This is a genomic window from Lentzea sp. NBRC 105346, assembly GCF_030269605.1.
Classification (GTDB): Bacteria; Actinomycetota; Actinomycetes; order Mycobacteriales; family Pseudonocardiaceae; genus Lentzea.
Window position 1 is genome coordinate 230687 of record NZ_BSTQ01000002.1, and the last position, 56881, is coordinate 287567.

Annotated in this window: 56 protein-coding genes (2 of these 56 cut by a window edge); 30 read left to right on the top strand and 26 right to left on the bottom strand. The window is 68.9% G+C overall.

All coding sequences use genetic code 11. The features are described 5' to 3' along the window. Window positions 1-2757, top strand: the 3' portion of a protein-coding gene (locus QSK35_RS05375) for a TM0106 family RecB-like putative nuclease (RefSeq protein ID WP_285742871.1). It extends 552 nt beyond the left edge of the window; 2757 of the gene's 3309 nt are visible here — the last part of the coding sequence; its start codon lies beyond the left edge, outside the window; it ends in the stop codon at window positions 2755-2757. Between the two features lie 216 nt (window positions 2758-2973). After that, window positions 2974-3558, top strand: coding sequence for an LPXTG cell wall anchor domain-containing protein (locus tag QSK35_RS05380; RefSeq protein WP_285742873.1), 585 nt, complete (start codon window positions 2974-2976; stop codon window positions 3556-3558). 34 nt (window positions 3559-3592) lie between these two features. Here QSK35_RS05380 and QSK35_RS05385 read toward each other — a convergent pair whose 3' ends face one another. After that, window positions 3593-4354 carry a PIG-L family deacetylase gene (locus tag QSK35_RS05385; RefSeq protein ID WP_285742875.1) on the bottom strand — a complete coding sequence of 254 codons (762 nt, stop codon included), beginning with the start codon at window positions 4352-4354 and terminating at the stop codon, window positions 3593-3595. A 158-nt stretch (window positions 4355-4512) separates the two neighbouring features. Beyond that, window positions 4513-5304, bottom strand: coding sequence for a LuxR C-terminal-related transcriptional regulator (locus tag QSK35_RS05390; protein WP_285742877.1), 792 nt, complete (start codon window positions 5302-5304; stop codon window positions 4513-4515). Window positions 5305-5620: 316 nt separating this feature from the next. Here QSK35_RS05390 and QSK35_RS05395 point away from each other — a divergent pair, with 316 nt between their 5' ends. Beyond that, the gene (locus QSK35_RS05395; protein WP_285742879.1) at window positions 5621-7414 is read left to right on the top strand and encodes a S8 family peptidase; all 1794 of its coding nucleotides are present in this window, start codon (window positions 5621-5623) and stop codon (window positions 7412-7414) included. A 131-nt stretch (window positions 7415-7545) separates the two neighbouring features. Here the strand turns inward: QSK35_RS05395 and QSK35_RS05400 are convergent, their stop codons facing one another. Next, a complete protein-coding gene (locus QSK35_RS05400) occupies window positions 7546-9420 on the bottom strand; it encodes a S41 family peptidase (RefSeq protein WP_285742881.1) in 1875 nt (624 codons plus the stop codon). A 124-nt stretch (window positions 9421-9544) separates the two neighbouring features. On the opposite strand from QSK35_RS05400, the gene QSK35_RS05405 reads away from it, so the two are divergent. The 5 genes from QSK35_RS05405 (at window position 9545) to QSK35_RS05425 (ending at window position 14953) form a co-directional block, all read left to right on the top strand. After that, the gene (locus QSK35_RS05405; RefSeq protein WP_285742883.1) at window positions 9545-11767 is read left to right on the top strand and encodes a hypothetical protein; all 2223 of its coding nucleotides are present in this window, start codon (window positions 9545-9547) and stop codon (window positions 11765-11767) included. A gap of 63 nt (window positions 11768-11830) precedes the next feature. Continuing rightward, a complete protein-coding gene (locus QSK35_RS05410) occupies window positions 11831-12421 on the top strand; it encodes a superoxide dismutase family protein (RefSeq protein WP_285742884.1) in 591 nt (196 codons plus the stop codon). Between the two features lie 165 nt (window positions 12422-12586). After that, the gene (locus QSK35_RS05415; protein WP_285742886.1) at window positions 12587-13015 is read left to right on the top strand and encodes a DUF4383 domain-containing protein; all 429 of its coding nucleotides are present in this window, start codon (window positions 12587-12589) and stop codon (window positions 13013-13015) included. Then, window positions 12993-13982: a carboxylate-amine ligase gene (locus QSK35_RS05420; RefSeq protein WP_285742888.1), complete on the top strand. Its 990-nt coding sequence runs from the start codon at window positions 12993-12995 to the stop codon at window positions 13980-13982. Before QSK35_RS05415 ends, QSK35_RS05420 begins: the two co-directional genes overlap by 23 nt. After that, window positions 13979-14953, top strand: a complete 975-nt coding sequence (locus tag QSK35_RS05425; protein WP_285742890.1) for an iron-containing redox enzyme family protein — start codon at window positions 13979-13981, stop codon at window positions 14951-14953. Before QSK35_RS05420 ends, QSK35_RS05425 begins: the two co-directional genes overlap by 4 nt. Here QSK35_RS05425 and QSK35_RS05430 read toward each other — a convergent pair. The 6 genes from QSK35_RS05430 to QSK35_RS05455 all read right to left on the bottom strand — a co-directional run bounded on the left by QSK35_RS05430 (window position 14875) and on the right by QSK35_RS05455 (window position 19216). Further along, window positions 14875-15051, bottom strand: a complete 177-nt coding sequence (locus QSK35_RS05430) for a CDGSH iron-sulfur domain-containing protein (protein WP_285743591.1) — start codon at window positions 15049-15051, stop codon at window positions 14875-14877. The two genes, QSK35_RS05425 and QSK35_RS05430, sit on opposite strands and share 79 nt — an antisense overlap. 25 nt (window positions 15052-15076) lie before the next feature. Then, window positions 15077-15718, bottom strand: a complete 642-nt coding sequence (locus tag QSK35_RS05435) for a HemK2/MTQ2 family protein methyltransferase (RefSeq protein ID WP_285742892.1) — start codon at window positions 15716-15718, stop codon at window positions 15077-15079. A 61-nt stretch (window positions 15719-15779) separates the two neighbouring features. Continuing rightward, window positions 15780-15965 carry a DUF2795 domain-containing protein gene (locus tag QSK35_RS05440; protein ID WP_285743593.1) on the bottom strand — a complete coding sequence of 62 codons (186 nt, stop codon included), beginning with the start codon at window positions 15963-15965 and terminating at the stop codon, window positions 15780-15782. Window positions 15966-15981: 16 nt separating this feature from the next. Further along, window positions 15982-16752: an SDR family NAD(P)-dependent oxidoreductase gene (locus QSK35_RS05445; RefSeq protein ID WP_285742893.1), complete on the bottom strand. Its 771-nt coding sequence runs from the start codon at window positions 16750-16752 to the stop codon at window positions 15982-15984. Further along, a complete protein-coding gene (locus tag QSK35_RS05450; protein ID WP_285742894.1) occupies window positions 16749-18251 on the bottom strand; it encodes an alpha-amylase family protein in 1503 nt (500 codons plus the stop codon). The genes QSK35_RS05445 and QSK35_RS05450 overlap by 4 nt, the downstream gene beginning before the upstream one ends. Next, window positions 18248-19216 carry a TIGR03885 family FMN-dependent LLM class oxidoreductase gene (locus tag QSK35_RS05455; protein WP_285742895.1) on the bottom strand — a complete coding sequence of 323 codons (969 nt, stop codon included), beginning with the start codon at window positions 19214-19216 and terminating at the stop codon, window positions 18248-18250. Before QSK35_RS05455 ends, QSK35_RS05450 begins: the two co-directional genes overlap by 4 nt. Before the next feature lie 55 nt (window positions 19217-19271). Here QSK35_RS05455 and QSK35_RS05460 point away from each other — a divergent pair, with 55 nt between their 5' ends. Genes QSK35_RS05460 through QSK35_RS05470 form a run of 3 tightly spaced genes read left to right on the top strand, consistent with a single transcriptional unit; the run spans window position 19272 to window position 22233 of the window. Continuing rightward, a complete protein-coding gene (locus tag QSK35_RS05460) occupies window positions 19272-20237 on the top strand; it encodes an efflux RND transporter periplasmic adaptor subunit (protein WP_285742896.1) in 966 nt (321 codons plus the stop codon). Between the two features lie 20 nt (window positions 20238-20257). Next, window positions 20258-20923: an ABC transporter ATP-binding protein gene (locus QSK35_RS05465; RefSeq protein ID WP_285742897.1), complete on the top strand. Its 666-nt coding sequence runs from the start codon at window positions 20258-20260 to the stop codon at window positions 20921-20923. Further along, the gene (locus tag QSK35_RS05470; RefSeq protein ID WP_285742898.1) at window positions 20923-22233 is read left to right on the top strand and encodes an ABC transporter permease; all 1311 of its coding nucleotides are present in this window, start codon (window positions 20923-20925) and stop codon (window positions 22231-22233) included. The genes QSK35_RS05465 and QSK35_RS05470 overlap by 1 nt, the downstream gene beginning before the upstream one ends. A 157-nt stretch (window positions 22234-22390) precedes the next feature. Here the strand turns inward: QSK35_RS05470 and QSK35_RS05475 are convergent, their stop codons facing one another. Next, window positions 22391-23155, bottom strand: coding sequence for an SDR family NAD(P)-dependent oxidoreductase (locus tag QSK35_RS05475; protein ID WP_285742900.1), 765 nt, complete (start codon window positions 23153-23155; stop codon window positions 22391-22393). Between the two features lie 78 nt (window positions 23156-23233). Here QSK35_RS05475 and QSK35_RS05480 point away from each other — a divergent pair, with 78 nt between their 5' ends. From QSK35_RS05480 to QSK35_RS05500, 5 genes are read left to right on the top strand one after another with little or no spacing between them, the layout of a single operon-like run. Next, a complete protein-coding gene (locus tag QSK35_RS05480) occupies window positions 23234-23671 on the top strand; it encodes a MarR family winged helix-turn-helix transcriptional regulator (protein WP_285742902.1) in 438 nt (145 codons plus the stop codon). 22 nt (window positions 23672-23693) lie between these two features. Continuing rightward, window positions 23694-24788, top strand: a complete 1095-nt coding sequence (locus QSK35_RS05485; protein WP_285742904.1) for an acyl-CoA dehydrogenase family protein — start codon at window positions 23694-23696, stop codon at window positions 24786-24788. A 1-nt stretch (window position 24789) separates the two neighbouring features. Then, the gene (locus tag QSK35_RS05490) at window positions 24790-25356 is read left to right on the top strand and encodes a nitroreductase family protein (RefSeq protein WP_285742906.1); all 567 of its coding nucleotides are present in this window, start codon (window positions 24790-24792) and stop codon (window positions 25354-25356) included. 10 nt (window positions 25357-25366) lie between these two features. Next, window positions 25367-26164 (top strand): thymidylate synthase, encoded by a 798-nt coding sequence (locus QSK35_RS05495; protein WP_285742907.1) that lies wholly within the window; start codon window positions 25367-25369, stop codon window positions 26162-26164. Next, window positions 26161-26616, top strand: coding sequence for a dihydrofolate reductase (locus QSK35_RS05500; RefSeq protein WP_285742909.1), 456 nt, complete (start codon window positions 26161-26163; stop codon window positions 26614-26616). Before QSK35_RS05495 ends, QSK35_RS05500 begins: the two co-directional genes overlap by 4 nt. A gap of 3 nt (window positions 26617-26619) precedes the next feature. Here QSK35_RS05500 and QSK35_RS05505 read toward each other — a convergent pair whose 3' ends face one another. Then, window positions 26620-27513: a proteasome assembly chaperone family protein gene (locus tag QSK35_RS05505; RefSeq protein WP_285742911.1), complete on the bottom strand. Its 894-nt coding sequence runs from the start codon at window positions 27511-27513 to the stop codon at window positions 26620-26622. Window positions 27514-27592: 79 nt separating this feature from the next. Between QSK35_RS05505 and QSK35_RS05510 the strand changes: the two genes are divergently transcribed. Continuing rightward, window positions 27593-28207, top strand: a complete 615-nt coding sequence (locus tag QSK35_RS05510; protein ID WP_285742913.1) for a DUF4230 domain-containing protein — start codon at window positions 27593-27595, stop codon at window positions 28205-28207. Here QSK35_RS05510 and QSK35_RS05515 read toward each other — a convergent pair. After that, window positions 28204-28950, bottom strand: coding sequence for a DUF4253 domain-containing protein (locus tag QSK35_RS05515; RefSeq protein WP_285742915.1), 747 nt, complete (start codon window positions 28948-28950; stop codon window positions 28204-28206). The genes QSK35_RS05510 and QSK35_RS05515 overlap by 4 nt on opposite strands. Before the next feature lie 20 nt (window positions 28951-28970). Here QSK35_RS05515 and QSK35_RS05520 point away from each other — a divergent pair, with 20 nt between their 5' ends. Further along, entirely contained in the window at window positions 28971-29174 is a 204-nt protein-coding gene (locus QSK35_RS05520) for a hypothetical protein (RefSeq protein ID WP_285742917.1), read from the top strand. Between the two features lie 208 nt (window positions 29175-29382). Further along, complete coding sequence (locus QSK35_RS05525; RefSeq protein WP_285742918.1) at window positions 29383-31113, top strand: serine/threonine-protein kinase; 1731 nt, start codon at window positions 29383-29385, stop codon at window positions 31111-31113. Window positions 31114-31342: 229 nt separating this feature from the next. On the opposite strand, the gene QSK35_RS05530 is transcribed toward QSK35_RS05525, so the two are convergent. From QSK35_RS05530 to QSK35_RS05560, 7 genes are all read right to left on the bottom strand, one after another. After that, window positions 31343-32194 (bottom strand): helix-turn-helix domain-containing protein, encoded by an 852-nt coding sequence (locus QSK35_RS05530; protein ID WP_285742920.1) that lies wholly within the window; start codon window positions 32192-32194, stop codon window positions 31343-31345. Beyond that, window positions 32194-32712: a DUF6879 family protein gene (locus QSK35_RS05535; RefSeq protein WP_285742923.1), complete on the bottom strand. Its 519-nt coding sequence runs from the start codon at window positions 32710-32712 to the stop codon at window positions 32194-32196. The genes QSK35_RS05530 and QSK35_RS05535 overlap by 1 nt, the downstream gene beginning before the upstream one ends. Before the next feature lie 4 nt (window positions 32713-32716). Continuing rightward, a complete protein-coding gene (locus tag QSK35_RS05540; protein WP_285742925.1) occupies window positions 32717-32902 on the bottom strand; it encodes a hypothetical protein in 186 nt (61 codons plus the stop codon). A 96-nt stretch (window positions 32903-32998) separates the two neighbouring features. Next, window positions 32999-34999 carry a transglutaminase TgpA family protein gene (locus QSK35_RS05545; protein WP_285742927.1) on the bottom strand — a complete coding sequence of 667 codons (2001 nt, stop codon included), beginning with the start codon at window positions 34997-34999 and terminating at the stop codon, window positions 32999-33001. Continuing rightward, complete coding sequence (locus tag QSK35_RS05550) at window positions 34996-36093, bottom strand: DUF58 domain-containing protein (protein WP_285742928.1); 1098 nt, start codon at window positions 36091-36093, stop codon at window positions 34996-34998. Before QSK35_RS05550 ends, QSK35_RS05545 begins: the two co-directional genes overlap by 4 nt. After that, on the bottom strand, window positions 36090-37058 hold the full coding sequence (locus QSK35_RS05555) for an AAA family ATPase (protein ID WP_285742930.1): 969 nt from the start codon (window positions 37056-37058) through the stop codon (window positions 36090-36092). The genes QSK35_RS05550 and QSK35_RS05555 overlap by 4 nt, the downstream gene beginning before the upstream one ends. Then, on the bottom strand, window positions 37055-39148 hold the full coding sequence (locus tag QSK35_RS05560) for an NHL repeat-containing protein (protein ID WP_285742932.1): 2094 nt from the start codon (window positions 39146-39148) through the stop codon (window positions 37055-37057). The genes QSK35_RS05555 and QSK35_RS05560 overlap by 4 nt, the downstream gene beginning before the upstream one ends. Window positions 39149-39268: 120 nt before the next feature. Here QSK35_RS05560 and QSK35_RS05565 point away from each other — a divergent pair, with 120 nt between their 5' ends. Then, window positions 39269-39835 carry a hypothetical protein gene (locus QSK35_RS05565; RefSeq protein ID WP_285742934.1) on the top strand — a complete coding sequence of 189 codons (567 nt, stop codon included), beginning with the start codon at window positions 39269-39271 and terminating at the stop codon, window positions 39833-39835. A gap of 190 nt (window positions 39836-40025) precedes the next feature. On the opposite strand, the gene QSK35_RS05570 is transcribed toward QSK35_RS05565, so the two are convergent. Next, window positions 40026-40709, bottom strand: coding sequence for a fibronectin type III domain-containing protein (locus QSK35_RS05570; RefSeq protein ID WP_285742936.1), 684 nt, complete (start codon window positions 40707-40709; stop codon window positions 40026-40028). After that, window positions 40706-41299, bottom strand: a complete 594-nt coding sequence (locus tag QSK35_RS05575) for a polysaccharide lyase family protein (protein ID WP_285742938.1) — start codon at window positions 41297-41299, stop codon at window positions 40706-40708. Before QSK35_RS05575 ends, QSK35_RS05570 begins: the two co-directional genes overlap by 4 nt. 77 nt (window positions 41300-41376) lie before the next feature. Between QSK35_RS05575 and QSK35_RS05580 the strand changes: the two genes are divergently transcribed. Next, a complete protein-coding gene (locus tag QSK35_RS05580) occupies window positions 41377-42252 on the top strand; it encodes a LysR substrate-binding domain-containing protein (RefSeq protein ID WP_285742939.1) in 876 nt (291 codons plus the stop codon). Here QSK35_RS05580 and QSK35_RS05585 read toward each other — a convergent pair. Next, complete coding sequence (locus QSK35_RS05585) at window positions 42170-43036, bottom strand: EamA family transporter (RefSeq protein ID WP_285742941.1); 867 nt, start codon at window positions 43034-43036, stop codon at window positions 42170-42172. The two genes, QSK35_RS05580 and QSK35_RS05585, sit on opposite strands and share 83 nt — an antisense overlap. 134 nt (window positions 43037-43170) lie before the next feature. Between QSK35_RS05585 and QSK35_RS05590 the strand changes: the two genes are divergently transcribed. Next, window positions 43171-44079, top strand: coding sequence for a pseudouridine synthase (locus QSK35_RS05590; RefSeq protein ID WP_285742943.1), 909 nt, complete (start codon window positions 43171-43173; stop codon window positions 44077-44079). Here QSK35_RS05590 and QSK35_RS05595 read toward each other — a convergent pair. Further along, a complete protein-coding gene (locus QSK35_RS05595) occupies window positions 44071-47370 on the bottom strand; it encodes a GH92 family glycosyl hydrolase (RefSeq protein ID WP_502881624.1) in 3300 nt (1099 codons plus the stop codon). The genes QSK35_RS05590 and QSK35_RS05595 overlap by 9 nt on opposite strands. Here QSK35_RS05595 and QSK35_RS05600 point away from each other — a divergent pair. From QSK35_RS05600 to QSK35_RS05620, 5 genes are all read left to right on the top strand, one after another. Beyond that, a complete protein-coding gene (locus tag QSK35_RS05600) occupies window positions 47330-48598 on the top strand; it encodes a BNR-4 repeat-containing protein (protein ID WP_285742945.1) in 1269 nt (422 codons plus the stop codon). The genes QSK35_RS05595 and QSK35_RS05600 overlap by 41 nt on opposite strands. Window positions 48599-48607: 9 nt before the next feature. Then, the gene (locus tag QSK35_RS05605; protein ID WP_285742946.1) at window positions 48608-48997 is read left to right on the top strand and encodes a VOC family protein; all 390 of its coding nucleotides are present in this window, start codon (window positions 48608-48610) and stop codon (window positions 48995-48997) included. A gap of 74 nt (window positions 48998-49071) precedes the next feature. Further along, window positions 49072-50052: a PQQ-dependent sugar dehydrogenase gene (locus QSK35_RS05610; protein ID WP_285742947.1), complete on the top strand. Its 981-nt coding sequence runs from the start codon at window positions 49072-49074 to the stop codon at window positions 50050-50052. Window positions 50053-50241: 189 nt separating this feature from the next. Beyond that, entirely contained in the window at window positions 50242-51108 is an 867-nt protein-coding gene (locus tag QSK35_RS05615; RefSeq protein WP_285743597.1) for a chitinase, read from the top strand. 104 nt (window positions 51109-51212) lie between these two features. Beyond that, on the top strand, window positions 51213-52058 hold the full coding sequence (locus QSK35_RS05620) for an LLM class flavin-dependent oxidoreductase (RefSeq protein ID WP_285742949.1): 846 nt from the start codon (window positions 51213-51215) through the stop codon (window positions 52056-52058). Here the strand turns inward: QSK35_RS05620 and QSK35_RS05625 are convergent. Together QSK35_RS05625 and QSK35_RS05630 are read right to left on the bottom strand one after the other, a co-directional pair. Further along, complete coding sequence (locus QSK35_RS05625; protein ID WP_285742951.1) at window positions 52036-52287, bottom strand: mycoredoxin; 252 nt, start codon at window positions 52285-52287, stop codon at window positions 52036-52038. The genes QSK35_RS05620 and QSK35_RS05625 overlap by 23 nt on opposite strands. A gap of 77 nt (window positions 52288-52364) precedes the next feature. Further along, entirely contained in the window at window positions 52365-53513 is a 1149-nt protein-coding gene (locus QSK35_RS05630; RefSeq protein WP_285742953.1) for a DUF2341 domain-containing protein, read from the bottom strand. Window positions 53514-53819: 306 nt separating this feature from the next. On the opposite strand from QSK35_RS05630, the gene QSK35_RS05635 reads away from it, so the two are divergent. Further along, window positions 53820-54443, top strand: coding sequence for a DUF4360 domain-containing protein (locus QSK35_RS05635; protein ID WP_285742955.1), 624 nt, complete (start codon window positions 53820-53822; stop codon window positions 54441-54443). Window positions 54444-54499: 56 nt separating this feature from the next. Further along, entirely contained in the window at window positions 54500-55147 is a 648-nt protein-coding gene (locus QSK35_RS05640) for a DUF4360 domain-containing protein (protein WP_285742957.1), read from the top strand. Between the two features lie 132 nt (window positions 55148-55279). Here QSK35_RS05640 and ilvA read toward each other — a convergent pair whose 3' ends face one another. Continuing rightward, complete coding sequence (ilvA, locus tag QSK35_RS05645; protein ID WP_285742959.1) at window positions 55280-56506, bottom strand: threonine ammonia-lyase IlvA; 1227 nt, start codon at window positions 56504-56506, stop codon at window positions 55280-55282. A 73-nt stretch (window positions 56507-56579) separates the two neighbouring features. On the opposite strand from ilvA, the gene QSK35_RS05650 reads away from it, so the two are divergent. After that, a protein-coding gene (locus tag QSK35_RS05650; protein ID WP_285742961.1) for a lytic polysaccharide monooxygenase auxiliary activity family 9 protein crosses the window boundary here: on the top strand, window positions 56580-56881 show its beginning. The gene runs 397 nt beyond the window's last position; the window shows 302 of its 699 coding nt (coding positions 1-302); its start codon is at window positions 56580-56582; its stop codon lies beyond the right edge, outside the window.

Consider the following 56881-nt stretch of genomic DNA (forward strand, 5'->3'; position numbering starts at 1 on the left):
CGCCGGCTCGACGAGCGCCTGGCCATCCCGCCCCAGCTGCCCGAACGGCTGTGGGGCGACGAGCGGCCGGCGTGCGCGACGTGCCGGTTCGCGCAGCACTGCGCGGCCGGGCGCGACAGCGGGCGGGACCTGTCGCTGGTCGCGGGCATGCGGACCGACCAGCGGCGCAAGCTCGTCGCGGCGGGCATCGGCACGATCGACGAGCTCGCGGTCGCCGAGACGCGCCCGCAGAACCTGTCGCCGAGCAGCTTCGAGCAGCTCCGGGCGCAGGCGCGGATGCAGGTCGCACAGGACCGCACGAACAAGATCAGCTACGAGCTGGTCGGCACCGAGGCGCTCGCCGAGCTGCCGTCGCCGAGCGAGGGCGACGTGTTCTTCGACATGGAGGGCGACCCGTTCGCGGGGCTGGAGTACCTGTTCGGCGCGCTGACGCCCGATCGCGTGTTCACGCCGTTCTGGGCGCACGACCACGCCGAGGAGAAGAAGGCGTTCGAGGCGTTCGTCGACTTCGCGCACGGCCGGCTGCAGGAACACCCGCAGGCGCACATCTACCACTACGCGCCCTATGAGCTGAACGCGTTGAAGCGGCTGGCGAACGTGCACGGCACGCGGGAGATCGAGGTCGACGAGCTGTTGCGCGGCAACAAGCTCGTGGACCTGTACGCGGTGGTGCGCAAGGCTTTGCGCGTCTCGCAGCGGTCGTACTCGATCAAGTACCTGGAGCCGCTGTACATGCCGTCGCACCGCGAGGGCGACGTGAAGACCGCGGTGTCGAGCATCGAGGCCTACGAGAACTACCTCGTCACCAAGGACCCCGGGATCCTCGACGAGATCGCGGACTACAACGAGTACGACTGTGTGTCCACTTTGGAGCTTTACCGGTTCCTGTTGCGGATCAGAGAGGAGCACGGCATCGAGCCCGTGCCGCCGGTCGAGCCGGACGTCGCGGTCGACGAGGTGGCGCAGCAGAAGGCGAAGGAGCGCGCGGAACAGATCGCACGACTGGTCGAGCCGCTGCTGGACGCGGGCCACGACCTGCTCGCGGCGTCCGTCGGGTACCACCGGCGCGAGACGAGCCCGGCCTGGTGGGAGTTCTTCCGGCAGGCGAGCTCGCCGCTGACGGACCTGGAGACGGACAGCACGTGCGTGGTGCCGATGTCCGTGCGGGCGGACGAGTGGGTGGAGCCGACCGGGCGGGCGCGCACGACCAAGCGGGACCTGACGTTGCGCTGCGATCCGGAACGCCCGCATCCGTTCAGCGCGGGCGAGGAGGTGCGGCTGCTGTATCCCGGGCAGGTCACCAGGTCCGCGAAGGTCACCGAGGACAGCCCGAGCGAGCTGGTGCTGACCGAGAGCGTCAAACCCGGTGAGACCACGCCGGAGCTGCCGGTCGCCGTGCTGCCCGGCCCGCCGGTGCGCCCGCAACCGAAGGACGAGGCCGTCGCGGAACTGGCCGAGCAGGCGGTCGCGTTGCTGCCGCTGCTCCCCCAGAACCCCGGCATCGACCTGCTGCTGCGCACGCCACCGAGCCGGCCGTTGCCGCAGGACGACGACCTTGTCGCCGCGGTGATCAAGGCGGTCGACCAGCTCGACGGCGGCACGCTCGCCGTACAGGGACCGCCCGGCGCGGGCAAGACGTACCTCGCGGGCCGGCTGATCACGCACCTGATCGCGCAGGGCAAGACCGTCGGCGTCACGTCCAACAGCCACAAAGCCGTCGAGAACGTGCTCTCTTCGGTCGATCCAGGTATCCCAACGGCCAAGCGCCCCAAGGGAAAGCCGGTCGACGACTGCCCGTGGGAACAGCCGAAGGACAACGGCGCGCTGGTCCGCTGGCGCGCCGAGCACCCCGGCGGCCACCTGGTCGGCGGCACCGCGTGGACGTTCGCGAACGCGGCGCTGCGCGCGGACCCGTTCGACGTGCTGATCATCGACGAGGCCGGTCAGTTCGCGCTGGCGGACGCCGTGGCGGTGGCGACCGGCGCGCGCAACCTGGTGCTGCTGGGCGATCCGCAGCAGCTGCCGCAGGTCGTGCAGGGCACGCACCCACCGGGCGCCGACGCGTCCGCGCTGGGGCACCTGCTCGGCAGCGAGGACGTGATCCCGCGGCACCTCGGCTACTTCCTCGACCAGACCCGGCGCATGCACCCCGACGTGTGCCTGCCGGTGTCCGAACTGTCGTACCAGGGCCTGCTGCACTCGCACCCCGTCGCGTCCACCCGAGCGGTCGAGGGAATCGCTTCCGGCATCTACCTGCGTTCGGTGGAGCATCGGCACAACATCACGTCGTCCGTCGAGGAGGCCGACGCCGTCGTCGACACCGTGCGGTCGCTGATAGGTCGCAAGTGGACAGACGGTTCGGCGTCACGCGAGCTGACCGATTCGGACATTCTGGTCGTCGCGCCGTACAACCTGCAGGTCCGGGTGACGCGGCGGCGGCTGCAGAAGGCGGGCTACGACGGCGTGCGGGTCGGCACGGTCGACCGGTTCCAGGGCCAGGAGGCGCCGGTCGTGATCATGACGATGACCTCGTCGTCGACGACCGACCTGCCGCGCGGGCTGGACTTCCTGTTGTCCCGCAACCGGCTCAACGTAGCGTTGTCGCGTGCGCAATGCGTGGCCGTGATGATCTGCTCGCCCCACCTGCTCGACGCGGACATCCGCGGCGTGGACCAGATGCGGCTGGTCGCCGGGACGATCGGCCTGATCGACCACATGCGACCGTGGCCCGGAGAAACTCGCATACGTACAGAATGAGCCGCCGGTTCACTATTCTTTGCGTTAGTCCACACCGTTCGCGAGTGGACGAACCATATTCATCGTTGGTCATTTTTTGCGACCGGAGCGTTGCCGGACGGTGACCTTCCGCGACCTGCTCGTTGCTAGCGTGCCCGGGATCTGATCACCCTTTCGAGTGATCGGCTTTCTTTGTGCTCGATCCGCCATGCGACAACCAGAGCAGGAGACCGGACTATGGCAGGCAGAGTTCTCGGCGCACTCGCGGTCGCGGCGACCGCGGGCCTGACCGTCCTGGCGATGGCCACCCCGGCCCTCGCGCACACCCCGAAGCTCTTCGCGGCGTGTGTGGGCGAACAGGTCAAGGTGTCCGTCGAACTCAGGGACTACGTCGATCGGAAGCCCAACTCCGTTGTCGTCAAGGACAACGGCACCGAACTCGTCAAGAAGGAGTTCGGTGACGACTACAAGTACTCCAAGAGCGACATCAAGGGCGATGTCGGCCACACGTTCGAGATCGTCGTGACGGCTTGGGACGACCCCAAGTTCGAGCGCGGCTGGTCGTTCAAGAAGACGCTCGAGGTCGAGAAGTGCGTGCAGACGCCCCCGACGTCGTCGAGCACCACCACCCCGCCGTCGGAGACCAGCAGCAGCGTCCCGGTGCCCTCGTCCGAGACGCCTGCTCCGCCCGCCGGTGGCACCCCGGCCGAGCCCCCGCTCGCCGCGACCGGCGCGTCCCCGATGTGGACGATGCTGGCCGGACTCGGCCTGGTCGGCGCCGGTGCCGGTGCGCTGTTCCTGGTGCGCCGCAAGCGCGCCTGATGTGGTTGGGGGCCCTCCGCCGGGCCCCCATTCCTCACAGCGCGAGTGAGGTCTCCGTGATGCCCGGCCCGTGCCCGGCGCGGATGAACCACTCCGTGCCGAACGCCACCGCGAACGCCTCGTCCGGCATCGCCAGGAAGAACGACTCCTCGCTGATCTGACTGGCGTGCGCGCGCATCGCGGCCCGCTTGTGCTCCAGCACGTCCCGCACGTCCACGCGCGCGGTGAGCTCCGCCGCCGGCTTGCCGAACGACTCGGGCGGGTCGGGCAGCTCGATGCCCGCGTCCTTCATGTGGGTCAGCGCGAGGTCCCGGTTGACCGTCGCCTGGTAGACCGCCGGCGTCCCCGCCAGCTCCGCCGCGCGCAGTCCGACACGGTGCACCTGGATGTGATCCGGGTGGCCGTATCCGCCGTTGTCGTCGTAGATCGTCAACGCTTCGGCCTGTTCCTCCTCGAGGATCGCCGCGAGCTTCCGTGCCGCCTCTTCGACGTCCGCGGTCCAGAACGTGCCGGGGCCGTCGTTGGTCGGTTCGCCCATCATTCCGGAGTCCTTGTAACCCAGGAACTCCACACGGGACACTCCCAGGATCTTGGCCGCCTCGTGGGTCTCGGTGACCCGCCGTTCCCACAGCTCCTCGCCGTCGTCCAGGAAGCCGTCCGGCACCTCGCCGACCTCGCCGCGGGTCGCGACCACCAGAACCACGCGGTGGCCGGCCTCGAAGGCCTTGCGCATGACGCCGCCGGTCTGGATGCACTCGTCGTCGGGATGCGCGTGGAACGTGACCAAAGTTGCCATGCCACAGCCAACGCGCGCTCCGGGCGGCATGTTCCCCGTTCGCGTCCGGCGAAACCGTCAGACCCTGAGACTAGACTTGATTACGGGGGTTCCCCCCAAGGCGCCGCACACGAACAGACCCCCAGCCGACCGTACCCGCGAGGTCCGACAGTCCAGGCCTACAGCCAGCCGCGGCGCATCGCCTGCACCCCGGCCTGGAACCGCGTCTGCGCACCGGCCCGGTCCATCAACTGCCGCACCCGCCGCTGCACAGTCCGAGGCGCGAGCCCCATCTGCCGAGCGATCGCCTCATCCGTCAGCCCAGCCGCCAGCAAAGCCAGCAGGTGCGGATCCACATCCTCCACAGCCGCGTAAATCCCGCCTGGAGAAAAGGGAATCCCCTTGTCCCAGTAGAGCTCGAACGTGGACAGCAGCACGTCCAACAAGGGAGAAGGCCGGATCAGCAGCACCTTGTCGATCCGCCCATCGACAGCGATCGGCAACACGGCGGCACGAGCGTCGATGACCGCCAGCTTGAACGGCAGGGTGGGCGTGACGCGAGCCCGTTCACCGGAAGCCACGAGCTCGACGATCTCGGCCACCCGCCCCGGCAAATCGACAGCGGACCGGTCGTACACCACCCGCCAAGCCACACCCCGCGACCGGGTCTCGTCCTCCAGCGCCGCGTGCTGTTCCTGCGGTGACAGGTAGGGCGGCTGGTCCAGCACACAGACCTCCGCGCGCGCACCGGACAACAGCGTCAGCCAGACATCACGGACGGCAACGGAGCCGGCGACGACCTCGACCACCCCGGAGTCGTCGTCCTCGGTGCGGCTGCGGACGTACTGCTCCATCAACGGCCCGGCCAGCGCGCGGGCGCGGTGGTGTTCGACCTCGCGCGCGGCGATGAGCATCTCGACCGCCAGGTCCGGCGGGACGGCCTGCCAGACGTCGCCGGGACGGTGTTGCACCAGGCCCAAACGAAGCAAAGCGTCCAAAACAGACGAAGGAACGGACAACTCCGCAGTGGTTCGGCTACCGCCCGTTACCAGAAGCTCGTAAACGGCGGACTGTTCCGAAGTGACGCCCAGGTGCTCGAACACCGCAACATTCTGAGCCATTCGGCGCAAGCACCGTGGCGGGAACACGCAACTGTCGCGAAACTGCCGCGTTCAGCTCTGTATTCCAGGCCGAACCAATGCCTACCTTCTGCGCACTTCCGCAGCCGGATCAGATCCCTGACGCCCTTGACGGCCACGCGGAAGCCCTGCGTGGAAGGAACGTTCCGTGAACGCTTTGCGACGCACGACCCTGTGCGCCGCGGCTGTTTCCGCCGCCGTGCTCAGCGTGGTGTCACCCGCCATCGCAACCGCCTCACCTCAACCGGACGTGGCCGCACAGCCCAGTGGCACCCGTCCGTTCGAGCGACTGATCGTCGCCTACAAGCCCGGAACCGCCGAGGCTTCGTCCGATTCCGCTGCCGCGGACGACGCCCGCGCGAAGGGCGAGACCCTGCACCACCGGATGTCCACCGGTGCCGTGGTCGTCGACCTCGGTGAGAGGACCACGAAGGCCGACTCCACGATCCAGGCGTTCCGCAACGACCCGGACGTCGCCTACGTCGAGCCGGACCTGCTGATGCAGCCGCTGGCCGACCCGAACGACACCGAGTGGTCGCGCCAGTGGGACCTCTACGAGGCCACCGCCGGCATGAACGTGCCCGGCGCCTGGTCGTCCTCGACCGGTCAGGGCGTCACGGTCGCCGTGATCGACACCGGCTACGTCGCGCACTCCGACCTCGCGTCGCAGATCGTCGCGGGCTACGACTTCGTGTCGGACGCCGCGCGCGCCCGTGACGGCAGTGGTCGCGACAGCGACCCGTCGGACAACGGCGACTGGATGAAGAAGGGCGACTGCGGCACCGACCTGTTGGGCAACCCGATCCCCGCGCAGGACCAGAACTCCTCGTGGCACGGCACGCACGTCGCCGGCACGATCGCCGCCGCCACCAACAACGGCAAGGGCGTCGCGGGCATCGCGTACAACGCGAAGATCCAGCCGCTGCGCGTGCTGGCGCAGTGCGGTGGCGCGACGTCGGACATCGCCGACGCGATCATCTGGGCCTCGGGCGGCACGGTGAGCGGCGTGCCCGCGAACCAGACGCCGGCGAAGGTCATCAACATGTCGCTCGGCGGTCAGTCGTCGTGCTCCTCGACCTACCAGAACGCGATCAACTCGGCCGTTTCGCGGGGTACGACCGTCGTTGTCGCCGCTGGTAACTCGAACGCCGACGTCTCGGGCTTCACGCCGGCCAACTGCAACAACGTGATCAGCGTCGCCGCGCTGGGCCGTGAGGGCAACAAGGCCTTCTACTCCAACTACGGCGCCAAGATCGACGTGGCGGCACCGGGTGGCGAGACCCGTCGCGGCACCGACACGCCGGGCACGATCACGACGCCGCAGAACGGCATCTGGTCCACGCTGAACGACGGCGCCACCACGCCGGGTTCGGAGACCTACAAGCCGTACCAGGGCACCTCGATGGCCGCGCCGCACATCGCCGGTCTCGCCGCGCTGGTCAAGGCCCGCAACTCCGCGCTCACCCCGGCGGAGATCGAGACGCTGATCAAGAACAACACGCGCCCGATCCCCGGCACCTGCTCCGGTGGCTGCGGCACGGGCCTGGCGGACGCGACCAAGACGGTCGCGGCGGCCGGTGGCGGCACCACCCCGCCCGGTGGCGGCACGCTCGTGAACGACACGAACGTGACCATCAACGACAACAGCACCGCCACGTCGACGATCAGCGTGACGGCGTCGGGCAACGCGACCTCGGGCCTGAAGGTCGGCGTCGACATCAAGCACACCTACCGCGGTGACCTGGTGATCGACCTCATCGCGCCGGACGGCACGGCCTACCGGCTGAAGAACTCGTCGACGACGGACTCGGCCGACAACGTGCTGGCCACCTACACCGTCAACGCCTCCAGCGAGGTCGCGGCGGGCACGTGGACGCTGAAGGTCCAGGACGTCTACTCCGGCGACACCGGCTACATCGACTCCTGGAACCTCACCCTGTAAAGGACCTCACGCTGCAGAGGCGTGTTGGAGGGGGCCGTCGCCGAGCCTCGACGGTGGCGGCTCCCTCGCTCCCAAGTGTCGTTAAGGCCACCTTCACTGCGCTCAGCGCAGTGAAGGTGGCCTTAACGGTTTCAGCTGGTGACCTTGCGCGCGGCCACCAGCTTTCCGCCCGAGAAACCCTCGACGCGGAGCTTCTGTCCACTGGGGACGGTCAGTGCGTGCACCCCGTCCGCGACGTCGCGCGTGGCGACGGGACGGTCGTCGACGTAGAGGTCGACCCGGTCCAGGTTGACGGTGTCCAGCGACACCGTGGCCCCGGACCACGCCACCCCGAGCCGCCGCACCGGGAGTGCAGCGAGCAGCTCTCCCGCCTTCGCCAGCAGATCCTTGTTGCCGTGCAACAGGTCGTCGGCGGTCATGTCGTGCTGGTGCGTCGGCCGCACCCCGAGGTCCTCGACCGGTGTCCCGGCGAGCTTCCCGACCCGCAGCGTGCGCCGGATCGAGACGCGCATGTTCGCCTTGTTCGGCAGGTCCTTGTACGGCGTCGCGAGGTCCGGTTCGGGGATCCTCATCAACGTGGCGAGCAGCCCGTGCGTCCACACGTTCGCACCGCCGGCGCCGGTGTTGGCGTCGACACCGAGGATCGGGCCGATCTCGTGGTCCGCCCAGCCCGCCGAGAAGATGTCGGTCGCCGAGTAGCACCGGGCGTCGGTGATCAGCACCGTCGGCCCGTGGTAGGTCTGGCCGATCGCGTTGGCGTCCTCCTCCGGCGTGATCGAGTGCGCGCACGAGAACGCGGCGCCGGTCTCGGTGGACTCGTCCAGCGACGGGAACCACGGCCCGAGGTCGATCTGGTGCGTCGGGTTCTTCGCGTGCCGGTTGCAGATGCGCAGGTTCAGCGGAGTGCTGAGGAACTGCACCGGCTCGGGCTCGATGTGCTTGGGCGTCAACGTCTGCAGCGTCATCTCGCTGGCGAAGATGTGCCCGCCGCCGTTGCCGCGCACGTCGACGATCAGGCCGTTCTGCGGCAGCAACGCGGCCAGCCGCACGAACTCCTGCACGAACGCGTCCGGATCGTTGACGCTGAACGAGAAGATCCGCAGGTGCCCGAACGTGCCGGACGGCGTCGTCACCGGACGGGCGCGGAACACGTTGGGCATCGTCGTCGGGACATCGTCCGACGCGGCCGGTGCGACCTCCTTGGCGTCGACCGAGGCGACGGCCGGGCGGTACAGCAGGACCTTCGCGCGTGACTTCTCGTCCGCGTCGAGGTCCACGCCCTGCGCGACGGACGACGCCGACAGCTCGTCCGGATCGGTCATCGCGGGCGGGTTCTTCGCGACCCGCCACTGCTCGCGCAGGTCGCGCACGGTGCCGTCGAGACCGCGGTACGTGACGACGACCCAGTCCTCGTCCGGCGGCAGCTGGATCACCAGCGGCCGCAGCGTCAGCGACTCCAGGCCGCGCGCGAGGTTGGCGGCGCTGTTGCTGCCGGCGAAGCGCTGGCCGTTCACCTCGACCGCGCGGTCGATCGGTGTGCCGTTCCAGTGCGTCACCTCGGCGCCGGGGCCGAACGACGGCTGGTCGTAGCCCTCGACGATCCGGGCCACGAGGTAGCGCGTCTCGCCGGACGGCATGCGGCATTTCTCGAACGCGAACGGCAGGAACGCGCTCATGCCGGCGAACGGCGCGGGCAGCAGGTAGTTGGTGTGCAGGTCGCGCACCGAGTGGAAGGTGGTCGACAGCTCGCGGTGGAAGAGCCATTCGTCTTCCATCGAAGCGTCGGTGAGCCGCTCGAGTCTGGAACGCAGGACTCTCAGACGTTGCACGGGGTTCACGGCGTGCATCGCCACCTTGAGCGGCAGGTGCGCGTAGTTCTGCTCGATCAGCACGAGCGCCTGCTCGACGATCAGCTTGCGCTGCGCGAGCGTCAGTGTGCCCGCCGTCCTGCGGAACTCGGCGAGCCCGGCGGATTCGGCCAGAACCGGGTTGATGGTTGTCGTCATGCTCGGCCTCCTTGTCCAGTAGAGGACGCGCAAGCCCGCTGGATACAACAAACTTCACCCGAATGGCCGCTAACCCGTGGCTCCGGATGCGCGACTACCTGGTAAGGCCAAGGGGGCGACGCGCATGAGTCCACGGACTTTGGAACTGCGTATCCATGGGGTCAACAACACGCCGCCGCACGCGATGCTGGGGCTGCCACGTGAGGCGGTCGGGCAGACGGGCGGCGACCACCTCGGCGGGTTCTGGACCGCGCTGGAACCCGGCGAGGAGCTGCGCACCGAGGCGTACTCGTGGGGCGGGATGGCGCGCAACTCCATGAGCCTGCCGGTGAAATATCGGTTCCTCGACACGGCGGCCCGCATCGGCTGGGCGTTGCTGCTGCCGTTCGGGCTCGCGAACGTCGCCTACTGGAGCCGGAAACTGCCGATCGGGAAGCAGCGACCGGACTGGCACAGCGGCAGTGGTGCCGCGACGACCCGGTTGTTCGGCCTCGGCCTGACCGTGCTGCTGGTGCTGGCGGCGTGCGAGATCGCCTTGGATCTCGCCGCGATCCAGTCGGCCCGGATGCCCGACTGGTTCACCGGGCTGCCCGTCGCCACGCGGGTCGCGATCGCGTCGGCGGCGCCGGTGTTGCTGTTGCTGGGCCTGTGGTTGCTGACCGCCAGGTCGCGCGTGCGGTACGAGCAGAAGACGACGTCGGCCGGGCGATCCGACCGTGGTGCCGTGATGCTCGCCGATCCCGAGCTGTGGCGCGGTGACACGATGCTGCGCGAGCTGACGCGGGTGCACCTCGCGGCCGGCCTCTCGGTCGTCGCCCTGGTGTCCTCTGTGGACGTTTGGGCGTTCGCCCCGGCGTTCCGGGTCACTTCCGTGCTGTCGTTCGCCCTGCTGATCGCGGCGGCCGCGCTGGCGTCACGGCGGGTCGCGGACGCTCCGGACGTGAAGTCCGAGCCGCACGGTCCGCGCGGTTCGATGGTGCTGCTGGCCGCATCGGTGACGGTCCTGGTCGAACAGATCATCGCTCTGGTGGTTGTTCAGCCGTCGTTCACGGCTCCGCTGATGGTGCCGGCGGGGCTGCCGCCGATCCTGCTGGCGTGCCTGCTCGGGATCGCCGCCTCGGCGTACGCGTGGCGCGCGAACCCGTGGCGGATCCCGTTGCTGCTCGGACTTCTCGTCACCGCAGGCCTCGTCGCGACGCGCTGGACCTGGATGGGACCGATTGTCGCCGTGCTCGGCGGGGTCGCACTGGTCGGGTTCGCGCTCAGCGCGAAGGAACGGCGGTGGCAGGCGTGGTCGGGCACCGGGCCGGGTGTGCTGCTCGGGTTGTCGCTGGCGTCGTCGATGACGCTCTCGACGGTGGCGGTCGTGGGGGCCGGGAAGTGGCTGGTGGGCGCGCCCGCGGTACCGGCGGTCTACACGTGGTTCAGCGGGTCGTTCATGGTCGCCGGGCTCGTCTTCGTGCTGGTCGTGGTCGTGGCCGGAGCGGTGATGGCGGTCCGCCTGATCAAGCCGTCGGTGCTGCTCGACGCGCTGCAGGAGGAGGGCGCCGCGCGCAACGTCCGGGCGCGGCACCTGGCCGCGCTGGCACATCGGGCGGAGAAGGTCGTCGGGCTGCTGTCGGCGGTGAGCGTGCTCGCCGTCGGGCTGGCGGTCGACGCGACCCTGTCCTCCCGCCGGGACCTCCCGCAGTGGATCGTGGACTACGGACTGCTGGCCACGATCGCCGTGGGCGGAGCCGTGGTGGCCGCGTTCGCCGGGGCGCGGGCGACCCGGCCACTGGGGTTGGTGTGGGACCTGCTGTGCTTCCTGCCGCGCACCGCCCACCCGTTCGCCCCGCCCTGCTACGCCGAACGCGCGGTGCCCGAACTGGTGGAGCGGGTGCGGGAATGGCTCGACGAAGCGCCGGAGAACCGCGTGGTGCTGTCCGCGCACAGCCTCGGCGCGGTGCTCGCGGCGGCGACGGTGTACGCGCTGCCGTCGACCGAACGGTTGTCGCTGATCACCTACGGCTCGCAGCTGCGACCGTACTTCGGGCGGATCTTCCCGGAGCTGCTCGGACCGGTGGTGCTCGGCCTGCCGGCGAGCCGTGGCGGGCGTCTGTGGTCCGTCGATCCGTGGCGCTGGCCGCACGTGAACGGTGCCGTCAACGGCGGTCTGTCCACTATGGTCCCGTGGACGAACCTGTGGCGCCGCACGGACTTCCTCGGGTTCCCGGTCCAGGGCTACACGACCAACGACTGCGACCGGGCCGCCGCCGAGTGCAACGGGTCCGGACACATTCAACGACACTCGGACTACCAGACGAGCGCGGAGTATCAGGCGGCACTAGCGTCTCACTTGGAATGAACCCTTTCCCGCTCAGGCACGTGCCGTGTCTGGGAATCTGGAAAGCGTTGACCAAGGAGAAGCATGCGTACGTCTGTGGCGGTCCTCTTCGGATCCGTTCTGTTCCTGACCGCCTGTTCCGGTGGCACCAACACGGCGGCGCCGGCCCCGACCCCGACCTCGGCACCCGTGACGCCGGTCGCGGAGACCGCGGTCGCCGAGCCGGCCGCGTCGGGTGACCAGCCGAAGGGCATCACCTACGACGCGAAGCGCATCCCAGTCGGCGCGAAGCTCGCGGTGGCGTCCAAGGTGGCCGACGGGCAGACGACGGTCGAGCTGACCGTCAGCGGCCTGCTGCCGAACACCAAGTACGGCTCGCACGTGCACACCAAGCCGTGCGGCGCGAAGCCGGCGGACTCGGGCCCGCACTACCAGAACGAGAAGGACCCGGTGTCGCCGTCGGTCGACGAGAAGTACGCGAACGCCTCGAACGAGATCTGGCTCGACTTCATCACGGACGACAAGGGCGCCGGCAAGGGCACGGCGACCGTGAAGTGGCAGTTCCGCAAGGGCGAGGCGAACGCCGTCATCGTGCACGCCGCGCACACGAGCACCGAGCACGGCAAGGCGGGCACCGCGGGCGACCGGCTCGCCTGCCTCACCGCCCAGTTCTGACACGTCTGACCAGGGCTAGCGAACGCCCTCGGCTGGCGTGCCTCACCGCACAGTTCTGACCAGGCGAAACGCTGAAACGGGGCCGGAGCGATCCGGCCCCGTTTGCGTGTACGGGCCAGGGGTATCCGCCAAATGCTTCCACTTTGAAGCAAGGGAGGACACACCATGGTCGACGTCAGGGTCACCGCACCTGTACAGCGCGCGGCAGCGTCCGTGGGCGCGGTGTTCGGACTGGTGGGCATCCTGGGCTTCATCCCAGGCGTCACCACGGACTACGACAGCATGACGATCGCCGGGCAGGAGTCCCACGCGATGCTGCTGGGCGTGTTCATGGTCTCGGTCCTGCACAACGTGGTGCACCTGCTGTTCGGTGTCGCCGGGCTGCTGCTCGCCCGCACGGCCACCGGCGCCAGGTCGTTCCTCATCGTGGGCGGCGCGATCTACCTCGTCCTGTGGCTGTACGGCCTGCTGATCGACAAGGCGAGCGATGCCAACTTCGTCCCGCTCAACAACGCCGACGACTGGCTGCACCTGGTGCTCGGTCTCGGCATGATCGCCCTGGGTGTGACGCTTGGGCGCCGGGCGATCCGCTGAGACCGTCGGCGTAGAGGAGGAGTTCCTGCTCGCCGACCCGGCGACCGGGCGCACCGCACCGCGTGCCGCCGAGGTGCTGGCGGGTCTGCGGGACACCGGACTGACACGGTTCCACGCCGAGCTCTCGGCCACCCAGGTGGAGGCCGCCACCGGGCCCTGCACGGATCTCACCGAACTGCGCGCGGCGCTCACCGAGGCGCGGTCGCTCGTGTGGTCGGCCGCGGAGTCGGCGGGCCTCCGCGTGCTCTCGGCCGGGGTGCCACCGTTGCCCACGCAGCCGATCCGCGCGGAAGGCGACCGGTTCCAGCGGATCGTGGCGCGGTACGCGGGTGTCGTCGCGGACTACGAGGCGTGCGCGTGTCAGGTGCACGTCGGCGTGCCCGATCGGGACACCGGGGTGGCCGTGCTCAACCACGTGCGGCCGTGGCTGCCGACGCTGCTGGCGTTGTCCGCGAACTCGCCGTGCCACGCGGGCCGGGTCACCGGCTACGCGAGCTGGCGGATCGTGCAGGTGTCGCGGTTCCCCGGCGCGGGCGTGCCGCCGTGGTTCGACTCGGCCGCCGCCTACGACGAGCACGTCACCCGCATGGTCGACTGCGGCACGCTGGTCGACCGCGGCATGACGTTCTGGCTGGCCCGGCTTTCCCCGCGTTATCCCACGGTCGAGTTCCGTGCCGCCGACGCCGTACCTGAGGTCGATGACGCCGTCCTGCAGGCGGCTTTGGCGCGGGCGCTGGTCCGCACGGCACTCACCGAACTGGAGGCCGGGCGGGAGGGTCCGCGTGTCCGCGACGACGTGCTCTCGGCGGCCCTGTGGTCCGCGGCGCGGTACGGGCTCGCCGGCCCGGCCGTGCATCCGACACTCGAACGACAGGTGCCCGCGCGCGAGCTGCTGGACGAGCTCTTCGCACACGTCACGCCCGCGCTGCGACAGACCGGCGATCTCGGCGTACTGGAGGGCCGATGACGAAGCTGCCCGAACCCCGCGGCCCGCTGTCGGCCGCGCTGGTCGACGCCTTGCGCGGTCGCGGCAGTCTGCCCTCCGTGGACGCGGACCCGTACGGCGAGGACGCCACGATCGCCTTGCACACCATGTACGAACTGCACTACAGCGGTTTCGACGAGGTGACACGCGACTGGGAATGGGATCCGGACCTGTTGCGGTTGCGCGGCGAACTCGAGCGGCGGTTCCTGGCCGCACTGCGGTCCGATGTGGACACTCCCCCGCTGACGGACGCGCTGGACGCCCTGCTGGTGGAAGGCGAGCCGGGCGTCTCACACTTCCTGCGCGACCAAGGCGACTGGGACCAGATGCGGGAGTATCTCGCGCATCGCTCGGTCTACCACCACAAGGAGGCCGATCCGCACGCGTGGGTCATCCCCCGGTTGCGCGGCCGGGCGAAGGCGGCGCTGGTGGCGGTCGAGTTCGACGAGTTCGGCGGCGGGCGCGCCGAGCGCATGCACTCCCGGCTCTACGCCGACCTGCTGGCCGCGGCCGGGATGTCCGCGGACTACCTGCACTACCTGGACGACGTGCCCGCGCCGTCGATCGCGCTGGTCAACATGATGTCGCTGTTCGGCCTGCACCGGTCGCTGCGCGGCGCCCTGGTCGGGCACTTCGCGGCGGCGGAGATCACGACGGCGCCGAGCGCGGCCCGGCTGGCGCGGGCGCTGGAGCGACTGGGCGCACCGGCGGCGTGCCTGCGGTTCTTCACCGAACACGTCGAGGCGGACGCGGTGCACGAGCAGATCATGCGCCGCGACGTGATCGGCGGTCTGCTGGCCGACGAGCCCGCGCTGGAGCCGGACGTCGTGTTCGGCATCCAGGCCACCGAGTTCCTCGAAGCCCGGCTCGCCGATCACCTGCTCGCGTCGTGGCGGTCCGGCGGATCGTCCCTGCGCACCCGCCGCCGATGGCTGGTGTCGCAGAACGGATAGATCTTGCTGCGCCGGCACATGCAGACGGCCACCACGAACCGGTCGGACACCCGCGTCTCACCATCGTGCTCGATGGCGACCGGGCCCTCGACCAGCATCGGCCCGCCGGGCACGACGGTGATCCTACGAGGGCTTCTCGGGCCGGTCACCGCGGATCACCACCAGTTCCTCGTACCGCAGACCGGGCTCGACGAGCCCGTGCCATTCCAGGAAACGGATCCGGCTCCGCAGCACCGGGCCGAACGGGATCCACCGCCGGTCGACGACGGACGCCTTCAGCCCTGCCGCACGCAACCGGTCCAGCGTCAGCTCCGCACCGCACAGCCCCGAGTGGACGAGCAGCATCGTCCCGCCGGGCCGTAACAGGTCGAACGCCTTGTCGCACAACGGGTCCAGCAGGTCGCGACCGTCGGGCCCGGCGTCCCACGCGCGTTCCATGACCTCGTCCGACGGCACGTACGGCGGGTTCGCCAGCACGAGGTCGAAGGTGTCACCGCCGACCACGCGCAGCACGTCGCCGAGCCGCACGCGCACGGGCTGCCCGATGGTGTTGAGCCGCGCGGTAAGCACGGCGCGCAGCGACACGTCGACCGCGACCACCTCGGCGGCACCGGCGCGCAGCGCGGCGAGCGCCAGCGCACCGGTGCCGGTGCCCACGTCGAGGACCCTCGCGCCGGGCGGGATCGCTGCGCCGCGCAGCACCTGGGCCAGCAGCCTGGTGTCCTCCTGCGGCGCGTACACGCCCGGTGCCCGAATCAGCCTCACAGTGGGGAAATACCGCTCACCGGACGTTCCAAACGTCCACAGTGGCTATTGCTACCGAAGGTCAACTGCGAGAGAGCTCCTCGCTCACGGCGTTCGGACCGTTGTACTGCCGGTCGGGCAGGCCGCGCAACTGGCTCAGCACATCGTCGCCGGCGCCGTTCTCCTCGGCCTTGGCGACGAGCTGGTCCTTGCCGACGGGATAGTCGATGCCGGACAGGTGTTTCTGGATCTGGATGGGATTGCTGATGGCAGCCGTGTACCCCTCACGCGCCGGCCGAACCGGGTTCGCTCATCGTCCGGTGCAGCTTCGCCTTCACCGGCTCCGGCAGCACGCGGCTCACGGCGGCCTGCACCTTGTTGCGCAACGACCCCGCGACGACGTGGTCCTTGCCCTTCATCAGCGCCTCGAACCCCGCGCGGGCCACCTCGGCGGGGTCGTCCTTGGATCCCTGCGCCACCTTGGTGTCCTGCATGCCGGCGCGGTCGAAGAAGTTCGTGTCCGTGGGACCCGGCATGAGCGTCGTGACGGTCACGCCGGTGTCCTTCAGCTCCTCGCGCAGGCCCTGCGCGAACGACGCCAGGAAGGCCTTCGACGCGGAATAGACGGTCTGGTAGGGCCCCGGCGTGGTGGCGGCGACGGACGACGTGAACAGCACACGGCCCGCCTTGCGATCCACCATGTCCGCGACGATCCGGTGCGTGAGGTGGATCGACCCGGTCACGTTCAGGTTCACCACCTCCAGGTTGTCGTCGACGGACGTGTCACGGACGAAGTCCCCGCCGACACCGACCCCGGCGTTCACCGCCAGCACGTCGACGGGCCGGCCCATCGCCCGGACCTGGCTCACCAGCGCCTCGACGCCGTCGTAGGACGCGAGGTCGGCGCGCACGGGCACGACCTCGACGCCCGGCAGCTCCATCCCCGTCATGTCCTCGGCGGCCACGACGAGGTCGAAACCGTTGTCCGCGAACACCTTCGCGAGCTCCAGTCCGATTCCGCTCGACGCGCCGGTCACCACCGCGAGTGGTTTCACCGTTCACTCCTCAGCCATCGACAGTCGTAGGCCCCCAGTGCCATCGGGAGTTCCGCCCGCTCGCCCGTGAAGACGTCTGTGAAAGTGCCGTCGAGCGGCACCGTCACGTCGCGGTCGCCGAGGTTGTGCACGGCCACCACGGAGTCACCGTCGATCGAACAGCGGTGCGCCAGCACGGCGGGCTCGCCGACGTCCAGCACCTCGTAGGTACCCCAGGCGAACTCCGGGCATTCGCGATAACGCTCGATCAGCGTACGCAGCCACGACAGCAACGACTCCGGATCGCGCCGCTGCTCGTGCACCCGGTCCCATTCCATCGGGGTGCGCACGGCGAGGCGGCCCTCCTGCGAGAGGTCCTCCTCCATACCGATCTCCTCGCCGTAGAAGAGCACCGGCGTGCCCGGCAACGAGAACAGCAGGCTGTAGACCATCCGGATGCGGCGCATGTCGTGGTTCAGCATGCCGGGCAGCCGCCGGCGCAGGCCGCGTCCGTAGAGCTGCATGTCCTTCGACGGGCCGAAGGCCTCGAACACCTCCTGGCGTTCGGAGTCCGACAGCTTGTCCAGCGTCAGCTCGTCGTGGTTGCGCACGAACGTCGCCCAGTGCCCGTCGCGCGGCGGCTTCGGCCGTTCGCGCAACGCCTGCGCCAGCGGACGGGCGTCCTTGCGGGCCAGCGACAGGTACATCTGCTGCATGCCGATGAAGTCGAAGCACATCGTCAGCTCTTCGCCGGTGTCGTCCGGGTCGCCGAAGAACCTCATCGTGTCGTCGTAAGGCAGGTTGACCTCGCCGAGCAGGACGGACGAACCGTTGCGGCGGCCGATGAACGCCCGCAGGTCGGCCAGGTAGTCGTGCGGGTCGGGCAGGTGGTCCGACTGGGTCTCCAGCAGGAACGGCACGGCGTCCACCCGGAACCCGGAGAGCCCGAGCTCCAGCCACAGTCCCATGATCCGCGCGATCTCGTCGCGCACGGCCGGGTTCTCGACGTTCAGGTCCGGCTGGTGCTTGTAGAACATGTGCTGGTAGTACTGCTCGGTCTTCTCGTCGTACTCCCAGAGCGACTTCTCCTTGTCCGGAAAGACGACTCCCTTGTCGGCGTCCGGCGGCGGCTCGTCGCGCCAGACGTACCAGTCGCGTTTCGGGTTGTCCCGGCTCGATCTGGCCTCCTGGAACCACGGGTGCTGGTCGGACGTGTGGTTCACGACCAGATCCGCGATCACCCGCAGCCCGCGGTCGCGCGCGGTGCGGACGAACTCGACGAAGTCGCCCAGCGATCCCAGCCGCGGGTCGACGTTCTGGAAGTCGGTGATGTCGTAGCCGTCGTCGCGGTCCGGCGACGGGTAGTACGGCATCAGCCAGACACACGTGACACCGAGCGAGGCGAGGTAGTCGATCCGTTGCGCCAGTTCGTCGAAACCCTTGTCGCAGAACGTCTCCACGTCCAGGCAGTAGATGACGGCGGTCTTCCACCACAGGTCGGCGGTGCGGGTCAGCTTCACAGTACGGTTCCCTTCAGCTGCGGCAGGACCTGCTCACCGAAGGCGTCCACGAACGCGTCCTGCTCCTGGCCCACGTGGTGCAGGTTGATCTCGTCGAACCCCAGCTCGGCGTACTCGTGCAGCCAGGCCGCGTGCTGGTTGAGGTCGGCCGAGATGTTGACGACCTTCGCGACGTGCTCGGCGGGCACCTGCTCGGCGATCACGTCGAAGTGCTCTACGGTCTCGAGGTCCCAGCACACGGGCGCCGGGAAGACGTTGGTGCGCCACTGTTCGTGCGCGATGCGCCCGGCGGTCTCCTCGTCGGGCGCCCAGCTCAGGTGCACCTGCAGACACAGCGGCCCGCGGCCGCCCGCATCGCGGTAGGCCTCGGCCACCCGGCTGAGCTGCGCGGGCGGCGCGTTGACCGTGACGAGGCCGTCCGCCCAGCTCGCGCACCACTCCGCGGTCTCCGGCGTCACGGCGGCGCCGATCAGCGGCGGCGGTTCGTCGGGGAGCGTCCACAGCTTGGCGCGGTCGACGTGGACGAGGCCGTCGTGGCTGACCGTCTCGCCGCGCAGCAGCGCCTTGATCACGTCGACGCACTCGCCCAGCCGGGCCTTGCGCACGTCCTTGCGCGGCCAGCCCTCACCGGTGATGTGCTCGTTGCTCGCCTCACCCGTGCCGAGCGCCACCCACAGCCGGCCGGGGAACATCGCGGCGAGCGTGCCGATGGCCTGCGCGGTGATCGCGGGGTGGTAGCGCTGGCCCGGTGCGGTGACCACACCGAACGGCAGCGTCGTCGCCTGCAGCGCGGCCCCCAGCCACGACCAGGCGAAACCGGAGTGGCCCTGCCGCGCGCTCCACGGTGAGAAGTGGTCGGACGACATGGCGCAGCGAAAGCCCGCCTCCTCCGCGCGGCGCACGGTCGCCAGCAGGGCAGACGGGTGTACCTGCTCGTGTGAAGCGTGAATTCCGTACCTCGTCATGCACTTGTGGCTACCCGCATGCAACCTTGATCCACCGTCAGGTGTCTTTGTAGATGTGCACACCAAACTCCTCGCGCTGCTGTGTGCCCTCACGACGGTGACGGCGTGCAGCGCGTCCGGTCCGGGGGAACCGAATCCGGAGCTGGCACCACGCGGCACCACGATGACCACGGTCAAACCGAGCAGACAGGACCTGACGAACAAGGTCTCGTTGACCGGCAAGGTCACGATGAACCCGATGTTCGGCCTGGTCGCGCCGGTCGCGGGCCAGGTCAGGTTCCTCGACGTGAAAGCGCCTTCCGGCACTCCGGCGAAGCCGACACGCGTCGCGAACATCTGGGCGAACGGCACGGCCACACCGGTCGAGGTGCCCGCGGGCGCGGTGCCCGGCGCGCGCCTGGTCGACGACAAGGCGACCGTCACGGCCGGCATGCCGATCTTCTCCGCGAAGCACGCCGCCTACGGCATCGTCGCGGACGTCGCGGGCGACCAGGCCTACAAGATCACCGACTCGCTCGCCGAGGTGACCGCGCAGATCAAGAACGGGCCGGGCCCGTTCGCGTGCGCCGTGCTCGGCACGATCGCCGCGCTGCCCGCGGGGACCGTGCCGGAGACACCCACGCCGACCGAGCAGAAGCCGCCGCCGTCCGGGCCGCCGACACCGCCGGGTCCCCCGGCCGAACAGCAGAAGCCGACCGAACCGACCGGGCTGCGCGTCGTCTGCACGCCGCCCGCCGACGTGAAGATGGTCAACGGCGCGGCCGCGACCGTCGAGCTGATCACCGGCAAGGCGACCGGCGTGCTCGTCGTGCCGGTCGAGGCCGTCGCGGGCACCCAGGGCAAGGGCAAGGTCGACGTGCTCAAGGACGGGCAGCGGCAGACCACCGAGGTCGTGCTCGGTCTGACGGACGGCAAGGTCGTCGAGGTCAAGTCCGGCCTGACCGGTGACGAGGAACTGGCCGTGCCGGGCCCCAACCTCCCGGAAGCCCAGCAGGAGCCCGGAAGGCCGACCGGCCCGTGACCGCGCTCATCCAGTCCCCTTTGATCCAACTCAGCGGCATCACGAAAACGCTGAAGGGCCAGGACGAACCGCGCACCATCCTGTCCGGGGTGGACCTGACCGTCCACAGCGGACAGAGCGTGGCGATCCTCGGCCGCTCGGGCAGCGGCAAGTCCACGCTGCTGTCGTTGATCGGGCTCTTCGACCGGCCCGACGGTGGCCAGTACATCTTGGGCGAACGCGACATCACCAAGCTGCCGGAACGAAAAGCCGCTCAGCTCCGCAGTGCCGAGTTCGGGTTCGTCTTCCAGCGGTTCTTCCTGCTCAAGCACCTCACCGCCGCACAGAACGTGGCGATGGCGCTGGTCAACGGCCAGGGCTGGCACTCGCGGCGCAAGCGCAAGGCCAAGGTGCTGGCGGCACTCGACCAGGTCGGCATCGCGCACCTGGCCAAGCACAAGCCGCCGCGCCTGTCCGGCGGCGAACAGCAACGCGTCGCCATCGCGCGGGCATTGGTCCGCGAGCCCCGCGTACTGCTGGCCGACGAACCGACCGGCGCGCTGGACACCGAGACCGGCAACCTCGTCGTGGACGTGCTGCTCAGCGCCACGCACCGCGGTTGCGGCCTCGTGCTCGTCACCCACGACCACGACCACGCGGCGAAGATGGGCCGTGTGCTCAGCCTGCACGACGGGAAGTTGGCCTGATGCTGTCCGGAAAACTCCGCTCCGCGGTGATCATCGGCGGCCAGGGCATCCGGGCCCGCAAGCTGCGCACGTTCCTGTCGATGATCTCGCTGTTCATGGGTGTGCTCGCGGTCGTGACCGTGCAGGCCGGCGCCGAGATCGCCGAACGCGCGCTGCTGACCGACGTCGAGCTCACCCAGGGCATCGACGGCACGCGGGCGATGTACATACCGGACAACGGTGCCGCGATCGTCGAGGACACCGTGCGCGGCCGCAAGGACGCCGTCGCCGCGCTGAACATGAGCGCGATCATCGGCGAACCCGGCGTGCGGCCGGTGAACGAGGGCGGAATGCCGTTCGAGTACGCGGGCCAGGGCCGCGGCGGACCGCGCGGTTACAAGTGGTGCGACCAGAACGGGTGCTACGGCGCCGAGGAGACGCAGGCGCCCAAGCCGGACGGCCAGGCGATCGAGGTGCGCCTGTACGCGCTGACCGGTGACGTGCGCACGTTCCGGCCGTTCCGACCGGTCTCCGGGCAGTGGCTGGACTTCGCGTCCGCCCCGGCCATGGCGCCGCGCCTGGTGCTCAACCGCGAGGCCGCGAAGGGGTTGCGGCAGTACCACGTTCCGGCCGAGATGCAGGTGACCGGCGCTTCGGCGAACATGACGCCGCAGATCACCGGTGTGGTCGACGACGGCGGCATGGAACCCGCGGCGTATGTACGGATCGACGAGCTGCGCACGTGGTTGCCCAGTACTGCCAAGCAGAACGGCGGGCAGGGTGGTCCCGGGCTGCAACTGCTCCTGTCCCCCGGCACGTCCGATCTCGAGCAGACCTTGCGGGCTCGCCTGGTGGGACTGGGGATTCCGGCGGACCAGGTGCAGGCGCACGAGATCGACTCGCGGTCGCGGATGTCGTCGCAGCTGTCGATGATGCGGTGGATCTTCCTCGGACTGGCCGCGCTCGTGCTGCTGATCGGCGTGGCGGGGATCCTGAACGTCGGCCTCGCGACGGTCGGCGAACGCATCGAGGAGTTCGCGTTGCGGCGCGCGGTCGGCACGTCCCGCATGCTGCTCGCCGGAATCGTGCTGTCCGAGACGCTGCTGACCGGTCTGCTCACGGCGGGTGCCGCGATCGGCGCCGGGGTCGTCGGACTGAAGATCGGTTCGCAGATCTTCGGCGGGCGCCACCCGTCGTTGCAGGGCATCGAGTTCCCGTGGCAGGCCGGTGTCGCGGGCGTGATCGCCGGTCTGGTGGCGGGAATCCTGGGCGGCCTGATCCCCGCGATCCGGGCCGCCCGGATCCCCATCGCCACGGTCATGCGCGCGTAGTCACGCGGAGTTAGATCGACCTGACACCCGGTTGGGCGATTGCTTGCCCCGCACCCCGCTCGTTGGCACTAGTGGGAGCGATCGGTACTTCGCTTCCGCCGCACGGGTGAGCGCTGGGGTGATGCTGTTGTACAACAGGAAGTTCTGCACCAACCGGTCATGGAATCAGCGTGGGCGCGGTGCCTCCGTCGACGCGCAGGGCCGCGCCCGTCGTCGCGGAGGCGAGCTCGGACGAGACGTAGGTGATGAGGTTCGCGACCTCGTTGGGGCGGATCAGCCTGCCGAGCATGAGGGTTGGGCGCTGCGTGGCGATGAACTCCTGTTCACCGCCGTCCCCTACGCGATCTCGGATGAACTCTTCGACACCTTCGGTGAGGGTCGGTCCGGGAAGGACGGAGTTGACGGTGACGCCGGTGCCCGCGACCGCCTGGGCCATGCCGCGTGCGACGGCGAGCTGCGCGGTCTTCGTCATGCCGTAGTGGACCATCTCGGTGGGGACGAAGACCGCGGACTCGCTGGACACGAAGATCACGCGGCCCCAGCCGCGCTCGACCATGCGGGGCGTGTAGTGCCGGGCGAGCCGGACGCCGGACAGGACGTTGGTCTCGAAGAAGCGCAACCACTCCTCGTCGGGCACCTCGAAGACGGGCGCGGCGGAGAAGATCCCCAGGTTGTTCACGAGCACGTCGACGTCGGGCTCGGCCGCGATCAACGCGTCGGCGCCCTCGGCGGTGCCCACGTCGACGGCGACGCCGCGGGCGGATCCGCCGAGCTTCGCGACGGTCTCGTCCACCCTGGACTGAGAGCGCCCGTTGACGATGACGGTCGCACCGGCTTCGTGGAGTGCACTGGCGGTCGCGAGACCGATACCGGACGTGGAGCCGGTGACGAGGGCGGTGCGGCCAGACAGATCGATATTCATCGATTCCCCCGATAGACTTGCATTGGACGATTACCAGCGTACGCAATAGTTGCAGACGCTGCTTATTGGGAGTGAGCCGTGTCACTGACCGACGACGCTGTGCAAGCACGCGCCCAGGGCTGGCGCACCCTGGCGGCCCTGCACGCCCGCATCGAGGACCGGCTGGAGCGGGCGCTGCAACGTGAGCACGACCTGTCCGTCAGCGAGTACACCGTGCTCGACGCACTGAACCGCCAGGTCGGCTTCCATCTGCGGATGAACCAGCTGGCGAACGCCGTGGTGCTCAGCCAGTCCGCGACCACGCGGCTGGTCACGCGGCTCGAGGACCGCGGGCTGCTGCAGCGCTACCTGTGCCCCACCGACCGCCGCGGCATCTACACCGAGGTCACCGACAAGGGCCAAGAGCTGCTCGCCGAGGCCCGGCCGACCCACGATCGAGTGCTCAGCGACGCGCTGGACGAGGCGGACGGGCTGCCCGAGCTCGCACCACTCGTGAGGGCGCTAGCCCAGCTCTGACCGACCGAGCAAGATCGGTGCGGTGACCTCGATCCTCGACCTGATCCGCCGCGACGCCCCCGCGGCGGAGTCCACCCGCCAGTTGACCGACGCGGTCGTCACCGCGCTCGTGGACGAGGGGCTGCACCGCCTGATCAGCCCCAAGCAGTACGGCGGCGCCGAGCTGGGCCCGCCCGAGTTCAGCCGCCGGGTCCAGGAGTTCGCCCGCGCGGACGGCTCCACCGGCTGGACGATCATGACGACGTCCATCTCGGCCGCGCTCGCGTGGTACCTGCCGGTTCCAGGCGCGGACGAGGTGTTCGCGGACCCGCGGTCGGTGATCGCCGGAACCGCGGCGCCGGTCGGCCGGGGCGTGGTGGCGGACGGCGGTTACACGATCACCGGGCGCTGGGGCTGGGGCAGCGCGACGCCGCACAGCCAGTGGATCATCGGGTCGGCGATGACGCCGGACGGGCCGCGAATGTGCGTGTACCCGCGTGCCTCCGTGACGATCCACGACACCTGGGACTCGGCCGGGCTGTGCGCGACCGGGTCGCACGAGTTCTCCGTGTCCGACGTCTTCGTGCCGGTCCGGCGTGCGATGTGGCCCGCGACGGACGCTCCCGGCCTGGAGGGACCGATCCCGTCGTTCCCCTACTTCTGTTTCCTGGCCATCGGTGTCGCGTCGGTCGGACTCGGGATCGCGCGGCGGGCACTGGACGAGATCGAGGCCCTGGCCGTCGAGAAGACGCCGCAGCACGCGTCGGCGCGGCTGGCCGAGCAGACCGGGGTCCAGATCGACATCGCGGTGGCCGAGGCCCGGCTGTCGTCCGCGCGGGCGTTCCTGCTCGACGAGCTGGAGACCTGCTGGGAGCTCGCGGTGGCCGGTGCTGACGTTCCCGTCGAGGCACGCGGCCGGCTGCGGCTCGCATGTTCGCACGCCGCCGCCGAGTCCGCCGAGGTCACGCGGCTCGCGTTCGCCCTGGGTGGCGGCACGTCGGTGTTTTCCTCCTCGGCCCTGCAGCGCTGTCTGCGGGACGCGCACGTCGCCGGTCAGCACACCATCGTGTCCCGGCGGCTCCTCGAGACGTACTCCAAGATCCGCTTCGGCTTCGGCCCCGACACGGCTCGGTTCTGACATGGATGCGCTGGAAGCGATCATGACCACGCGGGCGATGCGGCGGCTCCGGCCCGATCCGGTGTCGTCGGAGGACCTGTGGACGTGCCTGCGGGCGGCCCAGCAGGCTCCCCACGGCGGGAACGTGCAGCTGCTGCGCTACGTCGTGGTGACGGACAAGGGCCTGCGGGCTCGTATCGGCGAGGTGTACCGCAAGGCGTTCGACGTGTACGCGGACGCGTTCCAGAACGAGACGCCGGCCGCCCGGCACCTCGCGGACAACATCGGCTCGGCGCCCGCGCTGGTGTTCTTCCTCATGCCGGTGATGGAGTGGGGCGGCGGGCTGGACATCGGGCCGCTGCACGCGTCGATCTACCCGGCGGTGCAGAACTTCTGCCTGGCGGCGCGAGCCCTGGGGCTGGGCACGACGCTCACCACGGTGATCCGGGTGCACCAGGCGGAGGCGTTGGAGTTGCTCGGGGTCTCGTCGGGCTTCGAGATCGCCGCTCTGGTACCGGTCGGTCACCCGGAGGGGTCGTTCGGCGTGGCCGCGCGGCGTGACGTGAAGGAGCTCGTGCGCTGGATATAGGCTCGCGACCATGCCGGACACGCAGTACGAAGACCTGCTCCGCCACGTCCTGGAGACGGGCACGCACAAGGAGGACCGCACCGGAACCGGGACGCGGTCGATCTTCGGGCACCAGCTGCGCTACCGGCTCGCCGACGGGTTCCCGCTGGTCACGACCAAGAAGGTGCACTTCAAGTCGATCGCCTACGAGCTGCTGTGGTTCCTGCGCGGCGACTCCAACGTGAAGTGGCTGCAGGACCACGGCGTGACGATCTGGGACGAGTGGGCCGCTCCCGACGGTGAGCTCGGTCCCGTGTACGGGGTGCAGTGGCGGTCGTGGCCGACGCCCGACGGCGGGCACGTCGACCAGATCAGCGAGGTGCTGCACACGTTGCGCACCAACCCCGACTCGCGGCGGATCATCGTGTCCGCGTGGAACGTCGGCGAGATCCCGCAGATGGCGTTGCCGCCGTGCCACGCGTTCTTCCAGTTCTACGTGGCCGACGGCAAGCTGTCGTGCCAGCTGTACCAGCGCAGCGCGGACCTGTTCCTCGGGGTGCCGTTCAACATCGCCTCGTACGCGCTGCTGACGCACATGGTGGCGCAGCAGTGCGATCTCGGCGTCGGTGACTTCATCTGGACCGGCGGCGACTGCCACATCTACGACAACCACGTCACGCAGGTCCGGGAACAGTTGTCACGTAAGGCTTTCGCGTTCCCTTCTCTGGAGCTGCGGCGGGCGTCCTCGTTGTTTGACTATTCGTACGAGGACTTTTCCGTTGTGGGATACCAGCATCACCCGGCGATCAAGGCTCCGGTGGCGGTGTGATCGGCCTCGTGTGGGCACAGTCGTCGACCGGTGTGATCGGCCGGGACGGCACGATGCCGTGGCACCTTCCCGAGGACATGGCGCATTTTCGAGAGCTGACGCGCGGCGCTTCGGTGATCATGGGGCGGCGGACGTGGGAGTCGTTGCCGCCGCGGTTCCGGCCACTGCCCGGCCGGCGCAACATGGTGCTGTCGTCGGGGGTCGTTTCCGGCGTGGAGACGTTCCCGTCACTGGAAACGGCTCTGGCGGCCGCTTCCGGTGACGTGTGGGTGATCGGTGGTGCGGCGGTGTACAAAGCGGCGCTGCCGTTCGCGGACACCGTTGTGGTGACGGAGATCCAGGAGCCGTTCGAGGGCGACACGTACGCACCGCCGGTGGACCGCCCCATTCAGTCCACTTCGGACTGGATGGTGTCTTCGTCAGGCCTGCACTACCGGTTCGTTCGTTACTAGGTTTTACAGGTCCGGCGGGCGCTGCTGCTCGGCGAGGAACCGTTCGAACTCGGCACCGAGTTCGTCGGCGCTCGGGATGTCGTCGCCCATCGCCTGGGTCTGGACGAACGCGTCGTACTGCCGTTCGAGCGCCTCGACGACCTGCCCGACCTCGTCGGACTCGGCGACCTGCCGGTGGATCTCGGCGTCGGTGCGCTGCGCGGCCTCCAGCAGCTTGTCGATCTTCCACGACAGCCCGGTGGCCCGAGCGACGGCGTCGAGGAGCGTGACCGCGGCCGTCGGGTAATTCGACTGCGCCAGGTAGTGCGGCACCTGCGCGGCGAAGCCCATGGCGTCCTGGCCGTGCTCGCCGAGCCGCAGCTCGATGAGCCCGGCGACGTTGCCGGGCACCTGGACGCGGTTGAAGAACGGCTGGTGCTCGGAGACGAGCTCGGCCCTGGTCGCGTGCGCGATCACCCGCAGCGGCCGGGTGTGCGGTACCCCCATGGGAATGCCGTGGAAGCCGACGACGAGCCGCACGCCCCACCGTTCGACGAGCGAGTGCACGGCGTTCACGAACCGCTCCCACCGCTGGTCCGGTTCGGGCCCGCTGAGCAGCAGGAACGGTGTGCCCGCGTCGTCGTGCAGCAACCGCACGACGAGCTCGGGCTTCGCGTAGTCCTCCCAGTGGTCGGTCGCGTAGGTCATCAGCGGCCGGCGCGACCGGTAGTCGATGAGCTCGTCGACGTCGAACCGGGCGATGACGCGGTTCTCGTAGGTGCTCAGCAGGTGGTCGGCGAGCAGGCGTCCGGCGGCCCCGGCGTCCATGAACCCGTCGAAGTGGTGCAGCAGCACGGCTCCGGTGAGGTCCGGAACCTCGGAGTCGACCTCGTACAGGTTCTCCGGATCGTGCACCACTACCTCCTCTTTGGCGATCTTTCTCGGTACAAGCCAACCAGACCGGTTCGAATTCCCGCTTCGAGGGTATTCCTCCCGCATGAGACGGCGCTGGGTGACGGTCGCGTTGGTGTTCGCCTCGGTTCTCGTTCTGGTCGGGGTCTTCGTTGTTCGGTCTTCCCCGTTCTCGGGTTCCTCCGACACGGTCGACCGCAGTCAGCCCGCCGTGCTGAAGGCGGTGCGGGATCTTTCGCAGTTCCACGCCGCCGCCGGCGACTACCAGGTCGTGCTGGACATCGAGAAGGACGTGAAGTGGGTACCGTCCGCGCTGGCGGGCTCACGGACGTTGTTCGTCGCCGCGGGAACGGTGAACGCGTACGTGGATCTTTCGAAGGTCGCCGAAGACGGCCTGACCGTGTCGCCGGACCGGAAGTCGGTTTCTCTTGTGCTGCCTCCGGCCGCGCTGGACAAACCCAACATCGACCACTCGCGCAGCTACGTCTTCTCGCAGGAACGCGGTCTGATCGACCGGCTGAACTCGCTGGTGTCGTCGCCGGACGACCAGGGCCATTTCTACGTGGCGGCCGAGGAGAAGATCACTTCGGCGGCGCAGTCGTCGGGACTGCGGGAGCGCGCCCGTGACAACACCCAGGCGATGCTGACGGGCATGCTGTCCGCCCTCGGGTTCCAGGTCACCGTGCGGTCAGCGGACTAGTCCCACCAGAAGGCCCACTCGTGGGCGTTCTTCAGTTCGTCCGCGTAGGCCCGGAGCGATTCGGTGCCCTGCCAGACGTTGTCCGGGCACAGCGCGAAGTGCTCGGCGGCGATCCTCAGGGCTTGTTCGTCGTCCTGGGGCGGGTTCGCCACGCTCATGTGGAGCAGGGAGTGGTCCTCGAGCCCGACCACCCGTGCGCCGAACCGGTCCTCCCAACTGCGCAGCACGGCGGCGATCTTGCCGGTGTCGTTCTCATAGTTGACCGGGCCCGCCCAGCCCATCGTCGCGAGTGCGTCGGCGCCTCGTTCCGCCGCGACCAGGCCCAGTCGTCCGGTCTGTAGCAGGCGCTCGGCGAGTTTCCCGGCGCTTTCGCCGGGGTCGTTCCGGGCCGGCGTCGCGGGCGCGAGTCCGGGCCAGTCCTCGCCGAACGGGTCGGTCACCGGCTCGAGTTCGTCCTCCTCGGGGTCGATCGCCGCGCGGTCGCGCCACCACCCGGCCAAGAGCTTCCCGGCATTGTGCGTGTCGGGTGCCGTGATGCTGTCGTGCCACACCTCACCGGTCACCCACGGCCGGTCCCCGATCAGCACGAGCGGCCACAGCCTGGGGTCGTCGTACAGGCCTCGCCAGGTGTTCGCGTCGACCGGGCCGTCACTGAGCCAGAAGGCCGGTTCGCCGTTGCCCTCGTCCGCCCGGATGACACGTCCAGGTGGCAACGCGATCGTTTTCAGGAGGTCGGTCAGCACGGGGGGACTTTAATGGGGGCATGACCGAACCCGATTACACCGAAGACGGCGTGCCCACGTTCGACTTCGTACGCGACAAGATCGAGAGCCGGTTCACCACCGGTGAGGCGGCCACCGAGCTGGCCGGTGACCCCGGAGACGTGGCGGAACAGCTGCGTGAGCGGGAGGCTGCTGGGCGCGACCGGCTGGAGGAGATCCGGCGGTCGATGCGCCCCTCCGAATAGCGTTTTCCCAGGTTTTCCCAGGTCGGTTTTGGTCAACGGCCCGTTCGCGCCACCGACTCCGGGTTTCCCGCAACTTTTCGGCCCCGAAATTCGTTCCGCGAGGAAGGAAGCGCGGGGGGCGGCGGGCAGGAACACGGGCCCGGCCGAGTTGTCCACAGGCCGACTGTTTCGGGCCATTCGTGTCGGGGGTCCCGGCTAGGATCTGGATGTGGAGGACGAGTTACTGGCCTGGGCACCACAGCCGGGCGCCCAGCCACGGGTGAGCTTGCCGGGCTACAGCGACTTCAGGCTGATCGCGACAGGCGGAGAGGGGGCGATCTACCGCGCACGCCAGGACGGCCTGGGACGCGACGTGGCGGTGAAGGTGCTCGCATCCCTCGCGGACGCCGCCCGCTTCCGGCGCGAACTGGCCATCACGGTCGAGCTGGGCCGCCAGCACCCGCACATCGTGACCGTCCTGGACACCGGCACCCTGCCGGACGGCCGCCCGTGCATCGTCATGGAGTACTACGAACGCGGCTCCCTGCACGACCGCCTGCGCGCCACCGGTCCCCTGCCGGTCCCGGACGTGATCGCAGCGGGCATCGCGGTCGCCGACGCCCTGGCCTTCGCCCACAACTCGGGCATCCTGCACCGGGACGTCAAGCCGCAGAACGTCCTCGTGCTGCCGACCTCCTACGTGCTGGCGGACTTCGGCATCGCCCGCGGCTTCGACGCCGAACACTCGGCGTCGCTGCAGATGGTCAGCTACCGCCACGCCGCGCCCCAGATGCTCGACGGCGACTCACCCGCGGCGGCCGACGACCTGTGGTCGCTCGGCTCGACCCTCTTCACCCTCCTCGAGGGCAAGCCGCCCTTCGCGTCCGACAACCCGGACGAGGACACCCTCCTGTCGTACGCCGGCCGCGTCCGGTCCGGCGCGCCGCGGGCGCTGACGCGCCCGGACGTGCCGCCGGCGCTGGTGGCGGTGATCACCCGATGCCTGCAGAAGGACCGCGCGGCGCGGTTCGCCGACGCGGGTGCGTTGCGGGACGCGCTTTCGGCGGCGGGCGCGGTGTCCGTGGCCGATTCGGTGCCCGTGGCCGATTCGGTGGCCGTGGCCGATTCGGTGGCCGTGGCCGATTCGGTTTCGGTGGCCGGCTCGCTGTTCGAGGCCGGTTCTGTGTCCACTGTGGACCCTGATGCCACGTCGCTGTCGCGCGACCGGGTCGAGATCATTCCCGACGGGCCGACCGCGGCCCCTGGATTCGGGCCGATTCCGGCGCCGCCGGAGGAACCCACCGCGGTCGTGGAGCCCGATCCCGAGCCGGTGCGGACGTGGGTCGAGCAGTTGGACGACTTGACGCGACGCCAGAATTCGGTGAACGTCCAGACGATCAGCACGCCGGGCGCGGCGGTCCCGACAGAAGCGGTTCCGGCGGCCGACGAACCCAGCACGGATCGCCTGGCGCCGGCTCGGAAACGGCGCCGCGGGCCCGTTTTGGCGGTGCTCGCGCTCGTGGCGGTGACGGTCGGCATCGTGCTGGGCGTGGTGCTGAACAAACCCGCGCCGCCAGCCGCGAACCCGAGCACCCCGACGGTCCAGCCGTCGACAGGGGCGGGAGCGGCGGGACCGGCGACGTCGGCGCCCGAGACGACAGCGAGTGTGCCGCAGGGTGGGGACCCGAAGTTCTCGCCGGTGCTCAAGCGCGCCGAGTTCGACGGGCCGGTCATCGAGCTCGAGTGGACCGATCCCAGCGGGGGCAAGGCGCAGTTCGTGGTCGTGGACGTGTCGGGGACGAAGCCGCAACCGTTGCTGACGGTGGCGGCCGGCGGCACCAAGCACACGATCGAGAACGCCGGGGACCGGCAGCGGTGCTTCCAGATCCTGGCGATCGGGCTGGACGACCCGACGACGCAGCGCGGCAGCTCCGCCAAGGTCTGTGCGGTGCGCAACTAGCCTCCGCAGTAGCCGATGGTGTCCGGACGGCGATAGGCCGAGATGCGCCAGCCGTCCTGAGTCTGCTTCGCGGTGAGCGCCCCCAACTCCGCAGTCGGTAATCTCGACGAACTTCTGCTTGTCCTCCTTGGGGTGCGGCGCCACGGCAGGGGGCCGACAGAACCGGGCGCTATTCAGAATAAGCAACCCTCGAACGGGTGATCAGCGGTACAGGCACAGGAACCGGCAGTCAGGATTCGGCGCGGAACTCGTCCGCGATGCCGCGCAGGAACTCGCGGCACTCGTCGCCCTTCAGCGTGTGCTGCTGGAAGTACTCGAACAGCTCCAGGTGCTCGGCCACGTCGGCAGGGTCACGGAGCACGGTCGCGCCACCATGTGTCTCCACAAGGACAAGGCGCTCGTCGTAGACCATGAAGATGTTCAACGGCAACCTGGATAGAACCACGTCGAGCGGAAGCACCTCGATTCTCACCGACGGCAGGTGGCTGGCCGCGACCAGATGATCGACCTGGTCAGCCATCCCCGCGGGCGGGAGCAAACGGTTCCGCACCGCGGTCTCGGTGAACAGGAACGTGAACGTCTTACCGGGCAAATGCAGCAACTCGTGCCTGGCGAGCTTCGCCTCCACCAGCCGGGCCTTCTCGTTGTCGCCGTACTTGGACAACGGGCTGTACACGTTGCTCACGACGTACTCGCGCGTTTGCAGCATTCCAGGCGGCATCACGGGCAGCACGTACCTGATGTGGGATGACTGCTCGACCAGGCCGGTCAGCTCCCGCTGCCACCGCGTCGCACCCCGCTGTCGTCCATCCCGTCGGCTTTCGTACTCGGTGTTGGCTACCTTCGCCAGCTCGAGCAGTTCTCGCGCCTGATCCTGCGGCACCTCCAGGGCCCGAAGGATCTGCTGCACATCGGTGATCGAGGGCAGGAGCCGGCCATTCTCGATCCGCGAGATCTTCGACTGGCTCATGTGCGTGCGCGCTGCCAGCCGCTCACCGGACAGACGAGCGGCTTTGCGCAGATGCCGAAGGATCTTCGACAGATCCGCACGGTCGAAGTCGATCTGAGCCGGGTCGAGCATCAGCTGTCGAGTGTCTCCTCGTATGTCAGAAAGGGGACAGAGTGGTTCAGTGCCAACTCCTTGTACCGGCGGTGTTGGGCCAACGCGGTGTCCGGCAGCAGCTCACGTTCGAGTGGCGTGCCGTTGTCCGAGGAGTAGTACAGCTTGATAACGGCTTCATCATCGAGCAGGGAGAAATCGTAGTCGGGCAGGCCTAGGTTCCCGGTTCGCGAGACGTCCAGGATCCTGAGGTCTTCGCCGGCCTGCGCGTAGTGGTGGTACGACAGGAAGACATAGCGCTGGTAGTCCGTCAACGGGGGCTCGATGACGTAGACACGCTGAAAGCCACCACCCGCTGCGACCAGCCGCCGGATCCGCCCGAACCACGGCGAATCGGGGTCTATCTCGCGGGTGCCCGTCTCGAGGTACCTGCGAAACTCGGGTTGCTCGTAGTCGACCGTGTACACGGGGTGCACCTGAAGGCGGAAGCACCACTTCGCCGCATCGATCCGGCCGACGTACTCATCGCGCGTCAACACACCCTCACGGTGTGGCATTCGCGGCCTCCAGCAAGAGCGCGACGGGAATCTCGACAATCGCTTCACCGAGCGGGGTGTTGATGTAGTCCACCAGATCGCCCTGTACCGCGATCGTGCCGCGTTCGGTCAGAAACACTGCCGGACAGTCGATACCGTCGTCACACGTTCCGGCCAGCTTGGTCATCCGCACGCCCTACTCCCCTCGTTCACTACTGAGGGTAGGGCAGGGGTCTGACAAAACCGGCGGCTATTCAGGGTTCGGAATAAGCGACCCTCGAACGGGTGATCAGCGGCGCCACAGCGGCCGGGGATCCAAAGACCACAACAGCTTGCGGTACCAGGGAACCGTGCGGCGCACCTGCCGCGCCGCCGTGCGCGCCAGCGACCACGCCTCGGGCGCCGCAGGGGCGTCGGGGCTGAACGCCGCGCGGTCGGCCAGTACCGCCAGGCGACCTCCGGCGGGGCCTAGACCACGCGCCACGTCGGGGGCCGTCCGCGACGCGGCGGGCGAACGCCCGGCCAGCAACAGGGCGTCCAGTACGTAAGCCCAAGCACCGGGAGGACCGGCGAGGCGCAGCCGCATCCGGCGTGCGAAACGCAAGCCCCACAACAGAAGCGGAACCAGCAACACCGTCAGCAGCCACAGGGGCTGGAAGCCGGACGAAACGACAGGTGACGGAACCGGCGCGGGCGCCACCGAGGGAAGTGCCAGCGGTGGCAAGGAAGCAGATGGCGGCGGAGGTTGCGCCGTGGTGGAGGCCAGGCGGTTCAGGACCTCGCGTTTCGACGCCGCGCTGGGGCCGCTTCCGTTGCCCGACACGGGATCGAAGGGCACCCAGCCCCAGTTCGTGAAGTAGACCTCCGGCCACGCCGTGGCGTCGGCCGCGCGCACGATGCGGTCACCGGTCGGAGAAGCGGGCACCGGTTGGAAGCCGACCACCACGCGGGTGGGCAGGCCGACCGAGCGCGCCAGGACTGCGAACGACGAGGCGAACTGCTCGGCGGTGCCCGCCTGCGCGCCCGCGGAACCCGGAGCGCCGAACAGGAAGGTTTCCAGGCGGGCGTAGGAGGAACCGACCGGGGCGTCGGCGTCCGGGCGGCGGTTCAGGCGCACCACCTGTTCGATCGCCACGGCCTTCTCGTAGGGGGTGCGGGCGTTCACTACGATCTGACGGGCGTAGTCGGCCAGCGAGAACGGCAGGTGCGGCAGCGCCAGGTAGCGGCGAACCTCCGGGCCGGACGGGACGGTGGCCGTGGCGAGTGACTCGTCCTGCGGTGTGTCCAGCACGCCGCGCACGGTGTAGCGCAGGCCCGTTCGCACGCCCTCGGCCAGCACCAGCGAGCCGGAGTTGGGCTCGACCATGGCGTCGCTCAGGCTCACCGACGACGGCTTGCCCACGCCGGGAACCCACTCCCCCGCCAAGGCACCGATCTGCACGTCGACCAGAGCGTCCAGGGTGCGGCTGCCGAGAGGGAGGTCGGGCGCCGACACTACGCCCAGCGGGCCGTAGGTGGACGACGCCTCCCACGTCGCGCCGGAGTAGTCCGACAGCGTCATCAGGCGCATCGGGACTTCCGGGCCACGCGTGCGGAAGAGTTCGGTGTCACCCAGAGCGGCCCAGGAAGCCAGTTGTGGCAACGGGTTCGCCACCGCCACGTCGGTCACCGGGGGTCTGATCAGCTTGCGGGGTTCGAAGGCGTCGCCGCGCGGCAACACGATCGCCACCAGCGCCAGCAAGGCCAGAACGAAGCCCACGGGCGGGGCGATCGGGCCGCGGCGGTCGGCGATCAGCCAGCCTACGGCCAGCAGCAGCACCAGCAGCAACGCGACCAGGCCGTAGCGGTCGGTGCGACCGGCGGTCAGCAGCGCGCCCGCCACGTACAGCACGGAAGCACCCAGAGCGGGCGCGAACAGCGAGGATTTCCTCGACACCGCAACGGATACGACGACCGAGGTGCCGAACACCAGCAGCAGTCCCGGCGTCAGCAGCTCCGGCGTCGACGGGGCCGGGCGGGCCGCGGTGAGCAGTCGGGGCACGCTGTCCAGTAGCACCTGCGTCGGGTCGGAACGGCCGGGAACGGCTTCGCGGCACGCGAAGTAGCCGCCGGCGAAACCGAGGACCAGCATGGTCAGCACCGCCAGACCGGCGGGCATCCAGCGCTTCAGCAGCAGTGCGCCATAACCGGCCACAACGGACAGTCCGAAGAGGACAGGAATTCCGTCCCACGCAAGCCCGAGCTGCACGGCCGCGACGACCAGGACCACACCGGACCAGAGCGGTTTCATCGCGCCACCACCGCGTTCCAGGCGTCCAGCAGGTCCTCGGCCCGCGGACCACGCAGCATCAGCACCGAACCGGAAGCCGAGACCTCGGAAACCGGCGAAACCTCCAGCAGCACACCGACCGCCGCCCGACCGGCCTCCAGCAACAGGGAGGAGGACGACGAACCGCAGATCACCGCCACCACGTCGAGGTCGCGCACCGGAACCACGGCACCGCCACCGGAAGCCGGCCGCAGATCGGCCAGGGCCGCCAGAGCCGCGTCGGAATCGGTGCCGGGAAGATCCAGGGAACCCGACGTGGTCAGCAGGTGGACCGGATGCCCGTCCTCCAGGGCGGACGACACCAGCGACGCGGCCACCTCCACCGCGTGCTCGAACGCGTCGGCCGACGGATACGCACCGTCGTCCAGCAGAACGGCTAGGTGCGGGCGGGCCGGGTCGGCGTCCTCGCGGACCATCAGGGTTCCGGTGCGCGCGGACGTCGCCCAGTGCAGGCGGCGCAGGTCGTCGCCCGGGACGTACTCGCGCAGTCCGACGAGGTCGGTGCCGCCGCGTTCGACGCGCTCGTCGGCGCCCACCTGGCCGCGGCGCACGCCGGACGGCAGGCCGCGCACCGGCAGCACACGCGGGACCACCCGCACCTGCACGACCTCGCCGAGCACGACCCGCGCGAAGGCCAGACCGGCCAAACCCTTGCGGTGCAACGTCAACGGGCCCACATCGAACACGCCACGCACAGCCGTGGGAATCGGATACTCGACCGCGACCGGCGACCCCGGCGCGAGCACCGGGACATCGACCACCACGGGCGACCCCGCGACCATGTCCGACGCGTCCACCGCCACCGGCCATCGCGTGCCCGACGACTCCAGCGACAGCCGCCCCGAGCACCGGCCCAAGCGATGCACGGTCCGCGGCCGCACCACCCGAGAAGGCACGATCGGCGGCGACCTCAGCACCGACACAACAGCGGCGACGACCAGGCCCGCGAAAGCCAGACCGAGACCGGCCACCCCGGGATACCGCCACCACAGGCCCAGCCCGACGAGCACCAGGCCCAGCACCAGCACCCCGGTGCCGCGCAGCGTGAGTCTCATGCGGGCTTCGGCACCGGCACGGTCGCGAGCACGTCCGACAGCACCTCGTCGGTCGTCGTGCCGGACAGCACCGACTCACGCGTCAGCACCAGGCGGTGGGCCAGCACCGGCGATGCCAGGTCCTGCACGTCACCCGGCACCGCGAAGTGGCGCCCGCGCGACGCGGCATAGACCTGCACCGCCCGCACCAGCACCCGTAAACCACGCGTGCTGGCACCGAGGCGCAGCCGGCCGTCGGACCGCGTCGCGGCACCGAGATCGCTGATGTAGCGCAGGATCGGATCGGCCACGTGCAACAACGACAGCCGCCGGCTGAACTCGCTGATCTCCCGCGGGCTGGACACCGTGCGGACTCCGCTGATCCGCCCGGCACCCGAACCGGGCCGCAGCACGTCCAGCTCGTCGTCGACCGACGGATAGCCGATCGACGTGCGCAGCATGAACCGGTCGAGCTGGGCCTCGGGCAGCCGGTAGGTGCCGTCCAGGTCGATCGGGTTCTGCGTGGCCACCACCAGGAACGGGTCCGGCACGGCGTGACCGACGCCGTCGACGGTGACGGTCCGCTCCTCCATCACCTCGAGCATCGCGGACTGCGTCTTCGCCGCCGCGCGGTTGATCTCGTCCGCCAGCACGATGTTCGCGAACACCGGACCCGGCCGGAATCGAATCTGACCGGTCTGCGGGTCGTACACCGACGTGCCGGTGACATCCGACGGCAGCAGGTCCGGCGTGAACTGCACCCGCCGCGACACGCCTCCCAGCGCACCGGCGACCGCCCGCGCCAGGGTCGTCTTTCCCGTACCGGGCACGTCCTCCAGCAGCACGTGCCCGCCCGCGAACATCGCGACCAGGACCAGGTCGATCACGTCCCGTTTGCCCCGGACCGCGGTCTCCACCGCGTCACCGAGGCGCGTGTGCAGGTCGCGGAACGCGAGAACCTCGCCGTCGCCGATTGCCGTGCTCACTCTTCCTCTTCTCTACGACGGCCGATGCGCAACAGGTAGGCGCACGCGAGCAAACCCAGTCCGCCGACACCCATGGGCGCCGTCTCGATCGACCTCGGGATCTGACACGGCTTTCCACCGCACGTGTCTTCACGGACGGTCGCGCTGCGGGACGCCGAGTCGACCTGACCGCTGCCCGACGCGGCATAGGCCCGGACCACGATCCGGTTGATGCCGATGTCGAGGTCGATCCGCGCGGACGTCGCGTTACACGCGATCGGCGTCGAGTACCCGTAGGTGGTGTTCACGACCTCGCACCGGCCGTTGTGGCTCGCCCACGCCGGGGGCGGCGCCATGTTGACCGTCCGCTGGTACGACGTCTGCGTCCCGACGATGCCGGTGATCACGGTGGCACCGGCCGGGGGTAACGACGGTGGCGGTGGCGTGGTGGTCGTCGTCACCGGAGGCGGAGTTGTGGTCGTAGTAGTAGGCACGATCGGCGGAGTAGTGGTGGTAGTTGTCGTCACCGGAGGCGGTGTCGTCGTCACGGGAGGACCGCCGGTCACCGTCCACGACGCCGTCCCCGCGGGCCCGGTCGACGAACCCGACGACGCCGCGACCGACACGTCCAGGCGGCCGTTGGTGCAGAAAGTCGTTCCGCCGCAAGGCAAGGCCAGGTCGGCGGACGTGGAGGCCGACTGCGCCGACTTCGACCCGCCGGTGAACGACCCGGAGCCGGTCACCACATACCCGACCGACCCCGCCACGGCCGTCCAGCTCACCGTCACGGTCAGCGTCGAGGCGTTGCGCGACTTCTCCCGGACCGAGATCCCGGTCGGCGCCGCCAACGCCGACACCGAAGAGGACGGAACCGAAGGCGGCGTCACCACACCGGAAGACGAGTCCGTGTTACCACGCGGCGGCTTGATCGGCTCGTTCGGCTGCGGCGGCGGAGGCGGTGGCACGGAAGGCAGCGGCGAGCGGTCCGGGTTCGTCACCTGGAGCTCGGGACTGCGGATCGTCACCGACCGCGTCGAGCCGTCCGCGTCCACGAGCACACCCGTCGACGAGCCCGGCACGTTCACGAACAGCCGGCCGTCGTCGAACACGAGCTGAATGTCGTCACCGGGTGCGGCCACGTCATCGCCGCCGCGCTTGCCCGACCGGTCGAGAATGATCACCTTGCCGGACCCGCGGCACGGCACGTACACCTTGTCGCGGAACACCGCGGGGCGACCGGGTTTGGGGCAACCGAGAGCGCCCACGTCGACCCGGATCACCTGGCCGTCCACGACGAGCACCACGGTCGAAGCGTCGGGAACCGAGGCAGGTACGAGACTGTCCGGCGACGTCTGCGCCGCGATCACCTCACCGGTCAACGACACCGTGGTAGCGGACACCGCGGATCCGGTGCCGTCCTGCACCACGACACCCGCGTCGAGCCCCATCAACGTGACACCGGTGTCGTGCGGCACCAGCACCGTGCGCGGCCCGGCGCCCGAGATCGACCGGTGCGACCGTTCCACGAAACGCTCTTCGTCGTCGGACCACTCCAGCGCACGCAACGTGCCGCCGTGGTCGACGAGCCACAGGACGCCGCGCTCGTCGACGACGACGTCGGCCAGCGGCTGACCCGCCTGCCACGCCGTGCCGACGTCCGCCAGCGTCACGGGATCCGCGGTGTGGACGGTGCCGGCCGCACGGTCCACGACGAACACGTGCCCGCCCGCCACCAGCACCTTCGAGCCCGGACCGGGCGGCGCCTGCCGGCGGCCGGAAGCGAGCAGCGTCGAGAGATCGATGACGGTGATCTGCCCGGACCGCCGGTCGAGCACGATCAGCCGGCCGTCCTCCTGCGCGATCTCCAGCTGCGCGTCGGCACCGCTGATCTGCAACCGGGTCTGGGGTTTGCCCGACGCCGGGTTGACCTGCACGACCTCGCCGCGCTGATCGTCACCGAGCCAGGTGAGCCCGTCGGACACCTCGACCGAGGTGCGCGAGATCCCGTGCCCGAACGCCGCGCCCGCGAGCAGCAGGACACCGAGCAGGGCGGCCCCGAAACTGGCCGACTCCCTGCCCCCACTGCCGACCAGTCGTCTGAGCAGCCGCATGTACAGACCTCCTCCACCCGCCCGGGATGCTAACCCGCCCCTCTGACAATTTCGGAAGCCGAACGGTTCCTGGATCACCCATTGCGACCAACGGCCGACCGGATAGGGCAGAGTGGACGCATGGAGATCCCAGGACTGGGCCTGGCCAAGTCAGCCGTCAACTGGGCCGTGGAGTCCGCGGTCACCGTCGCCTCGGTTCCCGGTCGCATCAACACGTTGCTGACCGAGGTGGAATCACTCGTCAAACGGGTCGACAAGGTCGTCACCGACGCCGAGGAGGCCGTCGACGAGGTCCGCGCGATCACCGCCCACGCGGGCGAGGTCGCGGACGGCGCGAGCGCGGTCGTGACCACCGCCGAGCACACCGCGCGCACCGCGGGCGAGCTGATCACGCTGTACGAGCCGGTCGCGAAGCAGGCGCATCCGCTCGCGCTGCGGTTCGTCGAGGAGCTGTCGCCGCACGAGATCGAGGCGGCCATCCGGCTCGTCGACGAGCTGCCAGGACTGACCGAACGCCTGGTGAACGACATCCTGCCGATCCTCGCCACGCTGAACCGGGTCGGCCCGGACGTCCATTCGCTACTGGAGGTCACCAACGACGTCCGGCAGGCGATCCTCGGCATCCCCGGCTTCGGGTTCATGCGCAAGCGCGGCGAGAACAAGGAAATCGAGAACAAAGAGGTGTGAGTGCCGCCGGGAGTGGGTACTCCCGGCGGCATGACTGCACCCCAAGATCAGACCTGGTGCCTGCTGAGCAGCGTGTTCGCCCTGTTGGCCATGGTCAATCTCAGCCTCGCCATCACCGAACACGCGCAGTGGCCGTACGTGTCGGCGCTGTTACTCCTGACTGCGGCCGTCGCGTGCGGACGAAGAGCGGCTACGACTTACCGGTCGTCTCGTGCACCAGGTTCGAGGGTTCTCCGAAGCGATACGGCCGAACGCGATAAGACGCCTGTTTCTCCTCGGGCAGCGTGACCAGACCGAACGACGTGACGTTCGGATCGAGCTGCGCCGCGATCCGATAGTCGGTCGCCCCCGCCGGCTTGATCTCCAGCAGATATCCCTGTTCGTCGGACGCGTTGTCGGTCCACGTGAACAGGATCCCGTTGGCGTGCTTGATCACCGCCGACAGTCCGGACGGCGCCGCCTCCGGTGCCGGCAGCGGGTGTGTGCCCTGACCGTCCGCCTTGGGCGGCGCCCAGTCGTGACCGTCCGATTCGGACACCTCGTCACCGGGCGGCAGCGAGACCTCCACCTCACCCGAAGCGGGCCCGGTGTACGGCCGGACCCGGTAGTAGAAGTTCGTCTCCGGGATCAGATCGGGATGGGTGAAGGTCGACTGTCCGGAAGGGACGAACCCGAGGATCACGAACTCGCCGTTCTGCTCGTTCGCGTACTCGACGACCTGACCGGCGGCACCCGGAACCGGCTGCCAGTCCAGCTTCACGTTCGTGGGCGACGTCAGCGTCGACTTCAGCGCCGGATCATTTGGGTGCAGATCCCGCTGTTCCTGGCCACAGGCCGCCAGGAACAGCAGGAGCACCGCGAGAATCCGGGTCACTTGCGCCAGAACCTGATGTTGCTCCACACGACCGTCGCCGGTCCCTGACCACTCGCGGTCCGGTACGCGCCGAACTTGTCGTAGAAGTTCCCGCCGGAGCTGCCCACGGTGTGCTTCAGGGAGCCGTTGATGTACGTGCGATGCGTGCTGCCGACGACGTGCACGGTGTTGACGCGCACGGTCGTGCCGACGGTCGCGCCGGTCGCGATGGTGTTGCCACCGTGCACGGCGTAGAGCCGGCCGCCGCGCTCCACGGCGAGCATGAAGTACGGGCCGGCGCCGGGGTCGTCCTTGAACGTCTGCTTGAGACTGATCCGGGAACCCCCCAGGCTCTGGATGCGGAAACTGCCCTCGAACTGCCAGGTTCCGCTGCCGTGCGTGGCGTACCGGCGCTCGGCGCGCTGGTCACCGCTGCCGGTCGAGCACGTGAGCGTGAAGGTCAGGTCGCTGACCTTGCCGCAGCCGCGCTGCTGGACCGAGAACGACGGTGAGACCTGGGTCCACGGGCCCGACTCCACCTGTGCGTGGGCGGGCTGGGCGGTGAGCAGCAACCCGGTCGCGAGCATGAACCCCGCGAGTCGTTTGAGCATAAAAGAAAGCCTCCTTCACGGCGCGCTGGTAAGCGCTTTCAGGGGGCGGCTTTCCCAGAGTAGCCGATACTGTTCAGGTGTTCGACCTACATCGTTTGCGACTGTTGCGGGAACTCCAGCACCGCGGCACGCTCGCCGCCGTCGCGACCGCGCTGTCCTACAGCCCGTCGTCGGTCTCGCAGCAACTGTCCCAACTCGAACACGAGGTGGGCGTCCCCTTGCTGGAACCTGTTGGGCGGCGGGTGAAACTGACCCCGCAGGCGGAGATCCTCGTGGCGCACACCGAGGCCGTCCTGGCCCGGCTGGAACAGGCCGAGGCCGACGTCGCCGCGTCGCTGCACGAGATCACCGGGACGCTGCGCGTCGCGACGTTCCAGACCGCGACGCTCGCGCTGATCCCGGCCACGCTGGCGCGCATGCGCGACGAGCACCCGGCGTTGCGGATCGAGCTCACCGTGGCCGACCCGGAGGAGGCGCTGTCGGCGTTGATCGCCCGCGACTTCGACCTCGTGTTCAGCGAGGAGTATCCGGGCCTGCCGGAACCGAGGTTCGCTCAACTGGAATACACCGAGCTCGTGCGGGACCCGATCCGGCTGGCCGTCCCACCCGGACTCCCCGCGTCGGCGATCACGTCGCTGCCCTGGATCATGGAGCCCACCGGCTACCCGCAACGCCAGTGGGCCACCACGTTGTGCCGCGACCACGGCTTCGAACCGGATGTCCGCTACGAGTCGACCGACATCCTCGTGAAGCTGCGGTTCGTCGAACACGGTCTCGCCGTCGCCCTGCTCCCCGAACTGATCCTGCGATACCGGGACACGGACGTGGCGTTCTACGACCCGCCCGGCGGCCCCCAGGCGCGCCGCCTGTTCACCGCGGTACGGGCAGGGCGGGGATCTCATCCCGCACTGCTGGCGTTCCGGCGGGCGCTGACGGAGTCGGCCGCGCCGTAACCGCGGCGCCGACCCCGGCGATGATCACCAAAGCGATGGCGCCCAGCGACACCGGGCTCAGGTGCTGGTGCAGCAGCAGGGCCCCGGCGAGCGCGGCCGCCGCGGGCTCCAGCGCGAGCACGACGCCGAACGTCTTGGGCGGCAACGTCTTCAGCGCCCGCAGCTCCAGGGTGTAGGGAATCGCGCTGGCCAGCAGCGCGACGACGAGCCCGAGCAGCAGCACCTTCGGGTCGAACAACGCCAGGCCACCACTTGCGAGGCCGTACGGGAACGTCAATGCCGCCGCGATCATGCTCGCCGCGGCCAGGCCGCCACTGCCCGGCGTGGCCGCGAGCCGCGACCCGGCGATGACGTAGCAGGCCCAGAACGCGGCGGCCAGCAGAGCCAGCGCCACGCCGACCAGGTCGAGGTGCTGGGCGTGTTCCTTCAGGCCGAGCGCGATCACCCCGCTCAACGCCAGCAGCGCCCACAGGAAGTCCTTCGGTCTGCGGGACATCGCCAGCGCGACGCCGAGCGGGCCGAGGAACTCGATCGTGACGGCCACGCCGAGCGGGATCCGTTCGATCGCGAGGTAGAACGTGCCGTTCATGCCGGCGAGAGTCATGCCGAGGACGAGCGACTCCTGGCGGAACTTCGGGCGCCGCACGAGCGCCAGCAGGATCGCCGCCACGCCGAGGCGCAGCGCCGTCGCGCCGGGTGCGCCGACCTGACCGAACAGCTGGCTCGCGAAAGCCGCGCCGAACTGCAGGGAGATGACCGAACCGAGGACCAGGAAGAGCGCCATGTGAGTCAGCCTCGGTCACCCGATCACTTCGGTAAAGCGAACCTTTCCGAGCGATACCGTTCAGTTTTTCCAAACAGTTAGGCTCGTGAGGGTCGCCCTCGCGACTTGAGGTCACGAAGAACAGGGTGGGTGGGATGAGGCGGAGGCCGAAGGCGCCGTTGCCGCAGCGGCACGGGCTGGACCCGGCGCGCCTGCGCCTGCCCGAAGGGCCGTGGCCCACCATCCGGGATCACCTCGTCGAACGCCTCCCGCGCGTGTCACCGGACCGGATCGACATGCTGCTGCGGGAAGGCCGCATCTACAACGCCGACGGCCCGGTCGAGCCGGACGCGCCCTACGCACCCGAGTCGTACCTCTGGTTCCACCGCGACCTGCCCGACGAGGTCCCGGTCCCGTTCGAGATCGGCATCGTGCACCGCGACGACGACATCCTCGTGGCCGACAAACCGCACTTCCTCGCCACGATCCCGCGCGGCAAACACGTCCTGGAAACCGCGCTCGTCAAGCTGCGCCACCAGCTCGACCTACCGACCCTCATACCTGCGCACCGCCTCGATCGCGTCACGGCGGGCCTGATCCTGTTCGTGATCAACCCTGAACGAAGAGGCAAGTACCAGCTGATGTTCAAGGACCGGCTGGTGCACAAGGAGTACGAGGCGATCGCGCCGTACGACCCCGCGCTCGAACTGCCGCAACGGGTCGAGAGCCGGATCATCAAGGAGAAGGGCGTCATCGCGGCCCAGGAGGTCGACGGTGAGCCGAACGCCGTGTCCGAGGTGTCACTGGTGGAACACCGGGACGGCCTGGGCCGGTACCGGCTGCACCCGCTGACGGGCCGCACGCACCAGCTGCGCCTGCACATGGCGCGGCTGGGCGTGCCGATCATCAACGACGACTTCTACCCGGAGCTGAGAGAGCAACCGCTGGACGACTTCAGCAAACCCCTGCAGCTGCTGGCGAAGGTGCTGGAGTTCACCGATCCGGTCACGGGCGAGCGCCGGCGGTTCGAGAGCCGGCGCTCGCTCGCGGCCTGGTCAACCTAAAGTGATCGCATAAAGCTGCACCCTCGGATCGTTCGGCAACGTCAGCGAACGCACGGTCTTGCTCCCATCTAGAGGAATCGCCGCACCGAACAGGCGGACCGGCGGTGTGTCGATGCCCTTGCCCGCCTTGATGCGGTGCGGCATCTCCAGCACGACGCTCGACCCGGAGCCCGCCCAGTCGCCGACGGTCACCGGGACCTCCAGCGACGTGCCGTCGGTGTACCAGACGGTCAGCGCCGTCGACACCGGGCCGTTGTAGGACGACCCGACGATGTTCAACGCCTTGTGGGAACCGGACGGCAACAGCAGGCCCTGTCCCTGTGCCTGGACGAAGTTCGGTGCCGTGCCGAGGGGATCGGGCGTCGCGTACCTGACGCCGTTCCACACGACCGTGCCCGCGGGCGGCAGCAGGGCGCCGTCGTAGCTCCAGCCCTGCCCGTCGAAGTTCCCGGACGCCGGTGCGTCCACAGTGGCCGTTCCGTCGTGGTTGCGTTCGGGCGTCAGGTCGACCGGGCACTCGGACTGCACGCACAGCGCGGCGGGTCGCACCTCGACGGTCGCGGGACGGGTCACGGTGTTCGAGGATCCCTTCACCACCACGGACACCGGGTACTTCCCCGGCGCCGTCCCGGCGGGCACGGTCACCACCAGCGGCACGGTCTTCTGCACCGGCAGGTGGCGTGAGGTGATGACGAACGGCGTGGCACCGCTGGCCTTCCAGCCGTCCGGAACCGTCACGGCAGGAGACACCGGCATCGCGCCCGGCGTCTGCGCCAGCACGTCCAGCGGCAGCGTGACCGTCTGGGCATCCGACGACGTCGGCACCACGACGGAAGACTGACGCAGCGACGCGTCGAGGTGCCTGCGGCTGTCCGGGCGGCCGTCGTTCACCGAAGGCGGCTCGTCCCCGCGGCCGGTTCCCCACGCGGACGGCTCGGCGCCGACCTGGTAGGTGAGCCTGCCGCCGCGTGCGAGGGTGGTCCAGTCCAGCCAGGTCTTGCGCACGTCACGGTTGTTGAACGAGACACCGCGCACGTACCGATTGGTGTCCGACACCCCGGCCGCGGTGATCGTCAGCGCACCACCCTGACTCCCGTATCGTCCGATCTGGACGGTGGCGGACTGGAACTGGGGCGACGACAGGGCGAAGAAGTTCGCTCCCGAGACCGTCGGATAGATGCCGAGCGACGAGAAGACGTACCAGGCCGACATCGTGCCGAGGTCGTCGTTGCCCGTCATGCCGTCCGGCCCGGTGGTGAACAACGTCATCGCCGCCCGCACCACGGTCGCGGTCTTGGCCGGCGCCCCGGCCCACAGGTACACGTAGGGCGCGTGCAGGTCCGGCTCGTTGTTCGGGTTGTAGGTCGGCTTGCCGTAGTAGTCGTACGGATCGGTGATCCAGTCCTTGCGGGCGGTGCCCGCCGGGTCGGTCAGCAGCTTGTCGTAAACGAAGAACGAGTCGAGGCGTTTCTCGGTCTCCTTGCGGCCACCCATCAGCGACACCAGCCCGGCCGGGTCCTGCGGCACCAGCCACTGGTACTGGTACGCGCCGCCCTCATGGAACTGGTGCGAGGCGTCGACCGGGTTGTACGGCGACAGGAACGTCCCCTCGGCCGTGCGCGGCCGGAACTGCTTGAGCGAGGAGTCCCACAGGTTGCGGTACCACTGGCCGCGGTCGGCGAACATCCGCGCGTCTTCCCGGAAACCGAGCCCGCGAGCCATCAACGCCAGCGCGGCGTCCGCAGCGGCGTACTCCTGCGTGGCCGACGCGGGGTGCACGCAGTCGTTGTCGCCGCCCTTGTGCGCGCAGTCCGTCCCGCGCTTGAGCCCGGACGGGATGTACCCGCGGTCGTTGTAGAACGGCACACCGGCCCGGCCGTTGTACGGCGAGTCAGCGGGTGGCACCGACACGGCGTTCTTGCGCAACAGGTCGTACGTCTCGCGTTCGTGCCCGCTCAGCAGCCCCTTCGACCACGCCTCGACGAGGAACGGTGTCACCGGGTCGCCGGTCATGATGTTGGTCTCGCTGTTGGCCAGTGCCCACCGCGGCAGCCAGCCGCCGTCGCGTCCACTCGCGACGACCGACAGCGCGACGTCGCGCGCCACCTGCGGTTCGAGCATTTCCAAAAGCTGGTTCTGCGGCCGGTAGGTGTCCCACAGCGAGAAGTTCTGGTACGGCGTGTATCCCGCGGCCTGGTGCACGGCGCCGTCGAACCCGCGGTAGCGGCCGTCCACGTCACCGGCGAGGTTCGGGTGCAGCACCGAGTGGTACAGCGCCGTGTAGAACGCCGACTGCCGCTCGCGCGACCCGCCGGTGATCTTCACCGCGCCAAGCTGCTTCCGCCAGGTCTCACGCGCCTGCGCCAGCGTCGCGTCGAAGTCGAACGACGGCGCCTCCGCAGCGAGGTTCGCCCGCGCGCCCTCGACGCCGGTGTAGGACAGGCCGAGCTTCACCACGACGTCGGAGTCGGCCGACGCGTCGAACGTCACCCAGGCGCCGTTCCCGCCGGTGCCCGCGGCGTCGCGCGAACCCGGCGTGGCCACGTTCCCGCGCCACGAGCCGAACGCGGTGAACGGCCGGTCGAACGTGGCGCTGAAGAACACCGTGTGCTCGTCGCGCCCCGCGCAAAACCGGCCCGCGCGCACGCGTCCCTCGACCGTCCGGTCCCCCACGACGTGGATCTCGGAGTCGAGCACGGTCTGGTTCGACTTACCCGTGTTGAACAGGACGTTCGCCGCACCGGACGCCGGGAAGGCGTACCGCTGCCAGCTGGTCCGCTTCGTGGCGGTGAGCTCGGCGTTCACCCCGTACCGGGACAGTCCGACCCGGTAGTAACCGGGCGAGGCGGTTTCGTCCTGATGGGAGTAAGGCGACTTGTAGGCGTTGATGTCAACGTTGTCGACATTCCCGGTCGTCGGCATGATCGGGAGCTCGCCCATCACGCCACAGCCCACACCGGACAGGTGCGTCTGGCTGAACCCGTAGATGGTGTTCTGTTGGTAGTCGTACCCGCCTTGGCCGCCGGTGTCTGGGCTGACCTGCACCATTCCGAACGGCACTGACGCGCCGGGGAATGTGTTCCCGAAGTTCTGGGTGCCCACGAAGGGGTTCACCAGAGCCGACGGATCCTCATCCCCCAGTGCGACAGCAGGTACGGCGAGCGCGGTCACGAGTCCGGCTACGAGCAGTATCCGCATGAACCCAGTATTGTGTGCACGCCGCCGCCGCGGATACCTCCGGAGGTCGGCGATGCGCGTGGTCCTCAGCGCACTGCTCTTGCTTCTCTGCACCGCAACCCCTGCTCAAGCGGCGACGATCGACACCGTCACCACCGCATCCGTCTACGGCTGCCTGCGCACCAACGGCGCGGGCGTCTACGACGCGACCGCCAAGAAGACGTTCGCGACGTACTCCGGTACGAAGCACGACATCTACATCAAGGCGTTCGACCACACCACGAACACGTGGAGCGCGGCGGTCAAGGTCGCGACGCTGAACCTGACGCACGACAACGCCTACCACGACTACCCCGTGCTCACCCAGCTCGCCGACGGCAGGCTGGCGGTCTTCCAGGCCACGCACGGCAAGAACCTGCACTTCTACACCGCGCCCACGGCCCACTCGATCACCGGCACGTGGTCCGCGCGCGTGATCAGCTCGGACCGGACCGCCTACCCGGAGCCCGTCGTCGACGGCAACACGATCCACGTCTTCTACAGCCAGAACACCGAGATCTCCTACCCGTACCGCGTCTACCGGGTGATCAAGTCCACGGACTCCGGCAAGACCTGGTCGGCGCCGAAGACCGTCATCGACTCGGGCAAGACCGCCGACAGGTACGCCGAGGTGTACGCGTTCGGCGTGACGCGCAGCGCGAACCGGATCTACCTGACGTGGTCGCAGCACGGTGGCCCGAAGGGACACAACGGCGGCGGCAAGAACATCTACGCCGGCTACTACGACACCAGCGACTCGACGATGCACACCATCGGCGGCGCGTCGCTCGGCGCGGGCGTCGAACCGGCCGAGCTGCAGCAGACGCGGGTCGTCACGACCAACCCGTTGGACCTGCCCGAGGGCAAGGCGCTGCCCGAGGAGAACCCGGTGGCCGTGCGGCTGCCCGACGGCACCGTGGTGCTCGGGTACGGCGTGCACACCAAGACCAGCGCCAAGATCGTGCTCGCGCACTTCGCGAACAACGCGTGGACGTCGACGACCGTGGATTCCAGCACGTCGCTGTTCAAGGACATCGCGATCGTCGGCAACGGGGTCGAGTTCGTCTACGCCACCGCCGACCGCAAGCGGCTGATCTCGAAGACGTGGACGCCCGGCTCGGCGGCCGCCGCGAAGTGGGATCTGACGGTTCCCTACGCGTCCGGGGCGGACACCACGTTCTACGCGGACTTCGTGGAGAACCGGGTCTCCCCTGGGATCAGCGTCATCGCCAGCACGATCGACTACGAGACGCGCAAGACGAACCACACGGCCAAGTGGCCGATCTTCGCGGTCAGGGATTAGAAATGAGGTATGGCCATCCAGCTCAACCACACCATCGTGTGGGTCAAGGACCAGCAGGAATCCGCCCGCTTCCTGACTGAGCTCTTCGGGCTCCCCGAGCCCGTGCGCTACGGCCCGTTCTCCGTCGTGGAGGTGTCCAACGACGTGTCGCTGGACTACCTCTCGACGGACGGGCCGGTCCGGGCGCAGCACTACGCGTTCCTGGTGAGCGAGCAGGAGTTCGACGAGATCTTCGGCCGCATCCGGGAGCGCGGGCTCGAGTACTGGGCCGACCCGTTCCACTCCCAGCCGGGCGAGATCAACACCAACGACGGCGGCCGCGGCGTGTACTTCGACGAGCCCGGCGGGCACAACCTGGAGATCATCACGCGGCCCTACGGAAGTGGACAGAGCCAGTAATGTGAGAGTGCCGCCCCGCCGCCGATTCCTTTCGGCACATGGGAGGGCACATGAAGCTCCGTTGGTGCTGGGCCATGATCACGGTTCTCTTGGTGGTCACGGCACAGCCGGCGGGCGCGGCCGTCACAACGGTCGCGAAGAAGCTCGAAGTCCCGTGGGGCATGGCGTTCCTGCCCGACAAGACCGCACTCGTCACCGAGCGGACCGGGCGCATCCTGTCGATCAAGGGCACGACCGTCAAAGAGGTCGGCAAGGTCGCCGTGGAGACCGGTAGCGAAAGCGGTCTCCTCGGTCTCGCCGTCTCCCCCACCTATGCCACCGACAAGTACATCTACGTCTACTACTCCGGTTCCGAGGACAACCGCATCGGCCGGCTGAAGCTCGGCGGCACGGTCGAACCGATCGTCACCGGAATCCCGCTGGCGTCCGTGCAGATCGGCGGCCGGCTCGCGTTCGGCCCGGACGGGTTCCTCTACGCGAGCACCGGTGACGCGACCAACGGCGACAGCGCGCAGGACCTGAACTCGTTGGGCGGCAAGATCCTGCGCATGACCGCGGACGGGAAACCCGCGCCGGGCAACCCCTTCAACTCACTCGTCTACAGCTACGGCCACCGCAACGTCCAGGGATTCGCCTGGGACGCGCAGAAACGGATGTACGCCTCCGAGCTCGGGCAGCAGGAGTTCGACGAGCTCAACCGGATCGAGGCGGGCAAGAACTACGGGTGGCCCGAGTGCGAGGGGACGTGCGGCAACCCCAAGTACACCAAGCCCCTGGTGACCTGGGCGGTCGATCAGGCATCGCCGAGCGGGGTCGCGATCTACAAGAACACCGTGTACGTGGCGGCGTTGCGCGGTGAGCGGCTGTGGAAGGTGCCGCTGAAGGCGGACGGCACGGCCGGCAAGCCGGCCGCGACGTTCAAGGGCACCTACGGGCGGCTGCGCACGGTCGTCGCGGCGCCGGACGGGAAGTTGTGGGTCACCACGACGAACCGAGACGGCAACGGCGGGACGCCTCGAAAGGACGACGACAGGGTCCTGCGTACCGACGGCTGAAGCCGTACTGCCGAACGGTCGAGAACGCTGTCCGAACCCGGACAGCGTTCTCGCGGAAACACCTAGATTCCCTTGCGCGGTCTAGACCATCGCCCGGTTTCGTAACGAAAGTTACCTCCGCAGAGCGTCCTGAGCTGAGGAGTTTCTTTCGTGAGAACGCGAATCGTGGCCGCACTGGCCGCTGCCGTCGTGACGAGCGCGCTGGCCGCAGTGATCCCCCTGTCCACTGCGTCCGCCGCCGCGTGCGACTACCCGAGCTTCGTGGCGGGCAAGCAGTACTACACGGGCAACGTCGTGAAGTACACCGACGGCAAGTTCTACATCGCCGAGCACGACAATCCCGGCTACGACCCGACGGTCAGCACCTGGTACTGGGATCCGCACACCTGCAACGGAACCACCCCGCCTCCCGGTCCCGGCCCCGGTCCCGCTCCCGGCGGGTTCGTGGTCAGCGAGGCGCAGTTCAACCAGATGTTCCCGAGCCGCAACAGGTTCTACACCTACAACGGGCTCGTCGCCGCGCTCAGCGCGTACCCCGGTTTCGCCAAGACCGGCAGCGACACGGTGAAGAAGCAGGAGGCGGCGGCGTTCCTGGCGAACGTCAGCCACGAGACCGGCGGGCTGGTGCACGTCGTCGAGCAGAACACGGCGAACTACCCGCACTACTGCGACCGCGGCCAGCCCTATGGCTGCCCCGCCGGGCACGACAAGTACTACGGCCGCGGGCCGATCCAGCTGAGCTGGAACTTCAACTACAAGGCGGCGGGTGACGCGCTCGGGCTGCCGTTGCTCACCAACCCCTCGCTGGTGCAGACCGACGCGGCGGTCGCGTGGAAGACGGGCCTCTGGTACTGGAACACCCAGCGCGGGCCGGGTTCCATGACGCCGCACAACGCCATGGTGAACCAGCGCGGGTTCGGCGAGACGATCCGGTCGATCAACGGGTCGCTCGAGTGCAACGGCGGCAACCCCGGTCAGGTCCAGAGCCGGGTGTCGAAGTACCAGCAGTTCACGTCGCTCCTCGGCGTCTCGCCGGGCGGCAACCTGTACTGCTGATTTCAGTCACGCGGGAGCCCCGCGATGCATGTCATGCATCGCGGGGCTCCCGCGTGACGTCAAAGCGGTTGACTTGGAACATGATGGCTGTTCGGATGCACAGCATGCGTGTTGGAATCACGATTCTGCCGGAATACCCGTGGAACGAGGCCAGGGCGCGGTGGCGCGCGGCCGACGAGCTGGGGTTCGACCAGGCCTGGACGTTCGACCACATCGGGTTCACCGCGTTGCTGGACACGCCCTGGTACGGCGCGCTGCCCACGTTGGGGCTGGCAGCCTCGGTGACGTCGCGGATCCGGCTCGGCACGCTGGTGTCGTCGCCGAACATCCGGCATCCGGTCTCGTTCGCGCGTGACGTGATCGGGCTGGACGACGTGTCCGGCGGACGGTTCACCGTCGGGCTCGGGTCGGGCGGACGCGGGTACGACGCGCGGGTGACCGGCGACCAGAACGTGCGGCACCGGGGGAAGCGGTTCGCGGAGTTCGTCGAGCTGCTGGACCTGTTGCTGCGCGAGGACGACGTGACGTGGCGCGGCGAGTACTACGAGGCCGTCGGCGCGCGGAACGTGCCCGGATGCGTGCAGCGGCCGCGGGTTCCGTTCGTGGTGGCGGCGGACGGGCCGGGCGCGATGGAGGTGGCCGCGCGGCACGGTGCCGGGTGGATCACGGCTGGGCCGCTCTCCGCTTCGACCCTCGACGAGTGGTGGGAGGGCGTCGCTTCGATCGCCGGTCGGTTCGAGGCGCCGGGCGTGCAACGGTTGCTGCAGACCGATCCGGCGCCGGTGTACGCACTGTCCAGTGTGGAGTGTTTCCTGGACTTCGCCGGCCGGGCGGGCGACCTCGGGTTCACCGAGATCGCCGTGCCGTGGCCGCGTCTGGAGGGCCTGTGGTCCGGGCCCCAGTCGATCGTCGAGGAAGTGGCTGCCGTCAGGCCGCCAGCTGCTCCTTGACCTGGGTCAGCGACGGGTTCGTCAGGGCCGTGCCGTTCGGGAAGTGCACGGTCGGCACGGTCCGGTTCCCGCCGTTCACACTCATCACGAACTCAGCGGCGTTCGGGATCTCGTCGAGGTCGACCTCGACGTACTCGATGCCCTCGCGGTCCAGCTGGTTCTTCAGGATGCGGCAGTAACCGCACCAGGTGGTCGAGTAAACGGTGAGGGTGGCCGGTGCAGTGGCCATCGGGGCACTCCTTCTCACGAACGGGTCATCCGTTCCAACGTTCCGTCACACTTCGGTATGCCTGAGTGAGGGCTACGTCACTTCCGCTTGCCGATTTTCACGAACGTCCCGCCGGGCTTCTGCGACTCGAAGTCGAGCTTCGCCCAGTTCTTGTCCTTGGGAACGCCGAGGATCCGCGCTTCGTCGAGCATCCCGTCGAACGACCGCTTGCGGGAATTGCTGCCGGGCGTCTTCTCGTTGTTCCCGATCGTCACGGGCTCGGTGCCGGTGGTCTTCCAGGCGCCGGTGTCCTGCTTGGTGACCTCGAGCTTGCCGTTGATGTAGTACCAGGCGTTCGGCTTGTCCAGCACGAAGACGAAGTGGTACCACTTGTTGTTGTCCACCTTGGTGAACGGCCCGTCCGGCAGCGGGCACCAGTCGTAGTTCGCGACGTCGATGCACGGTTCGGTCTGCGGTCCCGCGCCGAAGTAGTGGATGCGGAAACCGCTCTCCCCCTTGGAGAACATCGCGATGTAGTCCTTCGGGTGGCTGCGCGCGTTGCTCCAGATGGAGAACGTCCCCTTGGCGGGCAACGGGTTGAACAGTTTGCTCGTGTCGCTGCCGTCCAACAGGACGTACTCGCTCTTGTTGCGGTCCAGCTTGAGGGCCGGTCCGACGCGGCCGGGCGCGGTGGCGTCGCCGGTGATGTTGACGCCCTTGCCGTGCGCGCCGTTGCCCGTGGAGTCGCGGTACTGGCCGCCGCCCGTCTCGGCGAGGTGGTGCGCGGTGATCCAGCCGTCCTTGGGGTCGAAGACCTTGCTGCCGTCGCTCTCCGACTTCGCCTCGGGGTTTCCGTACAGCATCGTGATGTGCTGGCCGGCGTTGTTGCCCTTGACGTCCGTCTTCACCCAGATCGAGGCCTGTTTGGCGGCGGCGTCCCACCGTTCGATCTCGTACGGCAGGGGCGTGTTGCCCGTGCCGGTGAAGCGGATGTCCGAACCATCCGGTTTCGCCTGGGAGAAGTCGAAGTTCGTCGCGTCGAGCCGCACCGGCACGGGGAAGCCCGGGACGTCGGCCCCGACGTTCGCACCGGCGGCGGAGGTGTCGAGCACGATCTTCTTCGTCTGGCTCCAACCGGCCGGCCGTGCTCCCTGCGCTCCTTGTGCTCCCTGTGCTCCCGGAGTGAGGAACGAGAGTCCGACGGACATGGCGGCGACGGCCGCGAGCGTGCGCCTCGAGTTGTGCATGAAACCCCTCGTCGTCAGTGCGGCGGCGCCCCTTCTGCCTACTGGAAACCTTGTTGCCTGTCACGCCCGCTTCACTCGTTCGGCCTAACCTGACTCGATCGTCAGGCAATCGTCAGGTCAATCCTCCGACCGATACACGAGCATGGTCACACCATGATCGATGGCGCGATCATGCATTTAGCCCTGCTCGATATAAATTGGTTACAAAACGAAGCAAGTCACCCATTCGGCGGCCCTTCGTCAAGACCCCTTACGATATCGTCGGATTCCCGCCGCCGTGTACCAACACGGAGAGAAAGGCTTGCCATGCTGAATACGGTGGCGGCTGCCGCCCTTGCCCTGGCGTCAATCATTCCTTCTAACGCGGTTGCGGCCGGGGACGACGTTCCCGACTACATTACGATCGACGTCGTCACCGTCAACGGCTCCGGATGCCCGGCCGGAACCGCCGCCGTCGCGTCGGCGGACGACCGCACGGCCTTCACGGTGACGTACAGCCAATATCTGGCTCAGGCCGGCGCCGGCACCGGCCCCACCGACTTCCGCAAGAACTGCCAGCTCAACATCAGGGTCGGCTACCCACAGGGCTTCACATTCGGCATAGCCCAGGCCGACTACAGAGGGTTCGCCCATCTGCTGGCAGGCGCGAGCGGCACCGAAAAGGGCAACTACTACTTCCAGGGAATGTCGCAGACGGCCAGCCGGTCGCACTCGTTCAACGGCCCCCTCAGCGATGACTGGCAGGCCACGGACAAGTCCGACGTCGCGGCCATCGTCTACGCGCCGTGCGGCGAGCGGCGTCACCTGAACATCAACACCGAACTCCGCGTCAACGCCGGCTCGGCGAAGCACGCCACGAGCTTCATGACCATGGATTCCACCGACAGCAGCGTGAGCACGAAGTACCACTTCTCCTGGAAGCGTTGCTGACAACTTCTTGCTGAATACCGCCGCCGACGTTTCACAACTAGTCGGAAAGGTGCCTCATGCTCAATTCCGTGGCTGCTGCCGCCCTGGCGATGTCGACGATCATCATTCCTCCCGGCGGATCACCGGGCACCACTCCGCCGCCGGATCACTTCACCATCGACATCGTCACGGTCAACGGTTCCGGCTGCAGAGCGGGAACCGCCGCGGTTGCGGTGTCTCCGGACAACAAGGCGTTCACGGTGACCTACAGCGAGTTCCTGGCACAGGTCGGCGTGGGCTCGAAACCCACAGATTTCCGCAAGAACTGTCAGTTGAACCTCCGGATCAACGCGCCGTCCGGCTTCACGTACGGCATCGCGTCGACCGACTACCGCGGCTTCGCCTCGCTGGAAAAGGGCGCGTCGGCTTTGCAGCGCGCGAACTACTACTTCCAGGGAATGTCCGAGACCGCGTATACCCAGCACCCCTACAAGGGACCGCTGGTCGACGACTGGCAGGCCACCGACACGACCGACGTCGCGTCGATCGTGTACCACCCCTGCGGGGAGAAGCGGAACTTCAACATCAACACCGAGCTGCGCGTCAACGCGGGGACCTCGGACCCCAAGAAGACGACCAGCTTCATCTCGATGGACTCCACGGACGGGTCGATCGAGACCACCTACCACTTCGCGTGGAAGACCTGTCCGCCACCCAAGCCCTGATTCTCGTCCGGTAGTGGACTGCCTCCGCCCTCGTGGGCAGTGCACCGGCGAGGCTCCGCCTCAGTGCTTGGGAAGGGAAGCCGCTCCGCACTCGCGGGGCGGCTTCCCGTCGTGCCCAAGTAAGGACTCAGCTCAGATCAGGAAGCGGTACGCCGTCGTGCCCGGAGCGACGAGCTGGATCTTGAGCGGCGAGCCCTTCATCCGGCCCCACAGTGCGTCGTAGTCCTCGCGGCGCGAGATCTCGATGCCCACCAGGGCGGCGCCGGTCTCCCGGTTGTCCCGCTTGATGTACTCGAACAGCACGATGTCGTCGTCGGGACCGAGCACGTCGTCGAGGAACCGCCGCAGCGCGCCCGGCTCCTGCGGGAACTCCACCAGGAAGTAGTGCTTCAGGCCGCGGTGCACGAGGGACCGCTCGACGACCTCGGCGTAGCGCGACACGTCGTTGTTGCCACCGGACAGCAGGCACACGACCGTCGAGTCCGGGGCCACCTCGATCTCCGACAGCAGCGCGGCCGACGCCAGTGCCCCGGCGGGCTCGGCGATCACGCCGTCCACCTGGTACAGGTCGAGCATTTCCGTGCAGACCTGTCCCTCGGGCACGGTCACCAGGTCCGCGCCGCACGAGCGCACGAGCGGGAACGTCACGTCGCCGGCCCGGCGCACGGCGGCGCCGTCGACGAAGGTGTCCACATCGGGCAGTACGACGGGTGAGCCGGCGTTGAGCGCGGCGATCATCGACGCTGCACCCGCGGGTTCGACGCCGACCAACCGGACCGACGGGTACATGGCCGCGAACCAGCTGCCGACGCCAGCCAGCAGACCGCCGCCGCCCACCGGGACGATCACGACGTCCGGTGCGCCGCCGAGCTGCTGGACGATCTCCAGGCCGACCGTGCCCTGGCCCGCGATGGTCCGCGGGTCGTCGAACGCGGGCACCAGCGTCGCCCCCGAGGACTCCGCATAGGCGGCGGCCAGGTGGGCGGCGTCGTCGTAGGTGTCACCGTCCACGATGAGCTCGACCATGTCGCGGCCCAGCGCGGCGATGCGCTCGCGCTTCTGGCGGGGAGTGGTCGACGGGACGTGCACACGGCCCGGAATGCCCAGGCGGCGGCACGCGTACGCCATGCCCTGACCGTGGTTGCCCGCCGAGGCGCACACGGCCGACTCCGGCGCCGCCTGGGACAGCAGGTTGTAGGCGCCACGCAGCTTGTAGGACCGGCCGACCTGCAGGTCCTCGCGTTTCAGCCACACGCGGGCGCCGGTCGCCTCGGACAGGCGCTGGTTGACCTCGAGCGGGGTCGTGCGGGCCACGCCGGCGAGGCGGGCGGCGGCCGAGGCCACCTCTTCGACGAACATGGCCAGGCATTCTCCTCTGAACGACCTGGGCACCGCATGCGTACCCCTACGAGAAGACTCGGGGAGGTGTTCGATGCGGCTCGTCGCTGCATGCGTTTTGATCATCCTGGCGACGGCCGGAACGGCACAGGCGCACGGTGCGCCGTCCAACCCGCCCAGTCGCGCCTATCTGTGCGCGCCGGACCAGCCGAGCTCCGCGGGCGACGCGTGCAAGGCCGCGGCGGCGTGGGGGCTGCCCGCGAAGCAGTGGGACAACGTGCGCCGGCCGAACATCGGCGGGCGCGACAAGCAGCTGATTCCGGACGGCAAGCTGTGCAGCGCCGGGATTCCCGCCTACCAGGGGCTCGACCAGCCGCGCGCGGACTGGCCGACGAC

Bases quoted from the DNA above. Each gene is read 5' to 3' on its own strand.
- QSK35_RS05380 (WP_285742873.1), top strand. From the start codon at position 2,974: ATGGCAGGCAGAGTTCTCGGCGCACTCGCGGTCGCGGCGACCGCGGGC.
- QSK35_RS05385 (WP_285742875.1), bottom strand. From the start codon at position 4,354: ATGGCAACTTTGGTCACGTTCCACGCGCATCCCGACGACGAGTGCATC.
- QSK35_RS05400 (WP_285742881.1), bottom strand. From the start codon at position 9,420: ATGACGACAACCATCAACCCGGTTCTGGCCGAATCCGCCGGGCTCGCC.
- QSK35_RS05405 (WP_285742883.1), top strand. From the start codon at position 9,545: ATGAGTCCACGGACTTTGGAACTGCGTATCCATGGGGTCAACAACACG.
- QSK35_RS05410 (WP_285742884.1), top strand. From the start codon at position 11,831: ATGCGTACGTCTGTGGCGGTCCTCTTCGGATCCGTTCTGTTCCTGACC.
- QSK35_RS05415 (WP_285742886.1), top strand. From the start codon at position 12,587: ATGGTCGACGTCAGGGTCACCGCACCTGTACAGCGCGCGGCAGCGTCC.
- QSK35_RS05425 (WP_285742890.1), top strand. From the start codon at position 13,979: ATGACGAAGCTGCCCGAACCCCGCGGCCCGCTGTCGGCCGCGCTGGTC.
- QSK35_RS05430 (WP_285743591.1), bottom strand. From the start codon at position 15,051: ATGCTGGTCGAGGGCCCGGTCGCCATCGAGCACGATGGTGAGACGCGG.
- QSK35_RS05455 (WP_285742895.1), bottom strand. From the start codon at position 19,216: ATGACGAGGTACGGAATTCACGCTTCACACGAGCAGGTACACCCGTCT.
- QSK35_RS05470 (WP_285742898.1), top strand. From the start codon at position 20,923: ATGCTGTCCGGAAAACTCCGCTCCGCGGTGATCATCGGCGGCCAGGGC.
- QSK35_RS05475 (WP_285742900.1), bottom strand. From the start codon at position 23,155: ATGAATATCGATCTGTCTGGCCGCACCGCCCTCGTCACCGGCTCCACG.
- QSK35_RS05490 (WP_285742906.1), top strand. From the start codon at position 24,790: ATGGATGCGCTGGAAGCGATCATGACCACGCGGGCGATGCGGCGGCTC.
- QSK35_RS05495 (WP_285742907.1), top strand. From the start codon at position 25,367: ATGCCGGACACGCAGTACGAAGACCTGCTCCGCCACGTCCTGGAGACG.
- QSK35_RS05510 (WP_285742913.1), top strand. From the start codon at position 27,593: ATGAGACGGCGCTGGGTGACGGTCGCGTTGGTGTTCGCCTCGGTTCTC.
- QSK35_RS05520 (WP_285742917.1), top strand. From the start codon at position 28,971: ATGACCGAACCCGATTACACCGAAGACGGCGTGCCCACGTTCGACTTC.
- QSK35_RS05530 (WP_285742920.1), bottom strand. From the start codon at position 32,194: ATGCTCGACCCGGCTCAGATCGACTTCGACCGTGCGGATCTGTCGAAG.
- QSK35_RS05545 (WP_285742927.1), bottom strand. From the start codon at position 34,999: ATGAAACCGCTCTGGTCCGGTGTGGTCCTGGTCGTCGCGGCCGTGCAG.
- QSK35_RS05550 (WP_285742928.1), bottom strand. From the start codon at position 36,093: ATGAGACTCACGCTGCGCGGCACCGGGGTGCTGGTGCTGGGCCTGGTG.
- QSK35_RS05560 (WP_285742932.1), bottom strand. From the start codon at position 39,148: ATGCGGCTGCTCAGACGACTGGTCGGCAGTGGGGGCAGGGAGTCGGCC.
- QSK35_RS05565 (WP_285742934.1), top strand. From the start codon at position 39,269: ATGGAGATCCCAGGACTGGGCCTGGCCAAGTCAGCCGTCAACTGGGCC.
- QSK35_RS05575 (WP_285742938.1), bottom strand. From the start codon at position 41,299: ATGCTCAAACGACTCGCGGGGTTCATGCTCGCGACCGGGTTGCTGCTC.
- QSK35_RS05585 (WP_285742941.1), bottom strand. From the start codon at position 43,036: ATGGCGCTCTTCCTGGTCCTCGGTTCGGTCATCTCCCTGCAGTTCGGC.
- QSK35_RS05590 (WP_285742943.1), top strand. From the start codon at position 43,171: ATGAGGCGGAGGCCGAAGGCGCCGTTGCCGCAGCGGCACGGGCTGGAC.
- QSK35_RS05600 (WP_285742945.1), top strand. From the start codon at position 47,330: ATGCGCGTGGTCCTCAGCGCACTGCTCTTGCTTCTCTGCACCGCAACC.
- QSK35_RS05605 (WP_285742946.1), top strand. From the start codon at position 48,608: ATGGCCATCCAGCTCAACCACACCATCGTGTGGGTCAAGGACCAGCAG.
- QSK35_RS05610 (WP_285742947.1), top strand. From the start codon at position 49,072: ATGATCACGGTTCTCTTGGTGGTCACGGCACAGCCGGCGGGCGCGGCC.
- QSK35_RS05620 (WP_285742949.1), top strand. From the start codon at position 51,213: ATGCGTGTTGGAATCACGATTCTGCCGGAATACCCGTGGAACGAGGCC.
- QSK35_RS05625 (WP_285742951.1), bottom strand. From the start codon at position 52,287: ATGGCCACTGCACCGGCCACCCTCACCGTTTACTCGACCACCTGGTGC.
- QSK35_RS05630 (WP_285742953.1), bottom strand. From the start codon at position 53,513: ATGCACAACTCGAGGCGCACGCTCGCGGCCGTCGCCGCCATGTCCGTC.
- QSK35_RS05635 (WP_285742955.1), top strand. From the start codon at position 53,820: ATGCTGAATACGGTGGCGGCTGCCGCCCTTGCCCTGGCGTCAATCATT.
- QSK35_RS05640 (WP_285742957.1), top strand. From the start codon at position 54,500: ATGCTCAATTCCGTGGCTGCTGCCGCCCTGGCGATGTCGACGATCATC.
- ilvA (WP_285742959.1), bottom strand. From the start codon at position 56,506: ATGTTCGTCGAAGAGGTGGCCTCGGCCGCCGCCCGCCTCGCCGGCGTG.